The sequence below is a fragment of the Afifella marina DSM 2698 genome (assembly GCF_900102695.1).
Taxonomy (GTDB): domain Bacteria; phylum Pseudomonadota; class Alphaproteobacteria; order Rhizobiales; family Afifellaceae; genus Afifella; species Afifella marina.
Genome location: NZ_FMVW01000003.1, coordinates 112,098 through 169,768 on the forward strand (window position 1 = coordinate 112,098; position 57,671 = coordinate 169,768).

Genomic DNA, 57,671 nt, shown 5'->3' on the forward strand with positions numbered 1-57,671 from the left:
TCTCGCATCTCAAATGGGTGAAAGCCTATGGACGGCCCGACGGCGAGGCCCGTCGTCATCTCATTCCGGAAAACATCGCCGAACTGTCGCTCGCCCTTTGGGAGACGGATCTCAACGACGTCGCCAGGCTCGAACCGATCCTCACCTCGCCGACCGCCATCTCCCTCTTCGACAACACGCAGACCCGTTACATGACCCGCTCCGTGGCAGGACGTATCAGCGAGGAGCAGGGCCGCTTTTCGATGGGGCATCTGAGACATTTCGACTTCTTCTTCGTCCTCGACGACATGGCGGCGGCACACAAAAAGCTCACCGAAAAAATCCCCGGGCTCGGTTCAATTCCGCGCACAAATGAGGCGATGCTGTCGGAAACAATCGATTTGCAGGACGGCAAACTCCGGGATTTTTATGAGACCTTCGTACGTTTCGACCGGCAGCTTTACGACAATGCCCGGCGCCGCTCACGGCGTCGCTTTCTCGATCTAGCTGAGGACGAAACGCAGAACGCGTGAGGGCCGGGACTTGAACGACGTACGCGCAAAAACGCATTCTAGGCGGGAGACGTCGGCAACACGTGCTTCAAAAGGTTCTGATCGGCTTGCGGCTTTCTTCAAACACGGAGGCGCGCCGAGAGGCTCCGGCGCATCGATCCCGGCAAGACCAGGAGCCACGATTGCAATCGCTTGAAGACTATCTCCGGCAACCGGAGCTCGCGCGCTTTCCCTTCCTTTTCATCGTCACCTATGGCCGCTCCGGCTCGACCTTGCTGCAGGGCTTGCTGAACGCGCTGCCGGGCTATCACATCCGTGGCGAGAACAACGCCGCCCTCGTCCCACTCTTCCGCACACAAAGACGATTGCGGCACACGCGCTCTGAATGGGGAAACGAGGCGACCACGCCCGGGAGCCCGTGGTATGGTGCCGAGCTCATCGAGCCGGACATGTTCGTGGCCGGTTGCGCGGATGCTTTCTTTCGCTCCGTTCTGAGACCTTCGATCGGCGCAAGATGCTGCGGTTTCAAGGAAATTCGCTACGATAGAAGGACGCTGAGCGACGGGGACTTCGTGCCCTATCTCCGGTTTCTCCGGCGGGCTTTCCCCGGTGCCGCCTTCGTTTTCAATTTCCGCAATGTCGAGGATACGCTGAAAAGCGGCTGGTGGCCGGATTACGAGCCAGGCGATGCGGAGCGGGCGATCTCGATCATGCGAACGCGCATGGGAGATTATGCCCGGGACCACGCCGAACATTCCTTCTCCTTCGACTATGACGCCGTCTGCCGCGATCATTCCTACTTCGCCGAATTGTGCGCCTTCCTCGGCGAGGAGTACGACCCAGAGATGGTCGAGCGGGTCATGAGCACCAGCCACAGCATCGGCGGGTCACAGTGACAGGCTCGTTCGTGAGGAACTCCTCACGATTGCGCCCAAAAGCGCGTCTTGCCACTGCATCAGTCACGAAGCGGTCGCATTTGCGACCTTTCTTCGGGCCGTCTCATCAGGAAAGGAACGCTCATGCGCGCGTGGCATGGCCATCTCTCCGTCGCCTCATCAGGTCGTGCGGTGCCAGATCTGACCGCAGCGAGGCGGCTCCGGGCCCCGGCGCTCGCACTCCTCCTTCTTGCACCGCTCACGGCATCGGCAACCGCCTTCGAACTCGAACTGCCGCTCGCCTGCACGCCTGGGACGGATTGTGTCATCCAGCATTACGTCGACCGCGACGGCACCTCAGGCGCGCATGATTATCATTGCGGCAGCCTCACTTATGATGGCCATAAGGGAACGGATTTCCGCATCCCGACGCTTGAGGCGATGCGCGAGGGGGTCGACGTTCTGGCCGTTGCACCGGGCAAGGTGCTGCGCGTGCGCGACAAGATGGACGATGTTTCCGTGCGTCGTATCGGCGTGGAGAACGTCAAAGGCTCCGAATGCGGCAACGGCCTCGTCATCGATCACGGCGAAGGTTGGCAGACGCAGTATTGCCATATGCGTCTTGGCAGCATCGTGGTGCGGCCGGGCGAGCGCGTGCAGGCGGGCGCCGTCCTCGGTCAGGTGGGCCTGTCGGGGCAGACGGAATTTCCGCATGTGCATCTTCAGCTGACCAAAGACGGGACGATCGTCGACCCGTTCAGCTACAAGCCGGATGTTGCCGCCATGGAAGGTGAGGCGACCTGCAAGAACGAAATCGCCGGCACCTCGCTTTGGGCCAAGGACCTCCAGGCTGACCTCGCCTACACGGCCGGCAGCATCCTCAATGTCGGCTTCAGCGATCGCGCAGACCTCAAGATGGTCGATATCGAAGGCGGCATGCTGCACGATCCCGATACGAGCGCGCCTGTGCTTATCGCCTATGGCCGCGCCATCGGCCTTCTGAAAGACGACATCCAACACATGCGCATTACCGCGCCCGGAGGCCAGGTTCTGGTCGATCAGGCCGTCGACCCGCTCGAAGCCAACAAGGCCCAGGTCTTCGTCTTCGCCGGCCGCAAACGGCCGTCCCAGGGGTGGCCGGCCGGGCGCTACGAAGCCGTCTATAGTGTCGAGCGGGACGGGGAAACGATCCTCGAGAAACCCTTCTCGGCAACGCTCGAATAAGGTTCTCAAAAAGAGGTCCCAGATGACAGTGCATCTGGGACCTACGGAGTCGGTCTCTATCTGGAGATGCCCCAGTATGACCGGATGCAGCCGGTTATGCCAGAGACAGTCTGCGTCTTTTGCAGACGAGCGCCTGCAAAAAGCCAGTCAAATACGACACGCTGACATGGGTTGCACAGAAAAGTGCACCCGGAAAAGACGTTGGGGGCGGCTTCGGCGACTGGTTGCCGCGGCGGGCGACTGCGGATAAGCCGACCACCGACGCTTATTCTGCAGCGTGAGGACAAGGAGCGAGAGATGCAGCCGGCCACGAGCCCGGAAATCGTCGAATGCCGGGGTGTCCGCCTCGACCTGTCGCATCCCCTTTTCACCGAAAAGCTGCGGCGGGCCGTCGAGCGCGGCTGGTATGAAGGCGCGGAGGCGCGGGCGAGCGAAATCATGGTGAGGCCGGGCGATCGCGTGGTCGAATTCGGCGGCGGCTGCGGCTTCATCTCGAGCTTCATGGCCCTTACCCATGCCGACATCACGATCGAGTGTGTGGAGGCCAATCCGGAGCTTCTCGCCCTCATCGAACACCATCACCGCCTGAACGGCGTGACCTGCGCGACCCTCCACCACGAGCTCGCCGCACGCGAGGACGGCACGGCGGACTTTTACGTGACCACGGATTTCTGGGCCTCGTCGACACGGCCGGGAGCGGAGGCGCGTCGGGTGGAGGTCCCAGCACGTGCCATCTCCAAGCGTCTCGATGAGTGGGACCCGCAGGTCGTCGTCATGGATGTGGAAGGCGCCGAGCTGGAGCTTCTCGCAGACCCTTTGCCGTCCAAGCTGCGTGCGCTCGTCCTTGAGCTTCACCCGGACATTTATGGTCTGCCGGGCGTCAAAGCCGTCATGGACGGGCTGTCGAAACAAGGCTTCGCTTACGTACCGGAAGGCAGCGAGCATGCCGTCACCGCCTGGGCACGGGTCGACGCTCTTGCCTAGCTTGAGACAAGCGGCTTTCCGGCGCTGTTCCATCCTGCGTGTTGACAGCGCAGCCGCGCCCCCGCATTGCCTTCAAGCAGGGTTCGAAAACCCCGTTGCCGGCACGACGCCTGGCTTGCCAAGCACCTTTTCGGATTTTCCCGCCTCATGAAAATACTCTTCCTGCACAACAATTTTCCTGGCCAGTATCGACGTCTCATCAACTTCTTGAAGGATGACCCGCTGGTCGAGGACATGATCGCGGTTACGCTGGAGACGAACCAGCAGAAGTTTCCTCTGAAAAAGGTTCTGTACAAACCGCATCGCCCGGTGACAAAGGGCATTCACCCCGCGGTCGTTTCTTTCGAATCTGCCGTCATCAATGCGCAGAACGTGTTTCAGAAACTGGTCAGCGTAAAGCAATCGGGTTGGAAGCCGGACATCATCTGCGGCCATTCGGGCTGGGGTCCGACGATGTTCCTGCGCGAGTTGTGGCCCGACACCCGGATGCTCACGTATTACGAGTGGTGGTACAACTCGACGGGCGCCGATACCGACTTCTTGCGCCGCGAACCCGCCCCCTATGACGAACGCGTGCGCATGCAGATGAAGAATGCGCCTTTCCTTGCCGATCTCTCGATCATGGATTGGGGTATTTGTCCGACGCGGTTTCAGCACAGCCAGTTTCCGGCCATGTTCCGCGACAAGATTGAGCTTCTGCACGACGGCGTCGATACGGATTTCATGTGTCCGGACCGCTCCGACGCGCTCACGATCGGCGACAAGACGTTTCGGGCGGGCGACGAGATCGTCACCTATGCCACGCGAGGCATGGAGCCCTACCGCGGCTTTCCGCAGTTCATGGAGGCGGTCGCCAAGCTGCAAAAGCGGCGCCCCAACATGCAGACGATCGTCGTCGGCAGAGACCGCGTCGCCTATGGCTCAAAACGCTCCGACGGCAAGACCTATAAGGAACACGCGCTGGAGACGCTCGATCTCGATTTGAGCCGCATCCACTTTCTCGATTTGGTCCCCCTGGAGAAGCTGCGCACGGTCTTCCGCATCTCCTCCGTGCACGTCTATCTCACCGTGCCTTTCGTGCTGTCATGGTCAATGATCGAAGCGATGAGCACCGGCGTGCTGCTGCTTGGGTCGGACACCGCGCCGATCCGGGAAATGATCGAGGACGGCAAGAACGGGCTCCTCGTCGACTTCTTCGATTCCGACAAGATCGCCGCGCGGATGGAAGAGGCGCTCGCCGGCCAGCAGAAGCTCGTGCCGTTGCGCGCAGCCGCACGTCGCACGGTCCTGGAGCGCTATGCCATGAAGCATCTTCTGCCCTGTCACCGGCAGCTCATGGTCGATGTCGCCTCTGGCGCCAAGACCTGTCGCTGAGCCGGCCATCCTTTCGATTTGGCGCGACCTGTGCCATCCATCCAAGCCACGCAGCCGCGTCATGCCGGCTTGGCGCTTAGTATTGCCCTGGGAGCGCGTTCGTGAACGCCACACTCAAGCGGACTTTGAAACGCTATCTGTTGCCCTTCACGGGATCGATGCGGCTCCTCAGGGCGCATCCGATCCTGATGAACGGGCAATGGTACCTTGAGAACAATCCGGATGTGGCGCGCGCCGAGATCGATCCGATCGAGCATTTTCATCGCGTCGGCTGGAAGGAAGGGCGCAACCCGTCGGAGCATTTCGACGTCACCTTTTATCTGACCGCCTATCCCGACATTCGGGCCGCGGAGATCAATCCTCTCATCCACTATCTCCAGGTCGGCTGCACCGAGGGCCGCAACCCCTCGCCCAGCTTCGACGCCGCCGCCTATCTGCGTGACCACCCCGACCTCTCGCAAAAGAAGCTCACGGCCTACGAGCAGTTTCTCCTCGCCACCGGACGTGCAGACATCGAACACGAGCCGATGACGATCCCGCGCGGCGCTTATGACGAGATTTCGGCGAGCGGGCTTCTGCACGAGACCTGGTATCGCGGGAAATATCCCGACGTCGTCGCTGTGCCCGATCCGCTTCGACATTACGTCGACTGGGGCATCCGCGAAGGCCGCAGCCCCAATCCTTACTTCGACCCGAGCTGGTACACGAAGGAGCACCGCTACGCGCTGCGCGGCCTGCCTCCGATCCTGCACTATCTGCGCCACGGCTGGCAGAATGGCTGCGACCCGTCGGCGGCCTTCAGTCTCACGCATTATGGCGACCTTACCGGCTGGACGCCGCGCGACGGGGAGCCGATCGCCCGGTTCATGAAGGAGGGGCTGCCGCAGGCGCCCGCGCTCAGGCCGGTCGATCCCGCAAAGCCCGGGCATCGCATCAATCTCGGGCGACGGGACGCGCATTGCTGCAAGGGAAGCTTTCTGCGTTACCCGCTGGATCACCGGCCCGCCGAGACCGCCGATGCGCATGGCAGTTTCATACCGAACCGCCTCGTCCTGCATTGGGTGATCCCGGATTTCGGGACCGGCGGCGGCGGCCATATGACCATCTTCCGGATGGTGCGCGTCCTCGGTCTGCGCGGTCACCGCCAGACGGTCTGGATCCATAACCGCGATCCGAAAGAGCCGCTCGACGGGGCCTACGACGACGTCGTGCGCCATTATCAGACGATCGATGCCGACATCCGCCTCATCGACGAGGAGGGTTTCGTCGATGCTCAAGGCGATGTCGTCATCGCGACCGACTGGGCGTCGGTGTGGCCGGCCCGTTCGATGCAGCACGTGAAGCGCTGCTTCTACTTCGTGCAGGATTACGAGCCGTTCTTCTTTGCCCGCGGCGCCGAAGCGCTGCTGGCGGAAACCACCTATCGAAGTGACGTCGATTGCCTGTGCGCGAGCCCCTGGCTGTCGCAAACGCTTGAGGAGAATTTCGGCCGCTGGACGCGCCATTTCCACCTCGCCGCCGATCGCGACGTCTATTATCCGGCAACCCCGCGCTCGGGCACCACGGCCCATGCAGACGCGCTTCCCCGGATCGCGCTTTATGCCCGCCGCTTCACCGCCAGACGCGCCGTCGATCTCGGCCTTCTGGCTCTTGAGGTGGTGGCGCAGCGCGGACACGAATTCATCGTCGATTTCTTCGGCTCCGAAGAGCCGATCGAGACAGCCCCCTTCCCCTTCGTACAGCACGGGACGCTGCCACCGCAGGAACTCAGCCAGCTTTACCGCTCCGCCACGATCGGCGTCGTCTTCTCGGCCACGAACTACTCTCTCGTCCCGCAGGAAATGATGGCCTGTGGCCTGCCGGTGGTCGAGCTCGATGTGGAAAGCACCAAGGCGATCTATCCGGAAGGCGTGGTATCGCGCGCCGGCGCCAATCCCGACGCTCTCGCCGATGCCATCGAAGCCCTGCTCTTCGATGCCGCGCGCCGTGCCACACAATCGCGCAAGGCCCTCAACTGGGTCTCGCAGTTCAGTTGGGAAGGCGCTGCCGACGTCATCGAAAAAGGCATCGTGGAGCGACTTCAGGATCTCGGGCATGCCCGGCTTGCGCCTGCGGTCCCGCGAGCCACACCGAAAGCCTCCGTCGTCATCCCGACCCTCAACGGCGGGCCGCTCCTCCTCGACGTCATCGAGCGGGTCAAGGCGCAGAAGCTGCACGAGCCGTTCGAGATCCTCGTCATCGACAGCGGCTCGAGTGACGGCACCATGGAGCGCATCGAGGCGGACGAGGCGGTCATGCTGCATCGCATCGACAAATCGGAGTTCGGCCATGGCCGCACGCGCAATCTCGGCGTCGAGCTGACGAGTGGCGATTACATTGCCTTCCTCACGCAGGACGCGCTGCCGACGAATGAGGGGTGGCTCGCCAATCTCGTGATGATGCTCGACCATTATCCGGATGCCGCCGGCGCCTTCGGTCACCATCTCGCCTGGGAAGCCGCGAGCGCCTTTACCAAGCGCGACATCGACCTGCACTTCCGGCAATTCCTCGAGATGCCTCTCGCCGTCTCCAGGGATCTCGATCCCGCGCGCTACGAGGCGGGCGACATCCAATGGCGGCAGCAGCTGCATTATTACAGTGACAACAATTCCTGCCTGCGGCGTTCCGTGTGGGAGAAGATCCCCTATCGCGACGTTCCTTTCGGAGAAGACCAGCTTTACGCCGAGGACATCATCGCCGCCGGTTACCAGAAAGTCTTCGCACCGAATGCCGTCGTCTATCATTCGCATGATTACGACGAAGCGGAGACCGAAGAGCGTTCGATGATCGAGGCGCGGTTCTTCTACGAACATTTCGGCTATGTGCTCATGGAAGATGCCGCCACGCTCGAGAAGACGCTCGCCGCTCTCAATGCCGCCGACAGCGCCTGGGGACGCACCCACGGGATCGACGACGAGGAGATCGCCTATCGGCACAAGCTCAACAAAGCCCGCCTGAAAGGCTATCTCGCCGGTGGCCCGCAGGCCCAGGGCCATCTTGAACGTTGGCGCAGAAAGAAGGTCGCCTGACGTGCCGGATCCGACCGCCTTTTCCAGCGGGATTTTCGTCGATCCCGAGAGCGCCCAACAGATCTTCGGGGCGTCGAGCCAGGTGTTCGTCTCCGAGGGCCTTGCCGAACGTCTCGGAGACCTGTCGCATCTTCCGACGTCCGTCACGCTGTTTGATCAGGACGGTCGGCTCAGATCGTCGGGATCGCACTCGGGCGCGGCCGCCCATGTCCTCATCGACGCGATCCCGCACGGCGTCTTCCTGATTGCCTGCGGTGACGGGGAGCAGGAAATCGCGGCAAAACTCGTCGGTTTTTTCAAGCGGCACGACGCGCGGCCTGTCCCCTCTCTTGCCGTCATCGACGTGACCGAGACCGATGCGGCGCTCTTACGCTTCACTCATGCGTTCTTGCCGGCGATGAGCCATCGCCTCGCCATCCAGGAAGAAGTCCTCGGCCGGCGCGAGAGCGAGCTCGCCGAGATGCGCCAGCACGCCGAGTGGCAGCAGCTGCAGCTTCGCCTCGGCCGCGAGATGGTGGAGGCGCTCGGCTATTCCACACGCATGCTCGCTTATGAGGTGCCTCCCGGCCATCGCACGGTCGGCCCGGGCGGAGACGTGGAGGCGACCTCGCTCGTCCAGCGTCTGCCGGTCGATCTCGCCGGGATCAACGCCGTCAGTCTTTATGTCGTGACGCCCAAGAAGACGTCCGGCCAGATCATCGTCACGCTGGGGCCCCCCGATCTGCGGCAGAGCCTCGCCCGTGCGGAGATCGCCTCTACGGATTTGCAGGCAGGCTGGAACGATATCGTCCTCGAAAAGGCCGTTGGTCCAATCCACGGCGATGGCGTCCTCACCGTCTCCTTCCTCCGAGACGCAAAGGTCGCCGCACCGCTCCTGTCGCTCACCGACGAGACGACGGACCGCTTCGGCCTGATCGATCCCGACGGCGCGGGTTCGCTCGCGCTCAAGGTCTGGAAGGGTCTTTCGCCCGAGGCGTTTCCGGCAGCGAACCGCGCGGCTTTGCGGATCTCCCGGTCTCCGCTCGATACATCGGCGTTCTCTGAGCGGCTGCATTATATCTTCGGCGCAGCCGAAGAGGCGGTCCTTCGTCAAGCGAGCAAGGGCGGGCCGCTTTCGGCAACCGAAAGCAATGGGCAGATCGGGCTGCGCACCCTTCCCGGAAAGGTCGGCGGCTTCCGGCTCGCGGATGCGATTAAGCCCGGCACGCTCACCATCTCCGTCGATCTCACACGCGCCGCCGACGATGTGGACGAAGAGATCGAAACCGCCATCTTTGCCATACCGAGCCACGACCTCGTTCTCCGCGATGCGGACGAGCTGCGTCAGCTCGTGGACGCGCTCTTCGCACAGGATGCTGACGCAAGAGCGAACCTGCCGGCCTCGCTTACCCGCCGCCTGCCGAAGGCGACACGCACGACTTTGCAGCTGACATTTGCAGGCCCGACCGAGGAGACGATGGACGTCGTCGTCGCGCTTCGAAATTCCTCGGGCGTCGAGGTCGCGTTAAGCGCGTCCCACATGGCGGTCGACAAGATCGAGGAACTGCGAAGCGAATTCGAGCCGCCCTTTGCCCGGCGCATCCCCTTCGCGGAACTGAAAAGCCGGATGAGCTACATGTTCGGCGACAGCGAAGGTCGCCGCGCATCCGAAGGCCTCGGGTTTTCGGTTTTCGAGATCTCCGACGTCGAGAACTTCATGCAGACGCATCCTTTGCCGGACGGCCTTTCGGGCGCGCGCGGTGTCGGCATCCTTCCCGAGGGGCTCGTTCGTGTCGGCGCGCGGGTGATGACGAGCCACCGTCTGGGACCGGACGCGGAATACGGGCTGTTCCTTATCAGACGTGGCGCCGGCGAGGATGACCCCGCCGCGTTCGCGAGGGCGATGGAGCGCTTCGTCGAAGAGGGCGGCACCGTCCGACCCGATTTCGTCATCGCATCCGCCAAGGTCGACACGAAGCCCAACGAGCGGCATGATTTTGCCATCGAGCTTGAGACGCCTCTCGCACAGCCCGCAGACCTTTTGTGCACCATCCGCAGTCTTTCCGGACATATCAGCTTTGCCTGGTGCCGCTGGTATGGGCTCGATCTCACGGTCGCCGGCAAGGGCGCGCATCGCCTCGAGCTGACCGGCGGCAAGGCAAAGCCCCGTTCGGACAGGTGATGCAGAGCCCTCTCCTGACCGACAAGGACACGCCGCCCGGCTTTCGGCGGATCGGCGTCGTGGTGCCGGTCTACGGCCATTCGCGCTTTGCCGTCGAAGCGGTGAAAAGCGCCTGCGAGCAGATGCTGGCGACACCCCATGTGGTGGCCGTCGTCGACGATGGCTGTCCGAACCCGGAAACCCAGCACGCCCTGACGGCCTGCCGCGCGCGCTATCCGGGGCGCGTGATCAGCCTGCGTCAGAGAAATAGCGGCCTGTCGGCGGCGCGCAACACCGGCGTGCGCACGCTTCTGGGGCTCTTTCCAGACATCGACGCGATCTTCTTTCTGGACGCCGATAACAGGCTGGAGAATTACGCGCTTGCGGCCTACGCCGCCGCTCTCGGCACGGAGGACAGCGCCGGCTGGGCCTTTCCGGACGTGCACGCTTTCGGCCTGACGCCGATGGTCGACGGCGTCGATGTCCGCGAAACCACGCTCGCCGATTCCGCGCTCCGGCATCGCCGCGGCAATATCAGCGAGGCGGGCAGTCTCGTGCGATCTGACGTTTTTCGCGCCGGTGTCTTCTACGACGAGACAATGAAATTCGGCCTTGAAGACTGGGATTTCTGGCTGTCGGCCCGCGAAGCCGGCTTTCACGGCGTGCGTGTCACCGATCCGGGCTTTCTCTATCGCGTGCGTCCGGAAAGCATGGTCGCCCAGTCGCGTCGCCAGACCGACGAGATCATGGCCGGGATGCAGCGCAAGCATTCCGGTCTCTTTGCCCGCTCCGCGCTCCTTGCCGACGAGCATGAGGAAGCGCCGCGTTTTCTGATGGCCGATCTGGAGACCGGCGAGATCCGGGCGACGTCGGACCCGCTTTTACCCGGCCGCACATTGACGTTGCGGGAAGCAGCCAGCCTCTTCGAAAAACATCTCTCCGGCATTCACGAGCACGACGTTCCGCCCGTTCTCGTTGCCCATCACGGGCGCGCCGCCGCCGACATGGAATGGCCGCAGCATTTGCGCAGCCTCTTCTTCGAAGCGCTGGCGGAGCCCCTTTCCGGTCCGCACATTCTTTCCATTCGCGCGGCCGACCATGCGAGCCGCTTTGTCGGCGACACGCGGCGCGCGCGCAAGGACATCGAAGCCGCCGAGGCTCTCATCGCGCTCATTCCGCTCAACGAATTGTCGCGGCTCGCCTTCGAGAGACCGAAGCGGCCGGGTCTTGCCCTCGTGCGCGACGTGACCCGCGTCGAACATTGGAGCCTGCCGACGCTCGAGCAGGTGCCGCCGTTTGAGGGCCATGTCGGGCGCAAGCGGCGAATTGCGCGGCTTTCGGCCCTTCTGCGGCCGTTTACGCGCGTGTCGCAGGCGCGTCCGCTCCATCATGCAAGCCGGTTCTATCGCGGCCCGATCGTGAAGGATGTGCGCGAGCTGATGGCCGACGATCTCTGCGGCTACGCGCCCTTCAAGCCGTTCCCCTTCATCGCGAGGGGCCGGGGGCGCTGCCTCGTCGCCGTCGCGCCGGCAAGCCTTGCCGACGAAGCGTTGCAAGACGCATTCGGCCGCTTCTGCGAGCGCCTGTCACGGGCCGGCCTGCGGCTGTCGCTCGCGCTTGACGGCCAAACGGCAAATCCGGTCTTCGCGCGCGCCGCGCGGGCGGCGGATTTCGAAAACATCCTGCTCGATCCGGTACCGGCTCCGCCGCCGTCCGATTTCGGCTTCATGGGAAGCGACATCCCGGTCCAGGATCCCTCCAAGCATGCGCGCCTGATGGCGCTGGCGCGCGGCCATGACGCCCTCATCACCTTCGGCATCACGGATTTCCTGCCCTTTGCCGGCGAGGCCAAGGGCGACAAGATCTTCACCATCCTCGCCCTCGATGACATCCTCGTCGAACGCGATGCCGTCCGGCGCCGGGATCCCGTCACCGTCGTGGCCGCCTATGAACACGCCCATCATGTGATCGCCGCCGGTGCGAAGGCGCGCAAAGCGCTTGCCAATTGCGGCGTGCCGTCGAGCCGCCTCGTGCCCACGGAAGCGCTCGCCTTCACCATCAAGAGCCGGCTCGCCCATTGATGCGCCGCCCGCCCCATTCGCTGAACCCGCGGAGACCCCTATGACCGCCAGGCCCGACTTCGAGAAATTCATCGTCATCGTCACCTATGGCCGCTCGGGCTCCACGCTTTTGCAGACGGCGCTTCAGACGATCCCGGGGGCGATGATCCGGGGGGAAAACAACAACCTTCTCTATCCGCTCTTCCGGGCGTGGAAGCGGGCTCACAACACACGCTATAATCAGGGACAGACGCCGATCCCCGCGCACGGGCCATGGTACGGCGCCGACGAGATCGTGCCGCGCCGCTTCGGCGAAGAGCTCGCAGACCTCTTCTTGCGCGAGATCCTGAAGCCCACGCCGCAGACGCGTGTCCTCGGCTTCAAGGAAATCCGCTTCCACGATGCGGAGCCCGGCGAGATGCCGGAATTTCTCGATTTCATCCGCGAGTTCTTCCCGCCCTGCCGGCTCGTCTTCAACACCAGGCGCGCAGCCGACGTCGCGCGCTCCTCCTGGTGGAAAGATGTGGAAACCGAAAAGGTGATGGAGATGGTGGAGGATCTCGACCGCCAATACGCAGATTACGTCGCCGCGCATTCCGATACGAGCTTCCTCGTGCGCTACGACGATTACGTCAAAGACCGGTCGAGCCTGCGCGCCCTTTTCGACTTCCTCGGCGAAGCCTATGACGAGGCGGCGGTCGAGGCGGCCTTCGGCCACCGTCTGCCGCATTGAGGCACGAGCCGAAAAACCGCTCCTGATGCGCGAACTTCTTCTGCATATCGGCCATCCGAAGACCGGGTCATCGACGCTCCAGGCCTTTCTCGCCAGGAATGCGGAAGAGCTTGCGCGCCGGGGTCTCTTTATCGCCGGCGGGGATCTCGGCTTCGATCCAAACAATGAAGTCTCCGGCAATCCGCTGCATTATTTCCGCGCCAATGCCGGGATCGCGCCCGAGGCTTTTGCGGACCATCTGCGCGCCAGGATGGCGGCGATTGAGGCGCCCGACGCCCGCTTCGTCCTCTCCACCGAGATCCTCTTCAATCCCGGCCATGCGGCACTCTTCGTCCCGCTTCTCGGCGAGATCTCGGTGCGCGTCGCCTATTACATCCGCCGGCAGGACCGCGTGCTTCTCGCCGCCTGGCGGCAATGGGGGCTGAAGCGCGGGCTGTCTCTGCCGGAATTCATCGCCTATCGGATGAACTCCGGGCTTCCCGATTATGAGACGACGATCGCCGAATGGGGCGAGCTCGCGGGAGAAGGCGCACTCCACCTGCGCTTTCTCGACCCCCGCTTTCTGACGCGCGGCGATCTCTTCGCCGATTTCGCGGAGTTCCTCAAAACGCCGGCCGAGGGCCTCGCCGCTGTCGCCAATGAGAATGTCAGTCCGGACGCACGGCTTCTGCGCTTTCTCTCCCGCCATTCCGGCCTCTTCGAGAGCCTCGACGACGACCGGCCGATCGACGTTTTGGCGATGGGCCGCTCGGGCGACGGCGCGGAGAAGCTGAAGCTGCCAAAAAACCTCTTCGATCTCGTGCGCCGCCGCTACGAAGCCCGCAACCAGGAGATCCTCGCCCGCTTCATGCCGGACAAGGCCGGGCTCGCCGTCATCGACGAGGCGGATGCGCCGATCGAGGAGACGCAAGCGTGCGCCGGGGCCGAGGCGCGCGACGTCGAACATGTGACGGCCCGGCTCGTCGACCTCGTGTCGCGCCAGGAGCGGACACTGCAGGCTTTGCTCGCACGCATCGAAAAGCTGGAGGCCTTGCGGGCGAAAGGTTCGGACGGCAGCGGGCGTGGCTGAGGATCACGCGGCAGTTTTGCGCGACCTTGGCGGTCGCGAGATCGCGCCGGTGCGGGCGCCCGATCTTTGGGCCCGGCCCGGCGTCTGGCATCGGCTCTCGCCGCGGCTGCGGGCCAAGGCCGTTGCGGGCGCTGCGCCGCTCGGCGATGAGGGGCCGCGGCTTCCCCTCGGCGCGCCGCCCGATTCGGAGATCGAGCGAAAACCGCTTCAGGCGCGGCCACGCTATGTCGTTGCGGGAAAGAACGTCTTCCTGGCCGGCCAGCGAGCGCTGATCGATCCCGGCGAGCCCGACGCCCGAGAAAAGCTTCCCGCAGACGTCCCCGAAAGCGCTTCGGCGGGGCCCGGCCTCGTCAACGACGTTCTCCTCCTCCCCGCCCCCTTCTTCGATCAGTCCCGCCCGCTCTCGGCCTTTCCGCACGAATTCCGCATGACGCATGGCGTGAACCGCGCCGGCGAGAGGCTCCGGATCGAGGCGGACGCACAGCTTGAGGCGCCGATCGATACGCCCATCGTCGCGCTCGGCTCGACCGAATCGCGCAATTACGGCTCCTGGCTCTTCCGCATTCTGCCGAAACTCCTCCTCCTCGATGAGATCCCCGAAGCGGCGGGGGGCGCGCTCCTCCTGCCGATGGAGGCGGAATGGATGCGCGAGATCGTGGCGGCCGCGGCCCCCGGGCGCCAGGTGATCGCCCAGGAGGTGACGACGATCACGCCCCTTGCCGACGTCCTCGCCCCCTCGCTCGCAGCCCCCGGCAACGTGTTTCCATCCGAGCTGCGCCAGGCGCTGGCGGCCTTCGCCGCTCGGCTGATTGGAACTGTGCCCTCGCAGGGCAGCGCCGGGCGCCGGCTCTATGTCTCGCGCCGAGGCTGGTCGAAGACGGCGCCGCGGCGCATTCTCGTGAACGAGGACGAGATCGTCGCGCGCCTCGGCGCCCTCGGCTTTGAGGAGGTCCGGCCCGAGAGCCTGTTGCTTCGCCCCCGCATCGCGGCCTTCCGGGACGCCGAGATCGTCATCGGCCCGTCGGGCTCCGGCCTCTTCAACTGCGTCTTCTGCCGCCCGGGCACGACGATCCTCGAGCTCGAGCCGCATGGCGGCTTCCGCCCCATGCATCAGAGCCTCTATCGCAGCCTCGGCCTCGCCCATGCCTTCCTGCGCGGTGAGATCGTGTCGCCGGGCCCGGCGCCGGCCCATCCGAACTGGCGGATCGAGGCGGATGCGGTCTTAAGAATCGCAGAGGCGTGCGCGGCGCGCTGAAAACACCGCCGACAAGGCACCCGAAACGGCGGAAAAGCTGCCTGCGCCTGCCGCTTGACATGATGCAGACGGGCAACACTTCCGCGCCAACGCACCGGCGAGATGTTGAGCCGCAGGCCGGCCTCAGGGATGGCGCACCCGAAGGCCGCACGGGCCGCCGCCCTTCGGGAGAGCGGGGGCGCCGCGGTCCCGCCGGGCCATCGCTCCACAGGCTCTCAAGAGCCAGATCGCCGGATCGGCAGGTCCTGCGACGCCCCGCCGCCTTGCATCAGCGACAGACCGGCGAAAGACGTGTCGCATCTGCCACGCGCCGAGAACGGCGCTCCACACGTTTGTTTTCCAAGGACTTAGGGGAGCTCAGAGATGTCATTCGCGCGTCGAGCGACACCGAGGGCGGCGAATGGGCGAAGGAAACCGCGGCGTACCACAACAGCTCTGCAAAGGCTGGCACAAAACCTGCCGCGCCGCACGAGAGGCGCCCGCCGACAGGCAAAGGCGCCGCCATTCTTTTCAGGTACTCTTAAGTTTCTTTAAAAGAAGCTTTCCCCAGCTGGCGTTTTCACTTAAGCCCTTTCTACGACGCGACAATTGCATTTTAGCAACCCCCGCGGAAATTTATCCGCCGTGGCTTTCGCAGGTTGACACCGATAGGGGCCTCCGCAATAAGCTGCGGTCCGCGTTACCCTCCGCCGCGGCGCAAACATGGCGTGGGGATGGGGATACAACACACGCGCGTGTTTTGAAGCTCTACTGGAGAGACACACATGGCTACAATTACGGGCACGTCTGGCAACGACGTGATCAACGGCACGGCCGAAGACGATCTCATCTCCGCTCTGGCCGGTGATGACACCGTCACCGATGGCGCTGGCTCAGATCTGATCTACGGCGGCGAAGGCGCCGACTCGATCGTCGGAAGCAACGACGGCGAAGGCGACACGGTTCTCGGCGGCGCCGGTGACGATTTCATCGATTTCACGGCTGATGCCGGTGGCTTCGGCGTGACGGCTCCCACTCAGGAGCTGTTTGGCGGCGAAGGCGCCGACACGATCACGGTTGCAGCGAGCACGCTCGACTTCGTGCTGGGCGGCGGCGACGGCGCTGACAGCCTCGTCGGCGGTGCGGGCGATGACACCTTCTACGGTGGTGCAGAGACCGACGCCATCACTTCCGGCGCTGGTGCGGATCTTATCTACGCCGGCGAAGGCGATGAGACGATCGCTCTGACCGCCGATACGGATGCCGACACGGTCTTCGGCGGAGCTGGCGACGACAGCGTCACCGGCACGACCGGCGACATGGTCTTCGGTGGCGAAGGCGATGACGATCTGACGGCTGCGTTCGCATACGGCGGTGCCGGCGCCGACACTCTCGCCGCAGCGACCACGGACAGCGAGCTCGGCGGCGGCGACGGCGACGACGTCTTCTCCGACGGTGCGGGCGACGACACGATCTACGGTGGTTCGGGTGCGGATTCTGTCGATGCCTCGACCGGTGGCGACGATGAGATCTACGGCGGCGCCGGCGTCGACTCGATCGCAGCGAGCGGTGGCGACACCGTTTTCGGTGGCGACGACGCTGACTCCATCACGGCGGGCGGTAGCGATAACATCGTTTACGGCGGCGCTGGCGGTGACTCGATCGGTGCTTCCGGCGGTTCGAACGAGCTCGGCGGCGGCGACGGTGACGACACGATCATTGGCGCAGCTGCGGACACGATCTATGCCGGTTCTGGCGACGACGCCATCACTCTTGGTGCTGACTCAATCGTTGCTTACGGCAGCGATGGAGCCGACACGATCACGGGTGACACGAACTTCGACGCCGCAACCATCGAAGGCGGCGCAGGCGACGACGTCTTCAACTTTACCGACCTCGGTGGCGGATCCGACTCGATCACCATCACCGACTTCAATGATGTCGGTAACGACATGTTCGTTCTCGATACCGGTGACACCGTGGTCACGAGCGCCAGCGGCGATGATTTCATCCTGACCATCGACGATGGCACCGACACGCTCACGGTCGTCCTTGAGAACACGACGAACTTCTCGATCTCTGACGACATCACTTTCGTCTAAAGATCCGCAGGATTTCGGAGAGAAAGGGGCGCTTCGGCGCCCCTTTTTTTATGCAGAACGCAGAGGAGACGAGCTCATGCGGCTTTCGATTCCGCTCGAGCAGATCAATGGTTTTTTCTTCGGTTTCAAAAGGGGGCGGTATTTTCCGACACGGCGGTTTCCGCCGCTGACATCGGAGGAGCAGGCGATCACCGACCGCTTTCATCGGCTCTATTACCGGCGCCTTTTCTCCAAAGCGACCGCGCCGTCCGAGGTGAGCTGGCTCGGTCACCGGGTTCTGAAATGCCCGATGGACATGATCACCTATCAGGAGATCATCACCGAGACGCAGCCTGATCTCATCATCGAGTGCGGGACGAAGTTCGGCGGCAGCGCCTTCTTCCTGGCGACCATCTGTCAGCTCGTCGGAAACGGCCGCATCGTCACCATCGACATCAACGCGCCGGACGATCCGCCCAAGCACAATCTGATCACCTATCTCACGGGATCGAGCACCGATGCCGCGATCGTGGAGCAGGTGAAGAACATGATCCGGCCCGACATGCGGGTGATGGTCATCCTCGATTCAGACCACCGGGCCGCGCATGTCCGTCGGGAATTGGAGCTTTATGCGCCCCTGGTCAGCTCAGGCTGCTACCTGATCGTCGAGGACGGCAACGTCAATGGCCATCCCGTCTTTCCCGAGCACGGCCCCGGGCCGCAGGAAGCGATCAAGGACTTCCTCGCCACGGACGACCGTTTCGAGCTCGATACGCAGCGCGAACGGCATCTTTTGACGCTCAATCCCGGCGGCTTTCTGCGCCGGAAGGGCGAAGCGGCGTCCGCCTGACGGCTCGCCGGCGCTTTTAGTCTCGCGCCGGTTCAGGCCTGACGCGCTTGCGCCGGAGCCTTCTTCGCCGCCATCGCGAGCTTCAAGCGGTTCGTCACGGCCCCGCCCAGGAAGGCGAACGTCCGGCGTACGGCGCTCGTCGCCTCCGGGTCGTGGCGGGCCGCGCAGAGCGCGGCCATCGCTTCGTTCCGCGGCTCGCCCTTGACGAGCACGCCGAGGCCAAAGCCATGCAAGAACTCGAACGCATGCGCCCCCTCGGCGATCTCCGCCCAATAGCGGTGCACGCCGAAATCGCCCCTGCGGACATTGGTGTCGTGAAAGAGGATGACGCCCCCCTCCTTCACCTTCGGCAGCCAGGTCTCATGGTCGTGCGCCACAGCTTCATAGGTATGAAGCCCGTCGATGTGCAGAAGGTCGATAGCGCCATCCTCGAAATGCGCGAGCGCCTCGTCGAAGCGAGCGCGGATCAAGGTCGCAAAACTGCCGTAGCGATCCTCGTTGTAACGCGCCAGCTCGTTGTAGATGTTGTCGCCGTAATAGCCGGCGTGCTGGTCGCCCTGCCAGGTGTCGACGGCATGGCAGGCGGTTGCCGTGCCGAGCTGCTTGATCGCCTGATTGAAGGCGCAGAACGAAATGCCGGTATGCGTGCCGAGTTCGACGAGGCGCTCCGGGCGCAGCTTGTCGATGAGCCAGAAGGCGAAGGGCGTGTGCTCCAACCAGCCTGAGGCACCGATCCGCTCAGGCACCTGAAAGACGGCCGGCGAATAAAGCCAGGAAAGATCTTCGGTCATAACGTCGTTCACCCTCTAGGCCGTCTCGGCTTGTGGTTCGCCCCAGGCCGGCTCGTCGCGCAGGCGCGCGACGCGCTCGGCCTCGAGCGCTTCGTGATTTCGCAAGAGCTCTGTGAACCATGCGGCTTCACCGCTCGCGTGGTAGGTGCGCATCCGCCGCGAGGCAACTTCTTCATAGGCCGCGCGAGCAATTTTCCCGCGCTGCTCCCGATCTTCGATCAGCGCGCGGAGATGCTCGCGAAGCTGTTTCGCCGACTTATAGAGAAGCCCGGTCTCGCCATGACGGACGACGTCGCCATAGATCACGGGGCTCGCAACGACGGCGACGGAATAGGCCCCGCATTCGATGAATTTCAGGTCGCTCTTGCAGCGGTTGAAGAGATTGTCTTCAAGCGGCAGCCAGGCGATATCAGCCTTCGACAGGAGCGCCTTGTATTCCCTGAACGGCAGCACCGGCTGGTAATGCTTGTCCTCCGCCTTCACCGCGTCGAAAAACGCACGGTCGAAGACGACGTCGACGCGAAGCTTCTCCGGCCCGTAGCGGAAGACCACCTCGTTGACGGCATCGATATAGGGCGCCCAATCCTCTTTGCGGTTGAGGGCGGCGAAGAGAAGCCTCACCGGTCCCTGCCGGGGCTCCACCGGTCGAAAGGGCGGCAGCGCTTCGATCTGGTTGGGCGAGACGAAGACGTTCGGATTCCATTCGCGAATGATCTCGGCCATCTTCTCCGTAGAGGTTCTGACGGCATGCGCCGCGCGAAAGGTGAGATGGTCGTTTTCGGCAATCGCCGGCCAGCGCATCGGATGATCGTCGAACTCGACCACCAGAAGCTTGTGGGTTTGCAGGATGCTCCTGTAGGAGGCGAGGGATCCCTGGCGTGTCAGGATCGGCCGCTGCCAGATGAAGACGCCGCGTTTCTCCTCTCCCGGCCTCAGCACGATGCGAGGCGCCGGCAGGACCTGTCCGATCTCAAAGTCGGGCAGGGTGCCAAGCGCGGCAAGCGGCGCCTGCATCCGGACGATCGCCATCGCATCGGGCTTTGACGCGAGCGGCGCGCCGGTCACGCGAATGGTTCTTTCCGGCTTTCGGCGCGGGCGCGTCTGGGTGGTGAAATGCGAGGCCGCGAGCCGCCGGAGTGCCATCTCGCCGTCGACCTGCAGCGCCGCGCAGAGCGGCCGTAAGGCCTTTGCCGTCTCCTCGCTGAGCCTCGGTCCCGCCTGGATGGCGACGATGCGTGCAAGCGGCGCGCCGGCGCGTTTCGCCATCTCCTGCAAGTCCTCGAGATCGAAACCGCCTGGCGCATCCTCTTTCTTGCCGGCGAGGAAGGCCTGCAAACGCGGCCAGAAAAACCGGTTCGGCACGAGGAGCGCGCAGACACCCTCGTTGCTCACGCGCGGCGCCAGCGCTTTCAGCGCGGCTTCCGCTTCCTCGGGCGTGTCGGCGACAAGTGCGGCTGCATCATAGGGGCCCGTGTCATAGGGGGCCGTGTTATCGCGGGGAGCATCGCTCGGCATGTCCGCAGAGGGCGCGGCGCCGTCCACCCGTTCGATCACGATCTTTGGGTTGCGCGCCCGCAAAAGCGCCTCGAGCCCCGGCACGGGACGCCCAGCGAGGAGGACACGGCGCGCCGTGATCGGCAGCTGCGCCGCAAGCCTGTCGGCCAGCATGCCCGGCGTCTCTCTCTCGCCCATTCTCTCCCCCGGCCCCGCTCCGGTTGCCCGTTATCGGGCTTCTTCTCGCGTCCGTTCCCGCGCGGCTCAGCCGACGAAGGCCTTGTCGCGCATGTCCTGATAGGGCTCGATCAGATATTCTAGGAAGGTCTTGTTTTCGAGCTCGAAATACACCTGCCCCACATTGCCGGGCATGACCTTGCCGTACTCTTTCAGGCTCTCCGGGTCGACGGAGGCGCGCACCTTGTAGAAATAGCGGCCGGTCTTTTCGTCCTGCTCGCTGTCCGGCGAAATGTAGCTCACCTCGCCGTCGAGAATCTGGATCGCCTTGGAGCGCTCGCGCGAGGGGAAGCGGATCGAGACGTGCTGACCCTGGCGCACGGAATCGATGTAATGCGGGTCGACCATCGCCTCGATGCTCATCGGCACGCCTTCCGGCAGGATCTCGAAGATCGGATCACCCGGCTTGATCACCTGATCCTGCGTGTTGACGGCGACATTCACGATCGTGCCGGAAACCGGCGCGCGCACTTCCGAACGCTTCGTCACGTCGGAAAAATAGCGGATATTCGAGGAGAGCTCGAAGATGTTAGAGCGCAGATCAGTGATCTGCTGGGCGACTTCGTTGGCCCGCTGCGACAGGGCCCGGTTCAGCTGTTCCTGCGTCTCGTTGATGGTGGAGCGCTTGTCGTCCATCTGAATGAGCGTCTGGCGGACATTGTCCTGGTCGGACGCGAGCTGGCGGTTGAGCGCAAAATTGCGATCGCGCGTCGTCAGGCCTTTGTCCAGAAGGTCGCTCGAAACGCGCACCTCTTCCTGCGTCGCCTCGACGCGCTCGCGCCGCTCCGTCAGCATCTCTTTCAGATTGTCGAGAAGCTGCTGATTGTTGTCGATGCGCTGGTTGAGGATCGTTTTCAGCGACGTCATCTCCGCCGTCTTGGCTTCGAATTCCTCGCGCTGCGAACTCGCCGTGTCGGCGAGCTCCGGCTCTTCGGCGATGCGCCGCTCAAGGTCCGGCGGCAGGACGATCTCGTCGTCGCCCCGCTGCTCGGCGAGATAGCGGGCAAGCTTCACCCGGGCGACGTCGCGCTGCATCTGCGCGGTCGCCAGCTTCGCCTCCGCGCTCGTCACGTCGATGCGGGCCAGAAGGTCGCCCGCCTTCACCTGCTCGCCCTCCTTCACCAGCACCTCGTTGACGATGCCGCCTTCCAGATGCTCCACGATGCGGTTCTTGCCCTGGGCCACCAGGCGGCCATCGGCCATGAAGGCGCCGTCGATCGGAGCGGACACGGCCCAATAGGTGCCGAGACCCACAAAACAGAACATGGCGATGATGGCGAGCCGGTAAGCGCGCGTCAGCTTCAAAGGCACCTCATGGTGCCAGGCATGGTAGAAGGGCTCGTCGTCCTTGCGGCTTTTGCGGGCCGCGGGGGCCGGCTTGCCGTACATGCCGATCGCCTGCAATTCCTTCACGATGCGGACCCTCCCGCGCCGGCCGCGACCTGGCCGTCCGTCTTCTCGTTCGCCTCCTCGCCAGCCTTGGGCTGCTGGATCTGACGCACGGGCCGCCGTTCCACGCTCGCCGGCTTCACCACCTTGGGCAGAACCTCCTGGCGCGGACCGTAATTCTCGATCGTGCCGTTTTTCATCAAGAGCACGCGGTCGACGACCTGCAGCAGCACCGGGCGCTGCGTGACGAGGATGATGGTGGCGCCACGCGCCTTGGCGCGGCTCACCGCGCCCAAGAGGATGTGGTCACCCTCCTGGTCGAGATTGGAATTGGGCTCGTCGAGAAAAATAAGCCGGGGATTGCGGTAAAGCGCGCGGGCGAGCGCGATCAGCTGCTTCTGGCCGCCCGAGGGCTGCATCCCGCCTGTGCCGATGCGCGTGTCGTAGCCGCGCGGAAAGCGCAGGATCATCTCGTGGATGCCCGCCTGCTGCGCGGCCTCGACGATATCGGCATCCGACGCGTCGGGATCGAAACGGGCAATGTTCTCGCCGATCGTGCCGGGGAAGAATTCGACCGCTTGCGGCACGTAGCCCATATATTCGCCGAGCTGGATGCGGTTCCAGTTGCGCATGTCGGCGCCGTCAAGACGCACATGGCCGGCATTCGGCATCAGCCCGCCGGCGAGCAGGCGCAGAAGCGTCGATTTGCCGGCGCCGCTCGGTCCGATGATGCCGATCGTCTCGCCGGCTTCGATGCCGAAAGAGATGCGCTTGATGATCGCCTCGTCGGAGCCGCGCACGCCAAAGACGAGCTTCTCGACCATGAAATTTCCCCTGGGCTCCGGCAGGGCCGTCTTTTCCGGCTCGACATAAAAGCCGATCAGCGCATCGCGGACACGGTTATGGGCGGACCAGGCATTGGTCAGCGCGCTCCACGAGCCGACGAGACCGTCGAGCGGCGCGAGCGCCCGTCCGCCGAGCATCATGCAGGCGAAGACGACCACGGCCGCGACATCGCCCTCGAGCGCCAGAAAGGCGCCGACACCGAGGATCGAGGCCTGCAGGCTGAAGCGCATGAAGCGGGAAAAGCCGCCAAAGAGCGCGCCGACCGTCTGCAGATTGACGAACGCGGTGAGGCCGCGCGCATTGAGACTGCCCCAACGCGCGATCGCCGTCTTCTGCAGGCCGAGGACGCGCACCGTTTCAGATTGTTCGATATGCGATTGCAGGATCCGGTTGGCCCCGCGCTGGGCATCGTTCTGCACTTCGATGCCGCGCTTCATAGCGCGCTGCTGCAGGATGGCGACGACGACCATCACAACCATGCCGCAGGTGATCAAAATCCCGAGCGCAATGTCGACCATGAAGAGGACGGCGACGAAGATCGGGATGAACGGAGCCTCGGCCACCGCCGCCAATGCGCGCGAACCGATGAACGTCTTCACCTGCCGCACATCCTGCATGAGCTCCATGCCGGAGGACGCATCGCGGCTGCCATCCAGGAAATGCGCGTAAACGACCGGTCCGGCAAGCATGGCTTCGTAACGCGCGGCCGCACGTGCGAGAACCGCCATGCGCAAGGCCTCGAAAATGCCGTAGGTCGCAAAAGCGATGAAAGCGAGGATCGACAGCGCGATCAGCGTTTCCTCGCTGCGGCTCGGCAGCACCCGCTGAAACACCTGCATCATGTAAAACGGCAGCGCCAGCATCAGAACGGAGGTGATCCCGCTCATGATGAACACGCCAATGAAGGCGCGGCGGACACTGGAGGTCGCGTGGTCAAGTTCTGTCATTGCGCTGCCGAACACCCGTTGCGGAAGCCGTCAGCGGCGTTCCGCAAGATGGAAAGGAGACTCCCGAAACCAAACCCGCGTCCCGGGTCGTTCCTGGCCGCCGGAAAGCGGCCACCGTCGCATGCCAGACCGCTTCTATTCAAACCCATGCCTACAATAGCATCTGGGATAGATTATCAGCTAGCACATGCTAACGAAGTCTCACAAGCACAGCGTTTCGGACGATATTGCGGCGAAACGATGAGAGATTCGTGCCACGTGCAGCCGACCTCAGCGAAGAGGACCGTCTCGCCTGGACAAGATCGTCCCGCAACTCGTATAGGCGCCCCCATGATCCACCTCGACAGCCACCCAACTGCCGAGCTCTCCACGCCTTATGACGTGTTCGAGGGGTGGGTTGCACATGCCTCCGAGGGACGCCTTGATCTCAGACTTGCCGGCGTGCCGCTTGCGGTCAGCAAGGTGGCGCGCCCCGATCTCGGGCAAGGCGGGATCGGCTTTCGGGCCTATGTCGATCTCACGCAGCTCGACAACGGAGCTTTGCAAGCGGCGTTGCCCCTCATCGCGGAAGTGGAGGGCGATCCGGCTGGTACTCTCGAGATCATGCTCGCGCCCGATCTTGCCGATACCGTCGCGGGGGCGCGTTCTGCCAAACTCCGCAAGCGAGACTGGCTCGTCCAGCATCTCCGGCACAGGCAGAGCGGCGAAGCCGGGGTGACGAAAGACGAAGCGCTCGTCTTTCCGCAGGCTGGCTTTTCCACGCCGCTTCCCCCCTTCGGCGCCGTCAATATGCTCGATCCCGCTTATGGCTTCTCCGGAAAGCTCTCCGACAAGGCCGACGGGGTCTCCGACCATCCCTATCCAAGCCTTCTCGAAACCCAGCTTGCCGCGGCGCGGCACGAAAATTTCATGGCGCTCGATTTCGGTGCCGGCTTCAAGCGGATCGAGCGGCCCGATGTGGTCTACATGGAGATCTTCGACTATCCGTCGACGGATCTCCTCACCGTCGGCCAGGCTCTTCCCTTCGCGGACAACACCTTCGACATGGTGCTGACACTCGCGGTGCTCGAGCATGTCGATGATCCCTTCACCTGCGCAAAGGAAATCGTGCGTGTGCTGAAGCCGGGCGGATTGGTGTTTTCCGGCATCCCCTTCATGCAGCCCGAACACGGCTATCCCGACCACTATTTCAACATGACGCGCTCAGGCCATCGCCGTCTCTACGGGGCGGAAATCGAGGTCATCGAGCACATCGTAGACGACCACCAGCACCCGTTCCGCTCGCTGCAATGGATCTTGCGCTCCTATATGCAGGGGCTGCCGGAGGACGCGCGCCCGGAATTTGCCGAGATGAGCGTGCGCGATATTCTGACGAGCCGCTATTGGAAGGCGCGCCAGCAGCCCTTCGTCAAAGATTTGAGCGAGACGGCGCAGTTCGAACTCGCCTCGGCCACGACATTGATCGGCCGCAAGCGCGGCTGACATGACCGACCGCCTGCGGACCGCCCGCGACGAGAGCCAGCCTTGGCGAGGTCCCGCCCCCGTTCCGGCGCATATCCCGGCGCTCGACGGTCTGCGGGGCGTGGCGGCGGTCATCGTCATGCTCTCGCATGTGGCGAGCGCCACGGGCGTCGCGCATGACTATTTTCAACGCGGCGGCGGTCAGATCGGCGTCATGATCTTCTTTGCGCTGTCGGGCTTTCTGATGGCGCACATCTATTTTGAGACGCCGCCACGGGCTTCTGCGCTCTACAAATATCTTGTGGCCCGCGTCGCCCGTGTCGTGCCGCTCTTCCTCGCCGTCGTTTTCCTCTCCTACGCGATCGCGAAGTGGAAAAGCGGCGAATATCCCTTCGTCTATCCCCTCGATGGCGCCGATCTCATCGACCATCTGCTTCTGCGGCGTGGCGAAAGCGTGCTTTGGACGATCCCGGTCGAGCTGCGGTTCTACGCGCTCTTCCCATTCTTCTGGATCATTTATCGCTTCTCGAGCAATCTCGCCCTACTCTCGTGTCTGGCGCTTGCTCTCGCCTACTATCTGCTGCCGCCCTTCTCCATGCCGGTCATGCATCTCGGGCATTACTTCGTCATCGGCATGGCGACGAAGCTTCTGTCTCAACGCATCCATCTCGCGCCGAGATTCAACGACGCCGGCTTCGTCGCCTCCGCCGTGATGATCGCCTTTCTCTTCCCCATGCCGTTCATCTGGCTGTTCGGGCATACGCCACGCATGTGGTGGGAGCCGCAGATCGCACTCGCCGTCTTTCTCCTCCTCTTCTTCACCTTGCGCAGCAATCTCGCCGCAAACCTGCTTGGAACGCTTTGGCTGCGCAAACTCGGCGACATCTCCTATTCGCTTTACCTCACCCACATGCTGACCATCGGCAATCTGCGCTACGTCCTCGACCCGCAGACCCATCCCGTTCTTTTCGGGATCTCGGCCATCACGCTTGCCATCCTCCAATCCTTCGTGATCTTCATCCTCTTCGAGAGACCGGCGCGCCGCCTCATCCGACGCCTTGCAGCACCGAGGCGCCGGCCTGCCATGCGCTCCGCGCCGAGCGCGCCGCGGGAGGGTTGACAGAGCGCGCGACGGCGATGATGCCTGTGGCCGCGACGGGTCAAAGCCGCCCGTCGATCTCGATGCCTCAAAATCACCCTATTGCGCCGGACATGAGCCTCGTCGATTTTCAACCCTGGGTCAGCCGGCTTGTCAGTTCTGCCAAACGCTCCGCACATCTTCGCAACGAAACGCTGCATCGGCGCCTTGAGGGACGTAGCGAAAGCCCTGTCCATGAGACATGGGCATGTCACCTTCGGGCACTGCGGTTCGACGCGATGAGCCCCACCTTGGAGCCGCACCGCACGCGAACGCGACGTGCGCCCAATTTTTACCAGAGCGGGGCGGCGTAGACGATGTCCTTGTCGCGAAATGAACCGGATGCGCCGCGGACCGCCATCCTCCTGTCGGTCTACAACGGCGAACGCTTCCTGCTGCCGCAAATCCAGTCTCTGAAGACCCAGAGCGTCGCGCCGATCGACCTTTGGATCTCGGACGATGGCTCGTCCGATGGGTCCGGCGAGATCCTGGCGGAGACCGAACGGCAATGGGACAAGGGCGCCTGCCATCTTTTGACAGGGCCACGCGATGGATTCGCGGCCAATTTCCGAGCACTTCTCGCCAATCCCGATATCGGGGCCGATTACGTCGCCTTCTGCGACCAGGACGACCTTTGGGACGAGGACAAGCTCGCGGCCGCGCTCGGCTGGCTCGCCGGCGAGGACCCGAAGACGCCGGCGCTCTATTGCACCCGCACGCGCCTTATCGCCGAGGACGGCAGCCTCCTCGGCCATTCACCCCTATTTCCGCGCACGCCGACCTTCCAGAACGCCATCCTGCAGAGCATTGCGGGCGGCAACACGATGGTCATGAACAGAGCCGCCCACGAGTTGATGCGGGAAGCCTCCCGCCGCAGCGACTTCGTCAGCCACGATTGGTGGTGCTATATGATGGTAACGGGCGCCGGCGGACGGGTGCATTACTCGCCCGAAGCGCGCATCGGCTACCGTCAGCACGGGTGCAATCTCGTCGGAGCCAACTCCTCCTGGCCCGCCCGCCTGCGCCGGATCACCTTCCTCACCAAGGGCGGCTTTCAGGGATGGAACGCGCAGAATCTCGCCGGTCTGAGAGCCTGCTGGGATCTCTTGACACCGGATGCGCGAAACGTCATCGAACGCATCGAACAAGCGCGCTCCGGTCCGTTGCCTAAACGGCTTTCCGCGCTTTGGAAATCCGGCGCTTATCGACAGACTGTCTACGGAGATATCGGCCTTTATGTCGGCTGCATCATCAATCGCCTGTGACGCGGCCATGCTGTCGCCCTGGCGCGGGCTCAAAGTCGCCGCGGCACAGGAGCTTTCGGCGGGACGGCATCGCGTGAGGCAATGGCAATGCTGAAATGGCTGTGGGCCGCATTTGCGGATCTGCGCGAGGGGATCGCCTTCCGCCGCGCCTGGATGGCGCTCGCGGGCGAGGACATCACCGACCAGCACCGGCGCACCGCGCTCGGGCCGATCTGGCTTCTCATCAACTACCTCGCCTTCGTCGGGACGTTCATCGCCATCTTCGGTTATGCGCGCGGCGCCGGCTTTTCGGCCTATGTGGCGCTCGGCTTCTTCGTCTGGATGTATCTGTCAGAGGTGATCAACCAGAGCATCTCGCTCTTCGTGCGCGAGGAGAACTTCATCAAGGGCACGCGCCTGCCTCTCTCCGTCTACGTGTTCCGGCTCACCATGCAGTCGCTCATCCGCGCCGGCTACGCCCTCATCGGCCTTCTCGGTCTGCTCTTCATTCTCGGAACGCCGATCACAATGGCCTGGATGTGGTCGCTCATCGGTATCCTGCTCATCGTCGCGATCACGCCGGCCGCGATCACGGTCCTTGCCGTCGCCGGCGCCTTCTTCCCAGACCTGCAGTTCGTCGTCGGCAACGTCATCCGGCTCGGTCTCTTTCTCACGCCGATCTTCTGGTATCCGGCCGAGGGCGCCATCCGCGGACATTTCTATTTCTGGAACCCGTTCACCTATTTCCTCGAAATCGTGCGCGTTCCGATCACGGACGGCGTCCTGCCGCTGCATGCCTTCTATGTCTGCGGTCTGATCGGCGCCATTTCGTGGCTCCTGGCTCTCTGGAGCCTCGGCCGTTTCCGTCGGCAGATCATCTTCGTTCTCTGATGCCCTCCATTCATCTCGACAATGTCAGCCTCGTCTACCGCGTCCGGCACAAGCTGAGCTTTCGCCCGGCGGACCGCAGGCTGAGCCCGCCCGGCGGCGTCATCGGCGGCCGCGGCACGAAACGCTTCGTCACCGCACTCGATGGCGTCAGCCTCGATCTCAAGGCCGGCGACAGGCTCGGCCTCGCCGGCCCGAACGGAGCCGGCAAGACGACGCTGCTCAAGGTCATTTATGGCGTCTATGAGCCGAGCGGCGGCGTCGTAAAGATCGACGGGCGCGTCGATGCCCTCTTCAACATCACGCTCGGCTTTCGCGGTGAGGCGACCGGCCGGCGCAATGTCGAGCTCCGCGGCCTCATCAACGGCTGGAGCAAGGAAGAGATCGCCGAGCGCATGCCCGAGATCATCGAGTTCAGCGAGCTCGGCGAATTCATCGATATGCCGCTCAAGGCCTACAGCCAGGGCATGGCGGCGCGCCTCGCCTTTTCGGTCGCAACGAGCTTCGAACCCGAAATCCTGGTCATGGACGAGTGGATCGGTGCCGGCGACAAGAGCTTTCAGGACAAGGCGGCGAGCCGCATGAACGCGCTTGCCGAAAAGGCCGGCATCATGATCCTTGCCAGCCACAATCCGACGCTCCTGAAGCGCACCTGCAACAAGATCCTGACGCTTGAAAAGGGCAAGATCAAATCCCTGGAGCCGACGGCGTCGACGGACTGAGAAGCGCGTCCTCCTCGTCCCTTCCGCTCGCGCCACGCACGACGATCGCTCACAACAGGCCGTACTCTCATCTGTGGCGGCGTCTCCTGGCATCCCGTGGCCGCGCGGCTGGACGACGATGCACCAGGGCAAAGGGATCGCCTCTCCCACACACGCGACCGTGACCGCTCGGCCCCCTTTCGGGACATGCGGGAAGCCATCGTGGATGCTAAGGCTCGGCGCGCCGTCCTATCGCGAACCGAGGCCCAGACCGATGAACGACGAGCCCCCGATCTCGCCACAGGTCCTGCCGCCGATCCTGGAAATCTGCGGTGTCACGCGCCGGTTCGGCGGGGTACCAGCGCTCGACAACGTCTCGCTCAAGGTCAGGGCCGGCGAGATCGTCGCGCTTCTCGGGCATTCGGGCTGCGGAAAATCGACTTTATTGCGCATCATCGCCGGCGTTGAGGACATCGACGGCGGCCAGGTCGCACTGGGAAGCCAGGTCGTGGTCGGCAGCGATGTTTTCGTCGAGCCGGAGATCCGTAACGTCGGAATGATGTTTCAGGATTATGCGCTGTTTCCGCATCTGACGGCGCGCCAGAATATCGGCTTCGGCCTGAAGAAGATGCCACGCAAGCGGGCTGCGGCCCGCGTCGCGGCGATCATCGAGCGGCTCAACCTCGAAAGCTTGAGCGAACGCTATCCGCATATGATGTCGGGCGGCGAACAGCAGCGCGTCGCGCTGGCGCGGGCGCTCGCGCCCCAGCCTCACATTCTCTTGATGGACGAGCCTTTCTCCAATCTCGACCGCGGATTGCGCGAGAGGATCCGGAGGGAAACGGTCGACGTCTTGCGCGCGCTCGGCACGACGGCGATCATCGTGACGCACGATGCCGAAGAGGCTCTGGCGCTCGGCGACCGCGTTGTTCTCATGGACAAGGGCCGGATCGTGGAAGAGGGCTCCGGAGAGGCAATCTACCGGACGCCGCGCACCGCGGATGCGGCCCTTTTCTTCTCACACGTCAACATCGTACCGGCGCAGCCCTCGGGGGAGTGGCTTGAAAGCCCGATCGGCCGGTTCCCGGATCGTCGCGCGCGGACCGCCCCGGTGCGGCTCTTCATCAGACCGCAGGCCGTTGCGCTTGCAGAGCAGGGCATCCCGGCGCGCGTCAGCGGTCGCATGCTCCTGGGCGAGATCGAGGAATTGATGCTGACGGTCGAGACGCTCAACGAACCTCTGGTCATGCGGACGACCACACGCAGCGAAGTCGAGATCGGCGATGACGTCCGGGTCAGTTTCGATACCGGCAGCATTCTCGTCTGCGAGGGCGATCATACGAAGACACGCGCCCTCACCCCGCTCGTCGATGCGGGCGGGGTTTGAGGAAACCAACCTCCGCGGGCCGCACTCGCAGACGACCAAAAACCGGGCGCCCGATGGGCGGCCCATCTGAGAGGCGGCGTGCGGCGCCTGCCGGCACGGCCCTCCACACGTAGACACGGCCCTCCACACGCAACTGTGACCGGCATATCCGGGCGATCGTCGGATCAACCCGGCCGCAAATGTTGACTCTATTTGTCACCTATGAATTAAGGCGCCCCTGGATGCGCTGTCATCCGGTCCGCAGACGGAGAGGAAACATGACGCCTGCCTTGAAGATCGCCATCGGTTTCATCGCGCTGAGCGCCGCCGTGCCGGCAGCCGCGGAGGAAGTGAACATCTACACGACACGGGAGCCGGGGCTGATCCAGCCCATTCTCGATGCCTATACCGCCGAGACCGGTACGACGGTGAATACGGTGTTCCTTCAGGATGGCCTCATCGAGCGGGTCAAGGCGGAGGGCGAAAGCTCACCCGCCGATATTCTGATGACGGTGGATTTCGGGGCTTTGATCGATCTCGTCGATGCCGGGCTCACGCAACCCGTCGAATCGGAGATTCTTCGTTCGGCCATTCCGGAGAGCTTGCGCGACCCGCAGGGCAATTGGTTCGCACTCTCGGGACGCGCGCGCATCGTCTACGCGGCGCGTGATCTCGACATCGATTCCATCACCTATGAGGAGCTCGCCGACGAGAAATGGCGCGGGCGCCTGTGCATCCGCTCCGGCCAGCACCCTTACAATACGGCCCTCTTCGCCGCCTATATCGCCCATCACGGTGAAGAGGCCGCGGAAGAATGGTTGCGCGGCGTGAAGGCGAACCAGGCCCGCCCGGCAGCCGGCGGCGACCGTGACGGCGCGCGCGATATTGCCGCCGGCATTTGCGATATCGCTATCGGCAATTCCTACTATGTCGGCCGCATGAAAAGCGGCGGCGGCGGTGCCGAACAGGTCGAATGGGGTGATGCGATCAAGGTTCTGATCCCGACCTTCGAGGATGGCGGAACGCATGTGAACATCACCGGCGCCAGCGTTGCGGCACACGCACCCAATCGCGAGGAAGCCACCGAGCTCCTGGAGTATCTCGTCTCCGACGAAGCTCAGAAGCTCTATGCCGAAGCCAATTTCGAGCATCCGATCACCGCGACGGCGGAGCCGCATCCGATCGTTGCCTCCTTCGGAGAGGTCGTCCCCGACACCATCTCTCTCGGGCAGGTCCTGCCTCACCGCACAGTGGCGAGCGAGATGGTCGACCGTTTGAATTTCGACACCTTTGAGAACTGAGCGAGGGAGCCCGCCTCCCACGCGCGTTCCCCATGAGTGACCTGGCTCTCAGGCCCCTGCGCAGACGCGCACGGCTCATCCCGAGCGGATGGGCCGTATTCGCGTTCGGGGTCGCCGTTTTCGCCGTCCTGCCGATCGTGGTCATCCTCACGACCGCCATGGAGAACACCGGCGCACTCTGGTCCCACATCGTCGCCGGGATTCTGCCGCAGGCCACCCGCACGACGCTGACGCTTCTCGTCGGGACCGCCGTCCTCGTCACCGTCATCGGGACGGGATGCGCCTGGCTCGTCACGGCGTACCGGTTCCGCGGCCGAGCCTTCCTGGAATGGGGGCTGCTCCTGCCCCTCGCTGTGCCGACTTACATCATGGCCTATGCCTATATGGATGTGCTGAGCCCGCTCGGCCTCATTCAAGGCGTGATCCGCGATCTTCTCGGCTATTCCAGTCCACGCGAATTCCGGCTGCCCGACATCCGTGCCATGTGGGGGGCGATCACCCTCTTCGGCTTCGTCCTCTACCCTTACGTCTATCTGACCACCCGCATGATGTTCCTCACGCAGGCCGCCAACCTCGTGGAGGCCTCGCGCACATTGGGGACGAGCCGGTCCGCCGTGTTCTGGCGGGTGGCATTGCCGCTCGCACGTCCGGCGATCGCCGTCGGCGTCAGCCTGGCCCTCATGGAAACGCTGAATGACATCGGCGCATCGCAGTTTCTCGGCGTGCGGACGCTGACGGCGTCGGTCTATACGACCTGGATCGTCCGCAACGACCTTGCAGGCGCAACCCAGATCGCCAGCGCCATGCTCGTCTTCGTGGTTTTGCTGATCTGGCTTGAGCGCTTTGCGCGGCGGCGCCAGCGCTATGCCAGCAATGCCCAGCGGTCGCGGGCGATGGCTGCACGTCCTCTCACCGGCGCGAAAGGCGCCGTCGCTTTCGCCGTCGGCTTTCTCCCGATCTTCATCGGCTTCATCGGACCCGCTTCCTATCTTCTGGGCGCTGCCATCCGGCGCATCGAATTCGCCGGTATCTCACCCCAGATCGTGCGGGCGACGCTGAACACGGTCACGGTCTCGGCCGTGGCCACATTGTTGGTTCTCGTTGCGGGCTTCGTCGTGGCGTATGCGAGCCGCATCCGTCCGGGGCCGTGGACCGGGAGCTTTTTGCGCCTCTCTACCCTCGGCTATGCCGTGCCGGGTACAGTTCTGGCGATCGGCATCCTCATTCCCGTCGCGGCGCTTGATCGCTTCATCGATCGCAGCGCCAGCGAGTGGTTCGGTCTGTCGACGGGCCTCTTGTTCATGGGATCCGGGTGCGCCCTGGTTTACGCTTACACGGCCCGCTTCCTCGCCATCTCCTCGGGAGGCATAGAGGCGGGCCTCAGCCGCATCGCGATCTCCTATGATCATGCAGCCCGCACGCTCGGCCACACATCGACCGGCGCGCTTTTGAAAGTGCACCTGCCCCTGTCGCGCACAGCACTGACGGCCGCAGGCCTTCTCGTCTTCGTCGATTGCATGAAGGAGCTGCCCGCGACGCTTCTCCTGCGCCCGCTCAACTTCGAAAGCCTTTCAACCCTGCTTTACGGTGAGGCCGCCCGCGGCACCTATGAGGACGCCGCGCTCGCCGCCCTGGTGATCGTGGCGATCGGGATGCTGCCGGTGACGTTGCTGGCGCGGGTCGGAACCTCATCATCAGATCCTGTCGCTTTCACCGACGGCGCGCAGGAAAGCCGCTCTGGCCGAGGGATCTTTTGGAAGACCTCCGGCCGGAGGTCGGCCTCGACATGACGAGCGTGCGGAAACGGCGGGCGATGGAAGCGAGCTGCCGAGGCGAGTGGAGGTTGAGCCAACGAGGCACGCAATAAACCGCTCCGTGCGTTGAGGCCCTGCCCGCCCGCTTCCGAAGAGAGGGCAGGCATAAGCCAGAAGCAAAGTGCGCGTCACTCCGCCGGTTTGATAACGGCGCGCCAATGGCGATGAAGCGCCGCGACGTCGCCGCTCGTCAGAATCGGCATCGCCTCCTTCAAAGCAGCGTCCTCCCAATCCCACCAGCGAAGTTCGAGGAGCTGCGCGATGGCCGTCCCGTCAAATCGCTTGCGGATGACCTTGGCCGGATTGCCGCCGACGATGGCGTAAGATTCGACGTCCTTAGTCACCAAAGCCCTGGTTCCGATGACAGCGCCATCTCCGACCGTAACGCCCGGCATGATGACCGCCTCGGACCCGATCCACACATCGTTGCCGATCACCGTGTCGCCGGCCGGCCGATATCCGTTCTCCGCTCCTGCGAAGGTCGGAACATCAGACATCCAATAGAACGGGAACGTGCTGATCCAATCGTTTCTGTGGCCCTGGTTGCCGGCCATGATGAAGGCCGCGCCCGAACCGATCGAACAGAATGAACCGATGATGAGCCGGTCCACACCTTCATCCGGCAAGAGAAAGCGGGCGCATTCGTCGAAGCCGTGCCCGTGATAATAGCCGGAATAATAGCTGTAGCGGCCGACTTGGATGTTCGGGTTGGTGACGAGACGATCAAGAGTGATGCCCCTGAAGGGGCTTTCAAAGACATTTGCCATAGCAAGTACCGTAGGCTCGCAAGCCGCATATGCGGCAGAGCTTCACCCGCAAATCTGCAGGCGAAAATGGGCAAGGGATCTCGGAGATCGCTTGCCAAGCACTTCTGACGTCACAGACGCGGAAGCGATATGCGGGTGGTACAATCTGCGGACTTCATGTCGTCATCATGCTGCGCAAATCGGCGCGCAAAAATGGCGGAGGGAGAGGGATTCGAACCCTCGAGACGGTTGCCCGCCTACACGCGTTCCAGGCGTGCGCCTTCGACCACTCGGCCATCCCTCCAGCGAGGCTCCCCTTTAGCGATGCCGCGCCGCGAGGGCAAGGCGGAGAGCACGAATTCGTCGCCGCTGCCCCCACCCTGTTTCGCCATTCTGCAACCGGCGCCCGTTTGTGCGATCGGGACCAGCCTGAGAAGCTCCGGCACGCCGTCCGGTCGGTGACCGGCGCGCAGACGAGGCCTGATGCGAAACGTCGAAGACCGAGCGTCGACGAAAAGCCGGAGCGCGATTGCACGCGAGCCGGCGCGGCCCTACCTAATGAGCCAGGACTGAAACCTCAAGTGCTGCGCAACGCCAGATGATCCGCTTTTTTCTTCGCTTAATGGCTATCTGGCTCGCTGCCGCAGGCCTCGTCATGGCCGTCATCGATGCGGCGAAATCGATCGCCGAATCACGCCTCGTTCTCACGCCCTTTGCCGAGACCTGGGCGAATTGGGCGGCCGCGAGCCTCGACGCGGCGCATCATGCCCTTGCCGACAAGGCGCCGTGGCTTTGGGTGTTTCTCGACAAGGCGGTGCTGAGCGCGCCGACCTTCGCCGTCTTGCTGGTCGTTGCTGGACTCCTCTTCTGGCTCGGCCGGCCACGGCGGCGTTTCACCTTCGCGCATGAGCGCGACCTTTAGACGACGCGACCTCCAGACAAGGATCTCCCCATGTTCCCCTTCGACCGGCTCGCCAAGAAAACTGATCTCCCGAAGCCCGAAGATGCGCTGCCCGGCCGCGCCGAGGCTCTGCCGACCGCGGAGACGCATTTCGTCAATGGTCGCGCCCTCAAGGGACCGTACCCGGAGGGTTTCAAGACAGCCATCTTCGGTCTCGGCTGTTTCTGGGGTGCAGAGCGCGTCTTCTGGCAGACGGACGGCGTCTATGTGACGGCGGTCGGCTATGCGGGCGGGGCCACGCCGAACCCGACCTACCGGGAAGTCTGCACCGGGCGCACCGGCCACAACGAAGTCGTGCTCGTCGTCTACGACCCCAATGTCGTCAGCTATTCAAAGCTCGTCGCCCGCTTCTTCGAGGCGCATGATCCGACCCAGGGCATGCGTCAGGGCAACGATGTCGGCACACAATACCGCTCGGGCATCTACGTCTTCGACGAAGAGCAGAAGCAAAAGGCGGAAACGGCCAAAGCGGCCTATACGAAGGTTCTGAAGGAGAAGGGCTTCGGGCCGATTACGACGGAAATCGTCGACGCGCCGGCCTTCTATTTCGCCGAGGATTACCATCAGCAGTACCTGGCGAAGAATCCCGGCGGCTATTGCGGCCTCGGCGGCACAGGCCTCTCCTGCCCCTCCGTGTCGGAGAATGCGGCCGCCTGATCAGACGAGATCGCGAATTCCGCCGTTCTGAGAACGGCGGAGCTCCTGCGAGCCCTCTCGTCGGAAGAGCTTCAGCGGATCACCGCCGGCCGCGCCTGCGGCAGGGTATGCGGCATCGACGGCGCGCCGGGCGCCCCGACATCGGGGCGCAGCGCCACGGCCTTGGCCGCCACGTCGGCTGGAACATCGTCGCCATAGGCGGCAAGTGCCGTGATCGCGCCAGGCTTGTCGCCTGCAGCCAGAATCTGGCGGCAGGCATTGGGCAGATCGTCGAGCGTCGTTTCGCGCTTCTTCGCCGGCTTCTTGCCGGGCTTTGCGGGACGATAGGGTTCCTTCGAATACCACCAGGCGAGCGGTGCGCCGCAGCCGTCGTCCTTGCCCGTCGCGCGCTGAGGCTCACAGCCCGGCGACCCCTTCGGGCAGACGAGGCGCACATGGATATGCTCGTTATGGCCCCAATAGGGACGCACCTTGGCAAGCCATGAGCGATCGCCGGTCGCCGTCTCGCAGAGCTTCTTCTTGATGCCGGGCGCGACGAAGATGCGCTGGACCTCGGGATAGGATGCGGCACGCTTGATGAGCCTTGCATGCGCATTCGTCCAGCGTCGCGGATCGACCTCGTGTGGTCCGACCTCCACGACGGGAATGGCCGACATCGTCTCGCGCTCCTTCGCCGGCAACCGGCGCTGCGGCATCGGCTGCAGCCAGATGTCGATGTCGAGACCGACCTGATGCGAGGCATGGCCTGACACCATCGGGCCGCCGCGCGGCTGCGACATGTCACCGAGGAGAAGCCCCGGCCAACCGTCCTTGGTGGCGGCCTCGCGCCCCAGCCATTCGATGAAATGAATGAGGTTCGGATGGCCCCAGATGCGGTTTCTCGACAGGCGCATCGCCTGCCAATAGGGACCGTCGACGGTGATCGCCTCGCCGCCCGCCAGACACCCCTTGGAATAAAAGCCGACCGCCGCGGCGCGCCCGTCGGAAGGGAGCTTGGCGGCGCCGAAATAACGCTTGGCCGGAACCTGGTCTGCCAGACCAACGGCCGGAAAGCCCCCGACGAACAAGGCGCTGAGGGTGAAGACCAAGCATTTGACGAATCGCAGCATTGGCAAATGCTATCACGCCGGCAGCGAGTTCCGAAGCCGACGCCTTACTCTCCTTTAACGCTTTAGAAGCTATCTTTGCCTTGGGTTTGCGCGGCATTAAGGGGAAGCGTCGAAATGAGCGAGTTTACCGCCTGCGAGGGCCTCGGCGTCGCCGTGCTTCTGCCGTGTCGCGATCAGGCGACCACCATCGAGAGCGTGGTCCGCGGCTTCCGTGGAGCCTTGCCCGATGCTCGCATCTACGTCTTCGACGAGAATTCCTCCGACGACACCGCCCGTCAGGCGAGAAAGGCCGGCGCACGCGTTCTGCGCGGCCCGAGCCATGCGCCAAACCATGCCCCAAACCAGGCGGTCTGGCGCATGTTCGCCGATATCGACGCCGACATCTATCTTCTCGCCGCGGGCGACGGCTCCTGCGATCCGGCCGATGCGAGCTCGCTCATCAATGCGCTTTTGACGGAACGCGTCGATATGGTGGTCGGCACCTCGGCGGCGCTCGGCGGTTGTGGCGCCGACGAGATGCGCCATGGCGGCGGCGTCTTCGACCTCTACCGACGCTTCTTCGGCACCGGCTTTTCGGCGCGCACCTCGATCTACCGCGCCCTCAGCCGCCGCTTCGTCAAGAGCTTCCCGCCGGTCTCCGAAGGCCTCTCCCCGCAAACCGAATTGTCGCTGCATGCGAGCGAACTCATGGTGCCGGTCGCCAGCCTGTCGCTCGATGGCGGCCAAAGCGCCAGCGAGCGGAAGCCGGCAGAAAACGTGCGTCACGCTATGGGCGAAGTCGCCACCTTCCTGCGTGTCATGCAGATCGCGCGCCCGCTTCCCCTCTTCGGCGTCGCGGGTCTCCTTCTCGGCCTCCTCGGCCTCCTCACAGCGCTGCCGGCGCTCGCCGACGGCGATTCCGTGCAGGCTGGCGCGGTTCTTTCCGCGAGCGCTTTCGTGCTTGCCGGAATCTCCCTTTCCTGCGGCCTTATTCTGGAGAGCCTGCGCCGATCTCGGCTCGAACAGAAGCGCATCCTGTTTCTGAGCGTGCCGGCGCTTCCCATTCAGTAGCCCGGTTCGCCCCCAAAGCCCGCTGTCGCGGCGGCTACTGGCAGATGCGGTAGCCGTTGCTCCGTTCCTTCAGATCGAAATGGAAATGCGTGGCATGGGCGGCATTGGCGCCAGGCCCGAGGACTGTGGTGAAATGCTCGCACGCCCCTTCGCGGATCCGCTTCTGAAACCGGCTCGCGGCGGCCTCGGCATCATCGCGCTCTTTCACGGTAATCGGCGAACGGCTCTTGAAGGTGATGGCGCTGACGTCGATCGCATTGGCGAGCGCGTGCTCTGAGATCTTCGCACCCGGACGATTGTAGCGCGTACGGCACACATAGCCGGAGGCCTGGGTCACGCCGCGCAATTCGGCGCCATCGAGAAGCTCGTCGGCGGCGGGCTTCACGACCTCCTTCAGCCAGATGGCGAGCGCTTCTGTCACCGCGCAATTGAGCGTGACGGGAGGAGAGATCGCAACGCCTGGGGCAAGTTCCTCGACCTCGATCGGATGGGCGATGTCGCAGGCGCCGCCATCGGCGATCGCAGGCTCCTCCCTGAACTCCACACCGAGAGCTCTGAGGCGCCAGACGCATTGGCGAAAATCCTCCGCCGCAGCCGCCTTTGCCGCCTCGTCCTCTTCCGACGCCTTTGTGGCACCTTCGGAAGCATCCTCGTCCGCTTCACCCTCCGGCGCCGCAGGGCGCTCAGCAGGCCCCTCAGACGGGTTCTTGGCCGGCACCTGCGATGGGGGCTGAGCAATCAGCGGCTCCACCGGCTCTGGCGCATCCTCCGGGCGAGCCTCGGGAATGGACGGCGCCGCTTTGGCGGCATCCTCGTCCGCGGGAGCATCACCCGTCTCGCCCGGCTTCTCGCCCGCCTTCGCGTCCTGAGGTGTCTCACCTTGGCCTTCGGTGCCCGTCTCAGCTTCAGATGCGCCCGTATCCTTCGGAGCTTGATCTGCTTGCGCGTCGCCTGGAGATGGCACAGCCGGTCCATCCTCGTTTTCGGGCTCGGGCGCGTCTTCCGTCGCCGGCGATGCAGATCCGTCGTCCGTCTCTTTCTCGTCCGCCCTATCCGCCTCACCCTGTGGCCGGATATCCGGCACAGGTGGGGCCGGGCCCGCGTCCTCGCTCGATCCTTCCGGCCGCGGCTTCGGTGTCGCGGGGGCGCCGTCCGTCTTGCCCGCGGGAGAAGGTGAAGCGGACGGCTGAGCCGCCGCGGCAGTCCCTTCCGCATCCGCAGCCTCCGCCGGGCGCGGCTGAGGCTTCAGCGGGGGTGTCTCGGCCCCCGCTGTGCCGACGCCTAGCGCCAGCATCACCACGAAACCCCAGACAGGAAGATGGCTAGTCAAGGAATTCCACCTTCGTGCCGGGCTTCACCATATGGGCGAGCTCCGTGGCATCCCAGTTCGTCAGACGCACGCAGCCATGCGAAAACGTCTTGTCGATCGCCTCCGGCGCAGGCGTGCCGTGAATGCCATAGGTCGGCTTCGACAGATCGATCCAGACCGACCCGACCGGCCCGTTGGGACCCGGCGGGATCGTCAGGACATCGCGATTTTCGCCCTGCTGGAAGTTGACGTCTGGCCGGTAGGTGTAGGTCGGATCTAAGGCGACGCCTTCCACCTCGACCGTGCCGCTCGGCGACGGCGTATCGGAACTGCCGATGGTGGCGGGATAGACGACGAGGAGCCGGCCTGCGCTGTCATAGCCGCGCAGAGCGGCGAGCCCCTTATCGGCCTCGATCCGCACCACCTCGCCTTGGACATCGCCACCCGGCGCCGCCACGGCGATCGTCGTGCCCGGCACGGAGAAATTGGCCTGAGGGTTGAGCGCCTTCAGAAAACCCTCGTCCATATGAAAGCGCTCGGCGAGCATTTCCGACGGGCTCGTAAACGAGAGGCGCTCCATCGCCGCCTTCTCGCGGTAATCGGACGGGATCGAAGGAGCAAAGGGCCCAGCCACATCCTCTTCGGTGATGCGGTATTGGGCGATGACGGGCGTCGTATCGTTTTGCGCGATCTCCGCCCACAAGGTCGCGGAAAGCTGCCCGTCCGGGACCTCTTCGCGCGACAATTGAAAATTCTGCACCGCCTTTTGGACGTTGTCGCCCCAATAGCCGTCGATCACGCCGGGCGAAATTCCGGCCCGGTCGAGAAGCACCTGCAGCTTCACGATGAACGGATCGCGGTGCTTGGCGACGAAGACGTGGTCCGCAGCGAAGGTCGCGGCGTTGATCGTCTCGGGCGTAACCAAAGGGGCCGCCATCTCCTGCTCGCCGAGAGGCACCGCTTGAAACGGCTCCGTCGCGGTGCCGGTCGGCGCATTGCCTAAAGCCGGATCATTCGCAGACGGCTGGGCCGGCGCGGGCGACTGGGTCTCAGGCAATGGGGAGGCAGGCGACGGGGAGGCAGGCGGTGGAGCAACAGGCGGCGGAGCAGGATCGACGGTGACGGGCGGCGCGGACGGCGCCGGAACGACCGGCGGAGGCGGCGCCGTGGGAGAAGGAGCTGCGGGGGGCGGCGGTGCCGGCTCTCCCGGCGCCGGGGCCGGACCGAGAAGCACGGACCCCGGTGAAACGCCGGGCGGTGCTTCAAGCACCTCCTGCGACACGGCCGGCGGGATGAGAAAGGAAACGGCGGTGACAACGAGAGCGGCCCGAAGGCCAAAGCTGCAGACAAAGCGGATGGACATCAAAGAGGATCGGAAAATTCTTGTTTCAGTTGAAGGACAAACGCCGATCCTCTCGAAACGCTCCCTTGTGGCTGCGAGCGGCCGCGCCGCCGTTTTCAGCCGGTCGCTCTGGGCAGACATCGACAGCACCTCGCCAAACGCCGCACAGACCGGTGGGAACAAGGCGTCAGCGCGGCGGTTAATTCGGTCAGGTGCAACGACACCTGAACCTACCGGAGAATTTCCACCATGCTGAAATGGGCCCTTATCTTTGCCGTGATCGCGGTTATCGCTGGCGCACTCGGCTTCAGCGGCATCGCTGCGGGCGCTGCGACGATCGCGCGCTTCCTGTTCTTCATCTTCCTGGTCATCGCCGTCATCTTCTTCGTCCTGATGCTTCTGGGCGTCGGCGCCGTGGCGGTTTAAGGACGGGTTTTGCGCAGGGCCGTGCCCGGCGCGGCCTGCGCCTCCCTCAAAACGACAAAGGGCTCTGCCGCGGCAGAGCCCTTTTTGTTGCCGGCGTCGGCGTTTGGCGCCTAACCGCCGATGATGTCGCCGCCGTTCGGGTGCAACACCTAACGCGTCAATCGCGGTCGGGCGCGTCCGAGGGGCGGGCTGCCTCATACCATTCGAGGAGACGCTTCATCGCGTCGAAAGCTTCCCTGGCAATCAGCTCATTAAAGCCATCCGATTGCCGCATTTCCGGCACCCTAAGGGAGATCTGGAGGCCGTCCTTCTTACTTCCGTAGTCTTCCGCGATTCCGTCTTGCAGCCGGATTTGGAGCAAGCGAGCTTTCTCTTTCTCCTCAATAGGCGAAAAGACAAGATCGACCCGTCCGGACGGGTCGTGCACCGACGTCCACAGGCGATGTCTCAGCCAAACCCCAGCCGGCATCATGCGGTGGCGAATTGGCTCGATCCATGAATCGCCATCGTAATACGCGCGTCGCAACCACGGAAAGGTGAGGCCCGCGCTTTGGTTGGCCCAGAATGCTTCGGCGAACTTCAAATACTGGGACCGAAGGCTGTGCATCGCGGGATCTGGGACCTGCACACCCGACGCGTTTTTCTTTGCGATCGCCCGTTGGATGATTTTTCGGCGATATGCGCGCCGCACGGGATCGGCAGCCTCAATGAGCTCAGCAACAGCTTCCAGGGGGATCGCGCAATCATAAAGATCCCGTTCGCCTCCGTAGGCCGCGGGGGCGACCAGGATGCAGTAAACCGCGTCCCAGTCTCCACCGCGCAACCGTTGAGCATACCGACGATAGCGTTCTGCCTGACGGACTCCCGGCTGAGCCGTTATCTTGTCTTCAATGAGGAGCGCGATCTGCTTGCTTTGTGCGCTCCCCTTTACCAGCAAATCCCCGAAGCCCTCACCGCCGAGGCTCGGCTCCGGAATAGCCTCTACAACATGGAAACCTGGCGCCAAGAGGCCGCATTCCGCCAAGAACCTCTCTCCGAACGTTAGATCGCAACAGAACTCTTCCGCCAGGAGATGGTCGATCTCGACCTCCTGGGCAGATTTGCGCAATATCTCCGTCATCGTCTTCCGGCTGGCTTCCAATTCCGCACTTTTGATGAAAAGCCTCGGGATTTGTTGCTCGTCGTCAAGGTCTGCTATGACGCAACTTCCGGCGGAAATGTGCGGGCTACATCCATGGCGCCTAACCGCCGACGACGGCGCCGCCGTTCGGGTGCAGCACCTGGCCGGTCATGTAGGAGGAATCGGCGCAGGCGAGGAAGAGCACCGCGGGCGCCACTTCGTTCGGTTGCCCGGCACGGCCCATCGGCTGGTTGGCCCCGAAATTCGCCACCTTGTCGGGCGGAAAGCTCGCCGGAATGAGCGGCGTCCAGATCGGGCCCGGCGCTACGCCGTTCACACGGATGCCCTTGTCGGCAAGGTTCTTCGACAACGAGCGGGTGAGCGCCAGGATGGCCCCCTTGGTCGAGGCGTAATCCATCAAAACCGGCTGGCCGCGATAGGCGGTGATCGACGTCAGATTGACGATCGCATCACCCTTCTTCAGATGCGGCAGAGCCGCCTGCGTGATGAAGAAGATGCCGAAAATGTTCGTGCGGAAGGTGCGCGTCAGCTGGGCTTCGGAGATCTCTTCGAGCTCCTCGGCCATATGCTGCTCGCCGGCATCGTTGACGAGAACATCGAGGCGGTCGAATTCTGACACCGTCTTAGCGACGACCTCGTCGCAAAAGCTCTTGTCGCCGATATCGCCGCGGAAGGCGATCGCCTTGCCGCCCTCCTCTTCGATCAACCGGCGGGTCTTTTCGGCGTCTTCGTCCTTGTCGCGATAAACGAAGGCGATTTTGGCACCCTCGCGCGCAAAGAGGATCGATGTCGCACGTCCAATGCCCGAATCGCCGCCGGTGATGAGCGCGACCTTATCCTTGAGCCGTCCAGAGCCCGGATAACGGGGCATGTAATCCGGCTCGGGCATCATCTTGTGCTCGTCGCCCGGCTGATGTTCCTGCGCCTGCGGCGGACGCTCGGTGTCGTGCCTGTCGCTCATGGCTTTTCTCCCTCATTCTTGAGGGGAAGCGAAGCGGGCGGGTGCGGTTCCGCACGTCGCGACGAAACAGCTGAGACGGCTAGTTACCGGCTCGCCGGGCACGCGAACTTCGGCTAGCCTTAGAGGCTCTGTCGCAAAGGCCCTCGACCCGATGCTCCTTGATCCTCTGACCCTCACGCTTTTTGCGGGCGTCCTCCTCGTCAATGCCGGGACGCCGGGCCCCAGCGTCACGGCCCTCGTGTCGCGCGTTCTGACCCGCGGTTGGCGCGACGTCCTGCCTTTTGCAGCCGCGATGTGGATCGGAGAGGTTCTGTGGCTCGCCGCGGCGGTTTTCGGGCTCGCAACCCTCGCGGCGAGCTTCTTCTGGGCCTTCGCGCTCGTCAAATTCGCCGGCGCCGCCTATCTCGTCTATCTCGCCGTCAAGACGTGGAATGCGCCAGCAAGATCGGAACCGGATCAGGACGCGATGTCGCCGCGCGGTTCGGCTCTCAAAATGTTTCTTGCGGGCTTCGCGGTGACGATGGGCAATCCGAAGATCATGGTCTTCTATCTCGCCCTCTTGCCCAACCTTCTCGATCTGGAAAGCCTGAGCCTCGTCGGCTGGGGGGAGCTGTCGCTCACCCTTCTTCTCGTGCTCGCGGCAATCGACCTCAGCTACATCGCCCTTGCCGGCCAGGCGCGTCGCTTCCTGCAGAAGCCCGCTGCCCGCCGTATCGTCAACCGGATCAGCGCCCTTTTCCTCGGCGGCGCCGCTGCGGCGATCGCGACCCGATAGACCCTTCAGTCAGTCTATTCGTCGCCCATCTTCAGGGCGGCGATGAAGGCCTCCTGCGGGATCTCCACCTTGCCGAACTGGCGCATCTTCTTCTTGCCCTCTTTCTGCTTGTCCAAAAGCTTGCGCTTTCTGGTCGCGTCGCCGCCATAGCATTTGGCGGTGACGTCCTTCCTGAGGGCTGCAATCGTCTCGCGTGCAATGACCTTGCCGCCGACGGCCGCCTGGACCGGGATCTTGAAGAGGTGGCGGGGGATCAGATCCTTCAGTTTTTCGCAGAGCGCACGCCCACGCCGATCGGCCTGGCTGCGATGAACGAGCATCGACAGCGCATCGACCGGCTCGGCATTGACGAGGATCTGCATCTTCACGAGATCGCCCGGCTCATAGCCGGTGATGTGATAATCAAAGCTCGCATAACCCTTGGAGATCGATTTCAGCCGGTCGTAGAAATCGAAAACGACCTCGTTCAAAGGCAGATCGTATTCCAGCATGGCCCGCTGGCCGACATAGGTGAGCCCCTGCTGGATGCCGCGGCGGTCCTGGCAGAGTTTCAGCACGCCGCCCAGATATTCGTCCGGCGTCAGGATGGTGGCACGGATCCACGGCTCCTTGATTTCCTCGATCCTGACCGGGTCGGGCATATCGGCCGGGTTGTGGAGCTCGATCTCTTCGCCGTCCGTCAGGCGGATCTGATAGACGACGGAAGGCGCCGTCGCGATCAAATCGAGATCGAATTCACGCGCCAGCCGCTCCTGGATGATTTCCAGGTGCAGAAGCCCCAGGAAGCCGCAGCGGAACCCAAAGCCGAGCGCGGCCGAGGTTTCCATCTCATAGGAGAACGACGCGTCGTTGAGGCGTAATTTGCCCATCGCCGCGCGCAGATCCTCAAAATCGTTGGCGTCGACCGGGAAGAGGCCACAGAAGACGACGGGCACGGCCGGCCGGAAGCCCGGCAGCGCCTTTTCCGTCGGACGCTTGTCCTCGGTGATGGTGTCGCCGACGCGGGTATCGGCCACGTCCTTGATGGAGGCTGTCAGAAAGCCGATCTCGCCCGGCGGCAGCTCGTCGATCTCCACCATCTTCGGCGTGAACATGCCGACCTGGTTGACCTCATAGCGCGCGCCGGTGCCCATCATGCGCACCGTCTGGCCCTTCTTCAGAGTGCCGTCGATGACGCGCACGAGCACGACGACGCCGAGATAGGGATCATACCAGGAATCGACGAGGAGCGCCTTCAATGGCGCGTCGAGCAGGCCTTTCGGCGCCGGCAGACGATGCACGATCGCCTCCAGCACGTCCTCGATGCCGAGCCCGGTCTTCGCGGAGATCATCACCGCATCCGAGGCATCGAGGCCGATCACGTCCTCGATCTGCTGCTTGATACGCTCCGGCTCGGCCGCCGGCAGGTCGATCTTGTTCAAGACCGGGACGATCTCGTGATTGACCTCGATCGCCTGATAGACATTGGCGAGCGTTTGCGCCTCCACGCCCTGCGAGGCATCGACGACGAGGAGCGAGCCCTCGCAGGCATAAAGCGAACGGTTCACCTCGTAGGCGAAGTCGACATGGCCGGGCGTGTCGATCAGGTTGAGGTGATATTCCTCGCCGTTCTTCGCCGTGTAGCGCAGATGCACGGTCTGCGCCTTGATGGTGATGCCGCGCTCGCGCTCGATATCCATGGAATCGAGGAGCTGCTCCTTCATCTCGCGCTCCGGCAGGGTGCCGGTCGTCTGAATCAGGCGGTCGGCAAGCGTCGACTTGCCGTGGTCGATATGCGCGACGATCGCAAAATTGCGGATGTGGGAAAGATCAGCCATGGAGCGCGCATGTAGCATGGCCGCAGGCCGGCGCAAGCACGGATCATGCGGCATCGCCCTCCTGCCGCAGAAATTGCGCAGCGCTGACGGCGTCTTTCGTCGCAGGAGGAGTTGAGGGGGCCCCGGTTTAACCGCAGATTTAAGCCTCGCTGCGTAGTCTTTCCAGCGATGCCGCAATTCACCATCCTCAACGACCGCCGCTTCTGGCTCTTCTTCGCCTTTATGATGTGCCAGTTCGGCTATCCGCTTGGTGCGTTCAATGAGTGGTGGACGCAAACCGGGGTCTTCGGCAACAACAACCATCCGGGTGGTGGCGACTTCATCAACTTCTGGGTCGCCTCTCGCGCAGCCTTGGAAGGGCATGCCAGCGCACTGTTCGACCCGCAAAACTACTCAGCGCTCCTGACGGAGCAGTTTGGAACGGATTACGGTTATCGCTGGCTTTATCCGCCTCATTTCCTTCTTTTAATTCTGCCGCTAGGGCTTTTCCCGTACGGCCTTGCCTTTGCACTTTTCATGGGCGCGACACTTCTCCTCTATCTCGTCATTGCACGACGGCTATGGGGAGGATGGGAGATCGTCGGCTGGCTGCTCATAGCGCCCGTCACGGCGCTTGGGCTGCTCAACGGGCAGACCTGCTTCCTCGTCGGCGCCCTCTTCATTGGCGGCGTCTATCTGTGGGACGACCGACCCGTGCTCGCCGGCATCTTCCTCGGGTTTCTCACAGTGAAGCCCCAGTTCGGAGTGCTCATTCCGTTCGTGCTCCTCATCGAGCGCCGCTGGTGGGTGATCGGGACCGCCATGGCCACCGCGGGATGCTTGATCGGCGCCTCTGTGATCGCTTTCGGCGTGGAACCCTGGAGGGAATTCTTCGTCAGCCCTCTCAGCGCAAGCAACGATGTGCTTCTCGCCGATCGCACCGACTTGATGGGCATCCACCTGGCCCCCTTCGGCGCGGCGCGCTTCCTCGGTTTCTCGCCCGCCACCGCCAGCATCGTCCAGCTGGGCTTCTCCCTGTTCGCCGTGGGAGCTCTCAGCGCTACGCACCGTCTGCAGGCGCGGCCTGACACGAAGGTGGCGATGCTCATCGCAGCGACCTACCTCTTTATTCCGTATGTGCTCTTCTATGATCTAGCCGCCCCGACCTTTTCGGCCTTATCGCTATATTTCGGGCGCCAGCAACAGAATGCGCCGGGCCTAGCCTTCTCCATCCTCTTGGTCGGGGTGGGCACCCTTTCATTCATTAACGGAGCAACCACGCTCATCGGCATTCCTCTCGGTCCCGCGGTCTTCGCAATCCTATGTGCTGCACTGATTGGGCGCGCTTACCAGGAAGGCTGCGAGGCTGCGCAACCACTGCCCAGGGCGCCAGTCCCGCGGGGACGCGCCATTGCGTGAACCTATGCCCCGATTCACAATCCTCAACGATCGCCGCTTCTGGCTATTTTTTGCTTTTGCGCTGACGCTGTTGGGTTTTCCCCGCGGCATTCTGCTCGATTGGATCTATCGCACAGGCTCGCTTACTGACCTCAATCACCCAGGCGGAGCAGACTTCGTCACCTTTTGGGTGGCCGCCAAGGGGGCCCTCTCCGGCCATGCCGGAAATCTCTACGATCCGTCGTTCTTTTCGCGAGCCATGGTCGATCAATTCGGGGAGGATTTCGACATGCGGTGGCTCTATCCGCCGCATTTCCTTCTCTTGATATTTCCGCTTGGCGCTTTGCCCTACTCGGTCGCCTACACGGCCTTTCAAGCGATCGGCCTCGTCGCTTTCGCCTCACTTGGGATATTGGCCCCACGACGGTGCGAAATGTCTTTGTGGCTGGTCTTCGCACCGACATCCATCTTGTGCCTGCTGGTCGGGCAAACGGCACTTCTGGTCGGCGCGCTCTCCATTGGCGCGATCTTCCTTTGGGATCGCAAGCCCATTCTGGCTGGGGTTTTTCTCGGTCTTTTGACGATCAAACCCCAATTTGGTGTCCTCATCCCGCTCGTGCTTCTCATAGAGCGGCGGTGGCTTGTAATTGCTAGCGCGACGTTGACGACCTGCGCATTGGTCGCTTTCGCAGGTCTGGTCTTTGGTTTTGATGCCTGGCGAGACTTCATCTTGAATATCGCGGGTCCGCAAGGCGACGTACTCCGGGCCAACGCAAAGACATTTCTCGAAATCCAGATGAGCGTTTACGGCGGAATGCGTCTTGCGGGCTTTGAGGCGGATACCGCCATGCTCACGCAGATCGGGGTTGGGTCGGCAGCAATAATTGCCCTGATCACAACTCTGCGCTCAGCGGCCAGACGGTGCACCAAGCTCGCTATGCTGGTCACGTCGACATATCTGTGCGTTCCCTACATATTGTTTTACGATCTTGCGGCACCGACCTTCATCGCGGTCTGGCTCTATCTCGGCTATGGCCTTGAGAAGGGGGCGGGTCCTGTCCTTTCCATACTGCTCGTGCTCGTGGCGACCCTGTCCTTCGTCAACGGCCTGACTGTCGCGATGGGGTTCAGCGCGGGGCCGTTGGTGTTTGTGGCGCTTGCCACGGCGCTCTTTTTCCGCGCCCGCGAGGAGAGTGCCCGCGCCCCAGAACATCAGCGCAGTCCTCAACCGGACGAGACGACGCCACGAGCCGGCGACCGGCCTGTCCTCGCCAGAGAGAGTGCGGCGTCATGGCGTTGAAACACTCGCAGGCACATGCACACACTCTGAGGCCGGAGCTGGCGAGCATGCAATTCACGATCCTCAATGACCGGCGATTCTGGCTGCTCTTTGCTTTCGCGATCACGCTGCTCGGCTTTCCCTATGGCATCCTGACGGACTGGATCACTCGCAGCGGCGACGTTTATTCGACGAACCATCCGGGCGGCGGCGATTTCGTCGTCTTCTACGTCGCCTCAGAGATGATCCTGCAGGGCCATTTCCGGGACCTCTACGACCCAGCCAAATTCTCGCAGACGATCATCGATCGTTACGGCAGCGACTACGAAATGCGCTGGCTTTACCCGCCGCATTTCCTGTTCTTCATCGCCCCGATCGCCAAGTTGCCTTATCTCGCGGCCTGGGCGGGCTTCATGGCAGCGAGCTTCGCCTTTCTGGCCGCAATCGGCCGCATCGTCTGGGGAAAGCGCGACATCGTCTTCTGGCTTCTCGTCGCCCCCTCGACATTTCTCGGCGTGCTTCTCGGCCAAATGAGTTTTCTTGTCGGCGGCCTTATGATCGGCTCCATTTTTCTCTGGGATCGGAAGCCCATCCTCGCCGGCATTCTCCTCGGGCTTCTCACCATCAAACCGCAATACGGCGTCTTGATCCCGCTTGTTCTCCTCCTGGAGCGGCGGTGGCTCGTGATCGGCGTCGCTTCGGCAACAGCCCTCGTCTTGATCGGGGCCTCCATTCTCGTCTTCGGCACCGCCCCTTGGCACGCCTTCCTGTTCGGCATGGACGGGGCCAATTCCGACATCCTGACGACAGCGAGCAAGAAGTTCCTCGGGCTGCAAATGAGCGTCTTCGGTTCTGCTCGGCTCCTCGGGGCCGATCTTGCGACGGCAGCCTTGCTCCAGGGTTTGAGCGCGCTCCTTGCCGTCGTCGCGCTCGTCGCCACGACGCTGTCGGGCGCACGACGTGACACGAAGATCGCCATGCTCGTCACGGCGACCTATCTCGTCTCGCCCTATGTGCTCTTCTATGACCTCGTCGCCCCGACCTTTGTGGCGCTGTGGCTTTATTTCGGCAAAGAGCGCGAGCAACCTCCCGGCATCCTCTTCTCTGCCCTTCTCATCTTCGTTGCCGTCCTCTCCTTCGTGAACGGCGCCACCGTGGCGTTTGGATTCGGCAGCGGACCGATCGCCTTCTTCGCCCTGGCGATCGCGCTTCTACTGCGTGGGCGGGCGGAAACCGGGCGCAACGGTCGATCGCTTCGCGGCCCTCTCATCAAGGGCAAATGCCGTGAGGCAAACGCTGCATGAGGCAGGGATGAAGGCCGCGACACCAGCTGAGCCGCGACGAGCGTGGGCATCCGGCTTCACGCTCCTCAACGATCGGCGTTTCTGGCTCGCTTTTGCGTTCCTCGTGACCCTTCTCGGTTTTCCGCGCGGCATGCTGACGGGGTGGATTACCCGTACGGGCGAGGTCTATTCCACAACACATCCAGGCGGCGGGGACTTCATCGTCTTCTGGATCGCCTCGCGCATGCTTCTCGAAGGCCATCTCTCGGGTCTTTTCGATCCAAGCCAGTTCTCGCGTTACATCATCGACCTTTATGGCTCGGATTTCGGTGTTCGCTGGCTCTATCCGCCGCATTTTCTCTTCCTTCTCGCGCCGCTCGGCCTCTTTCCCTACCTCGTCGCCTATGGCCTCTTCATGGGCGGCAGCCTCGCAGCGTTCCTCTTCGTGGCGGCCCGTGTCTGGGGCGACAGGAGCGTCGCCCTCTGGCTTTTGATCGCGCCCGTCACGGCGCTCGGAATCCTCATCGGCCAGACCTGCTTCATCGTGGGAGCGCTTTTTGTCGCCGCCATCTATCTCTGGGACGAAAGGCCAATCCTCGCCGGAATTCTCCTCGGCCTCCTGACCGTCAAACCGCAGTTCGGCGTTCTCATCCCGCTCGTGCTTCTCTTGGAGCGCCGCTTCCTCGTCATCGCGGTGGCCAGCGTTACAGCGACGGCACTCATCGGCGCCTCGATCCTCGCCTTCGGAATCGAACCGTGGAGAGCCTTCCTCTTTGGGCTGCAGGATCCGACGGGCGCGATCCTGCTGAGCGAACGCGACGCCTTCCTGAGCGTGCAGATGACCGTCTACGGTGCTGCGCGGTATTTCGGCCTCAGTTTCGCGGCGGCCGCCGGCCTGCAAGGGATGAGTGCGCTCTTTGCGGTCGGCTCCCTCGTCTACGTGACATTGTCGAGCGCCCGGCGCGACACCAAAGCAGCAATGCTGGTGACGGCCACCTATCTGACGCTGCCCTACGTGCTTTACTACGACCTCGCAGCTCCGACCTTCGTGGCGCTCTGGCTCTATTTCGGCCACGGCCGACGCGCTCGGCCAGGGATCGCCGTCTCGGCCCTCCTGGTGGGGGTCGCCTCGATCTCCTTCATCAACGGCGCGGCCACCACTTTGTGGCACGTCAACGTCGCGCCGGTCGCTTTTCTAGCACTCGCGGTTTTCCTCATTTGGAGCGTTGGACGCGAAACGTCCCCAGGCTTTGACCGATTTGAGAACGCGCGGCCCTGAAATCGAAGCGCATGGTCGCAAGAGCAAGGGTGCTTTGAGGCAAAAGAAAAGCGGCCCCGCAAGCGGGGCCGCTCAAATTGTTCAGTGCAATGGCGATCAGAACTTGTAGGTGATACCAGCGCCGATAAGCCAGGGATCGAGATCGGCGTCGCCGCTCACATAGGTGCCGTCCGCCAGGCTGCCGTCCCAATCGGCCGAGAGGAAGAGCTTCTTCACATCGAGGTTCAGGCCCCAATGTTCGTTGAACATGTAGTCGGCACCGACCTGCAGCGCGAGGCCGAAGCTGTTGTCGATATCGAAAGCGGCGAGATCCTCGTTCTCGGTGCCGTAGAAGAAGGTGTAGTTCACGCCAGCGCCGACATAAGGCTTGAAGGCGCCGAAATTGGTGAAGTGATACTGCAACGTCAGGGTCGGCGGCAGGATCCAGGTGTCGCCAGCGTCGAGACCACTGATCGGTCCGTCGCCTTCAACTTCAGCATAGGTCGTGCCGAGAATGAGTTCGGCCGCGATATTCGGCGTGAAGAAGTAGGTGATGTCGAGTTCAGGCGTGACCGAATTCGAATAGGAGAGGTCCGACCCCGGGATCTGGTCAACCGAGCCCGAATCATGGGGGACGACGGCCAATGCGCGCAAACGAATCTGCCAGGGGCTCCAGGCGACAGGCGCCGGGGCGGCCATCGGCTCGTAGGTTTGGCCCGGCAGATCAGCAGCCCCCGCCACACCCGCGATGGAAAGGAACGCGGCCGCCAGTGCCGCCCGTCCTAGAATCTTTGTCCCGCGCATTCTCGTCCCCTGCGTTCAAAATAACAGGGCCCTGATATGCGGGGTAGACAGCCTCGTCCATTTGACACAGGTCAAAAACCGAGGCTCTCGGCCGCAACAGGTTAGAATTGTTGCAATTCCAACACAGCCGCAGATGCCGGGCAGCCGACGAAATGCGCGTCTTTAGCGGCGCAGGATGATCCACACAGCGTGAATGATACCTGGCACGTAACCGAAGAGCGTCAGAATAATATTCAGCCAGAACTGCAGGCCGAGACCAACCTGAAGAAACACGCCGAGCGGCGGCAGGATGATCGCCAGAAGAATGCGGACGATGTCGCCGCTCGTTGCTGTCGAGCGATCGACGGGATGACCGTGGTGGCGGTCGGCTTCGTAAGACATGGAATTCTCCTTGTTCGCTGCCGCCTCAACTCTTGACACGGTGAAGTGTTCCGTATCCGGGCCGCAAGATCGTGCGGGGATTGCAACGAAAGCGCGCTAAGCTCGTCATCATCCTGACGAACGAAGAGCAGCCTGCGAATTCCATGACCGATGACGATCCCCGCCTCATTCCTCTGAACGGCAAGACCCCACAGGAGGGTCAGTTCGTTCTCTATTGGATGGACCGGGCGCAGCGCGTGCGCCTCAACCACGCGCTCTCTTTCGCCGCCAGGCAGGCGAACCGGCACGAATGCCCGCTCCTTGTCGTCATGCGCCTCGGGGGTGAGGAACCGTCGATCACCCGCCGCCAGGCGAAGTTCATGGCCGAAGGCATTCAGGAACTCGCGGACGAGCTTTCCCACATGGGGGCCGGGTTTGTCGTTCTGGCGGAGGCAGACGACAAGGCCTTTTGCGGGCTTCTCGGGCGTACGGTCATTGCCATCACCGATGTCGGCCATCTCCGCCATCACCGCCAGCGCCGCGCCTGGCTCGGCGACAACGCCCCTTGTCAGGCGATTGCCGTCGAAACCGATCTCGTCGTGCCGGTCGGTGCGGCGTCCGACAAGGCCGAGTATGCCGCACGCACCATCCGCCCGAAGATCAATCGGCAGCTTGAGCGTTTTCTCGTCGATCAGACAGATGAACGGCCGCAAAAAAGCTTTTCCGGCATTGCGCTTCCGGCGGGCCTTGCCCCTCACGATTGGGAAGAGCTCGCCGCAGTCTGCGATGAGCGCGGGCCTGAGCCGGTCGACTGGATCAGGGGCGGTCACAGCGAGGCAAAGCGGCGCCTTGCAAGTTTTCTCGCCAACGATCTTCCCCGCTATGATGGCGAACGCAGCGATCCCACGAAATGCCGTGTCTCGCATCTCTCTCCCTATCTGCGCTTTGGCCAGATCTCGCCCATCGAGATCGCGCTCAAGGCACGGGCCGCGAAGGCGGAGGCCGCCGGATTTCTGGAAGAGCTCATCATACGCCGGGAACTCGCGGCCAATTGGTGCCATTACCGCGACGATTACGATCGCTACGAGGCCCTCCCCGCCTGGGCGCGCGCGACACTTGAACGCCATTCCGACGACACACGCGATCCGGGCTATACGGCTGCGGAGATCGAGGCGGGCGACACCTCAGACGCGGCCTTCAATGCCGCGATGCGTGAGATGAAGGCGACGGGCTATCTCCACAACCATCTCAGAATGTACTGGGCAAAGCAGATCCTGCGCTGGGCCTCCAGCCCGCAATATGCGCTTGAAACCATCATCGCCCTGAACAACCGGTATTTTCTCGACGGTGGCGATCCGAACTCCTTCGCCAACAATCTCTGGGCATTCGGCCTCCACGACCGGCCTTTCCAGGAAAACGCCGTCTACGGAACCGTGCGCCCGATGACGCAAAGCGGGCTCCGGCGCAAATTCGATGTCGATGGGTATGTGAAGAACGCGCCCTGAGTCCCGGCTGTCTCTCCGCCCGTCGTGCGCCATGGCCGGGGCTCATGTTCATCTTTTGTTTGCAGACGCGGTGGCGCTTGCTATCTTTGCCTCATGCCGCGCATCGCCATCCGCACCGTTCTCGTCGAGACCGACAGCCAGCCCGCCCTCATCGACGGTCGTCAATCGGCCGCGGCGCTTGCCATCCGCCGCGGCACCTGCCGCAGGCTTCGCGCCGAAGGTTATGCGCTTTTGCCGGAAGTCTCGCTTTCGAGCGGACGCCGCGCCGATCTCGTGGCGCTCGGCGGCAAGGGCGAGATCGTCATCGTGGAGATCAAGTCATCGCTCGCCGACTTCATGGCCGACCACAAATGGCGTGACTACTTTGGCTATTGCGACCGGTTTTATTTCGCGACGTCCGCGGACGTGCCTCTCGACGTTTTCCCGCAGGAAGCCGGCCTCATCCTCGCCGATGCCTTCGGCGCAGAAATCCTACGCGACAGCGACGAGACGCGGCTCGCCGGCGCCCGGCGCAAGGAAATGCTGGTGAGGATTGCACGTGCAGGCGCCAACCGCCTGCACGATCTGGAGGATCCGGATTTCACGCGCGCGTGATCGCGCGTTCATCCAGGTCACATGCGTCCCACGAGGGCCGGAGTTTCGGCCGGGGACGAACGGCTCAGCGCGGGGCGCGCTTTGCCAGAATGCGCTGCAGAGTGCGGCGGTGCATGTTGAGGCGGCGTGCCGTCTCCGAGACATTGCGGTCGCAGAGCTCGTAGACGCGTTGGATATGCTCCCAGCGGACGCGATCGGCCGACATCGGGTTTTCCGGCGGATCCGCCCGATCTTCCGGATTGCGGACGAGCGAGGCAAAGATGTCGTCGGCATCGGCCGGCTTCGACAGATAGTCGATCGCCCCCATCTTCACCGCCGTCACCGCGGTCGCGATATTGCCGTAGCCGGTCAAGATCACGGCGCGGGCGTCCGGCCGCTTCTCACGCAAGAGCTCGATCACATCGAGGCCGTTGCCATCTTCCAGACGCATATCGACCACCGCGAAAGCTGGCGGCTTGCTCGCCACCTGCTGCTTGGCGTCACGCACGCAATCGGCGGTCACGATATCAAAGCCACGCTTTTCCATGGCACGCGCAAGACGCTGCAAGAAGGCGCGGTCGTCATCCACGATCAGCAAGGAGGAATCGGCAAGGCCGAGTTCCGAAACGGTTTCACTGTTCATCACAGAAACGCCTGATTTAACTCGTTGCTCCACTATCTGTGCTAATGCCTCAGCACAGGGTTTGCAAACCCGATCGTCAAATTGATGTTACACCTCATAGTGTAAATCTGACCCGTCATCGCTCGCCAATGCCGGCGACTGGCGGCGCCACCCGATGGTGACAATCGCGCCCGTCTCCGGGGCCGGCCGATTTTTAAGCGACAGTCTGGCACCGCTCCGCTCCAGGAGCGTCTTGGCAATAAAGAAGCCGAGGCCCAGTCCACCCCCGGAATTGTCACGTTCCGTGGGGCTCGTCTTGAAGCGGGTCGAGACATAGGGCTCGCCGAGCCGCTCGATCATCTCCGGCGCGAAGCCCGGACCGTCGTCGGAAATGGCGATGAGAACGAAGCGATCGTCCCAGCTCGCGGAGACGCGAACCTCGCTCTTGGCAAAATCGAGAGCGTTTTCCAGAATGTTGCCAAGGCCATAGAGAATACCAGGGTTGCGATGAAAGATGGGCTCCGGACCCTTCCCATCGCTCTCCACCATCAGCTTGATGCCAAAATCGCGATGCGGTGCCGTCGCCTCTTCGAGAAGGCGCGGCAGAGCGAGACGGCCAAGATGCTCCTCCGGCTCGGAGGAGAGCGAGGTGAGCTTGGAGAGGATCTCGCGACAGCGCGCGGTCTGAGAGGCGAGGAGCTTCAGATCTTCCGAAGAGGGATCTTCGGCATCGACCTCACTCAGCATCTCCTTGACCACGAGCGTGATCGTCCCAAGCGGTGTGCCGAGTTCGTGGGCGGCCGCGGCCGCAAGTCCATCGAGCGCCGACAGATGCTGCTCGCGCTGCATGACGAGCTCGGTGGCGGCGAGCGCATCAGCAAGCTGGCGCGCCTCCTCGGCGACGCGGAAGGCGAAGAAGCCCATAAAGACGAGCGAGCAGACGACCGCCGCCCACATGCCGCCGACGTAGAGCAGCGGCAGGTTCAGGGGCGGGCCGGACCAGGGAAGCGGCTCGTGGAAAAACACGAGATAGCTTGCGCTGATGAAAGCCAGACCCCCCAAGAACAAGGTCTTGTCCGGCGGCATCGTCGTCGCCGAGACGAGCGCCGGGAAAATGATCAAAAAGGCGAAGGGGTTTTCCATCCCTCCCGTCAAGTACAAGAGCCCGGCAAGCTGTACGATGTCATAGGTGAGAAGCACCGTCGCCCAGTTCGGATGCAGGCGCCGTGTTGCCGGAAACGTCAGTCTGAGACCGATATTGACCCAGGCCGACAACGCGATCAGCGCGAAGCAGGCTCCGAAGGGGACCGGGAATCCGAGGACGAAGCCGATCAGCACCACGGCGGCCGTTTGCCCGGCGATGGCCAGCCATCGCAGGCGCGTCAGGGTGCTCAACCTGAGGCGTCGGCTCGAAAAAGCCCGCTCCATTCCAACTTCGCGGGTCAGTTTGCTCGATGGGTCGCTGAAAGGCATGCGTCCTCTTAGCGAAACTGCACACGATTGGAATATGCAGCAGGCTAAATTTCGCCAATTTCGCGCTCTCCAGCAGCGTTGCCGCACCACAAAGCGTTACTGCCGCGCAAAGACTTCGTTGGCGCGAAAATATCTATCTCGGTTTTCTGCTTATTTGAGCGGTGCGAGCGATTTTCTCACGGACCGTTTTCTGACGCAGGCCGTTCTCTCACGCGGTCCGTCGCGACCAGGACGGCTTTGAGTTTTGGCAAAGCCGGCGAGGATGGCCTTGCGCCGCAGGCATGCTATAGGCGGCGCGACAGAACGGGAGAGGCCAGTGACACAGCTGAGAACCGTCGTGGCGGGTGCCAGCGGGCGCATGGGACGCGCTCTCATCGCCGCCGTTGCAGCGCATGACGATTTGCGCCTCGTGGGCGCGCTGGAGCGGGAAGGCTCCGAAGCGATCGGCCAGGACGCGGGGCTCGTCGCCGGCATCAAGGAAACGGGTATCGCCATTTCCGACGATCCGCTTTCCGTCCTCGCGCAGTCTGACGTGCTGATCGACTTCACCGGGCGCTCCGCCAGCCTCGCCTTGAGCGAGCTCGCAGCCCAGGCACGCATCGTCCATGTCGTCGGCTCGACGGGCTTTCAGCCGGAGGACGAACAGACATTCCGCGCCGCCTCGCGTCATTGCCGCATCGTCAAATCCGGCAATATGAGCCTCGGGGTCAATCTCGTGGCCGGTCTCGTACGCCGGGCTGCAGCGGCCCTCGGGCCGGAATTCGATATCGAGATCGTGGAAATGCACCACCGCCACAAGGTCGATGCGCCCTCCGGCACGGCGCTCCTCCTCGGCGAGGCAGCGGCGGAGGGGCGCGACGTCGATCTCGACACGGTCGCCGTGCGCGGGCGCGACGGGGAGACCGGAGAGCGACCTGAAGGCGCCATCGGCTTTGCAAGCCTCAGGGGCGGTTCAGTCGTCGGCGATCATATTGTGGTGCTCGCCGGCGAGGGCGAACGCATCGAAATCGGCCATCGCGCCGAGACCCGCCTCATCTTCACCC

Annotated in this window: 48 protein-coding genes and 1 tRNA gene (2 of these 49 cut by a window edge); 33 read left to right on the forward strand and 16 right to left on the reverse strand. The window is 63.4% G+C overall.

Annotated features, from left to right (window positions below; translation table 11 throughout):
* The 13 genes from BLP76_RS08475 to BLP76_RS08540 form a co-directional block, all read left to right on the forward strand.
* On the forward strand, positions 1–512 hold the 3' portion of the coding sequence (locus BLP76_RS08475) for a hypothetical protein (RefSeq protein ID WP_092811606.1). The gene continues 328 nt to the left of window position 1, outside the view; the window shows 512 of its 840 coding nt (coding positions 329–840); its start codon lies beyond the left edge, outside the window; the stop codon is at positions 510–512.
* Positions 513–673: 161 nt separating this feature from the next.
* On the forward strand, positions 674–1,387 hold the full coding sequence (locus BLP76_RS08480) for a sulfotransferase (RefSeq protein WP_170130415.1): 714 nt from the start codon (positions 674–676) through the stop codon (positions 1,385–1,387).
* A 123-nt stretch (positions 1,388–1,510) separates the two neighbouring features.
* The gene (locus BLP76_RS08485; protein ID WP_092811610.1) at positions 1,511–2,590 is read left to right on the forward strand and encodes a M23 family metallopeptidase; all 1,080 of its coding nucleotides are present in this window, start codon (positions 1,511–1,513) and stop codon (positions 2,588–2,590) included.
* 297 nt (positions 2,591–2,887) lie between these two features.
* Complete coding sequence (locus BLP76_RS08490; RefSeq protein ID WP_092811612.1) at positions 2,888–3,574, forward strand: FkbM family methyltransferase; 687 nt, start codon at positions 2,888–2,890, stop codon at positions 3,572–3,574.
* 147 nt (positions 3,575–3,721) lie between these two features.
* A complete protein-coding gene (locus BLP76_RS08495; protein ID WP_092811614.1) occupies positions 3,722–4,948 on the forward strand; it encodes a glycosyltransferase family 4 protein in 1,227 nt (408 codons plus the stop codon).
* Positions 4,949–5,049: 101 nt separating this feature from the next.
* Positions 5,050–8,016, forward strand: coding sequence for a rhamnosyltransferase WsaF family glycosyltransferase (locus BLP76_RS08500; RefSeq protein ID WP_139163727.1), 2,967 nt, complete (start codon positions 5,050–5,052; stop codon positions 8,014–8,016).
* Between the two features lies 1 nt (position 8,017).
* Positions 8,018–10,177, forward strand: coding sequence for a DUF6212 domain-containing protein (locus BLP76_RS08505; protein ID WP_092811618.1), 2,160 nt, complete (start codon positions 8,018–8,020; stop codon positions 10,175–10,177).
* Positions 10,177–12,237 (forward strand): glycosyltransferase family A protein, encoded by a 2,061-nt coding sequence (locus BLP76_RS08510; protein ID WP_092811620.1) that lies wholly within the window; start codon positions 10,177–10,179, stop codon positions 12,235–12,237. The genes BLP76_RS08505 and BLP76_RS08510 overlap by 1 nt, the downstream gene beginning before the upstream one ends.
* Before the next feature lie 40 nt (positions 12,238–12,277).
* Complete coding sequence (locus BLP76_RS08515; RefSeq protein ID WP_092811622.1) at positions 12,278–12,949, forward strand: sulfotransferase; 672 nt, start codon at positions 12,278–12,280, stop codon at positions 12,947–12,949.
* A gap of 25 nt (positions 12,950–12,974) precedes the next feature.
* Complete coding sequence (locus BLP76_RS08520) at positions 12,975–14,018, forward strand: hypothetical protein (RefSeq protein WP_092811624.1); 1,044 nt, start codon at positions 12,975–12,977, stop codon at positions 14,016–14,018.
* Positions 14,011–15,273 (forward strand): glycosyltransferase family 61 protein, encoded by a 1,263-nt coding sequence (locus BLP76_RS08525; protein WP_092811626.1) that lies wholly within the window; start codon positions 14,011–14,013, stop codon positions 15,271–15,273. Before BLP76_RS08520 ends, BLP76_RS08525 begins: the two co-directional genes overlap by 8 nt.
* 764 nt (positions 15,274–16,037) lie before the next feature.
* Positions 16,038–17,354: a calcium-binding protein gene (locus BLP76_RS08535; RefSeq protein WP_092811630.1), complete on the forward strand. Its 1,317-nt coding sequence runs from the start codon at positions 16,038–16,040 to the stop codon at positions 17,352–17,354.
* A 76-nt stretch (positions 17,355–17,430) separates the two neighbouring features.
* Positions 17,431–18,183 carry a CmcI family methyltransferase gene (locus BLP76_RS08540; protein WP_170130416.1) on the forward strand — a complete coding sequence of 251 codons (753 nt, stop codon included), beginning with the start codon at positions 17,431–17,433 and terminating at the stop codon, positions 18,181–18,183.
* 32 nt (positions 18,184–18,215) lie between these two features.
* Here BLP76_RS08540 and BLP76_RS08545 read toward each other — a convergent pair whose 3' ends face one another.
* The 4 genes from BLP76_RS08545 to BLP76_RS08560 all read right to left on the reverse strand — a co-directional run bounded on the left by BLP76_RS08545 (position 18,216) and on the right by BLP76_RS08560 (position 23,887).
* Positions 18,216–18,974 carry a class I SAM-dependent methyltransferase gene (locus BLP76_RS08545; protein ID WP_092811634.1) on the reverse strand — a complete coding sequence of 253 codons (759 nt, stop codon included), beginning with the start codon at positions 18,972–18,974 and terminating at the stop codon, positions 18,216–18,218.
* Between the two features lie 15 nt (positions 18,975–18,989).
* Positions 18,990–20,666 carry a glycosyltransferase family protein gene (locus tag BLP76_RS08550; protein WP_092811636.1) on the reverse strand — a complete coding sequence of 559 codons (1,677 nt, stop codon included), beginning with the start codon at positions 20,664–20,666 and terminating at the stop codon, positions 18,990–18,992.
* A 66-nt stretch (positions 20,667–20,732) separates the two neighbouring features.
* Positions 20,733–22,118 carry an HlyD family type I secretion periplasmic adaptor subunit gene (locus tag BLP76_RS08555; protein ID WP_092811638.1) on the reverse strand — a complete coding sequence of 462 codons (1,386 nt, stop codon included), beginning with the start codon at positions 22,116–22,118 and terminating at the stop codon, positions 20,733–20,735.
* Complete coding sequence (locus tag BLP76_RS08560; RefSeq protein ID WP_092811640.1) at positions 22,115–23,887, reverse strand: type I secretion system permease/ATPase; 1,773 nt, start codon at positions 23,885–23,887, stop codon at positions 22,115–22,117. The genes BLP76_RS08555 and BLP76_RS08560 overlap by 4 nt, the downstream gene beginning before the upstream one ends.
* A gap of 330 nt (positions 23,888–24,217) precedes the next feature.
* Between BLP76_RS08560 and BLP76_RS18580 the strand changes: the two genes are divergently transcribed.
* From BLP76_RS18580 to BLP76_RS08600, 8 genes are all read left to right on the forward strand, one after another.
* Positions 24,218–25,369 (forward strand): class I SAM-dependent methyltransferase, encoded by a 1,152-nt coding sequence (locus tag BLP76_RS18580; protein ID WP_170130417.1) that lies wholly within the window; start codon positions 24,218–24,220, stop codon positions 25,367–25,369.
* Position 25,370: 1 nt separating this feature from the next.
* Entirely contained in the window at positions 25,371–26,468 is a 1,098-nt protein-coding gene (locus tag BLP76_RS08570) for an acyltransferase family protein (protein ID WP_092811641.1), read from the forward strand.
* A gap of 335 nt (positions 26,469–26,803) precedes the next feature.
* On the forward strand, positions 26,804–27,751 hold the full coding sequence (locus BLP76_RS08575) for a glycosyltransferase (RefSeq protein ID WP_092811643.1): 948 nt from the start codon (positions 26,804–26,806) through the stop codon (positions 27,749–27,751).
* A gap of 87 nt (positions 27,752–27,838) precedes the next feature.
* Positions 27,839–28,621 carry an ABC transporter permease gene (locus BLP76_RS08580; protein WP_092811644.1) on the forward strand — a complete coding sequence of 261 codons (783 nt, stop codon included), beginning with the start codon at positions 27,839–27,841 and terminating at the stop codon, positions 28,619–28,621.
* The gene (locus BLP76_RS08585) at positions 28,621–29,340 is read left to right on the forward strand and encodes an ABC transporter ATP-binding protein (RefSeq protein WP_092811646.1); all 720 of its coding nucleotides are present in this window, start codon (positions 28,621–28,623) and stop codon (positions 29,338–29,340) included. The genes BLP76_RS08580 and BLP76_RS08585 overlap by 1 nt, the downstream gene beginning before the upstream one ends.
* A 253-nt stretch (positions 29,341–29,593) precedes the next feature.
* A complete protein-coding gene (locus tag BLP76_RS08590; RefSeq protein WP_092811648.1) occupies positions 29,594–30,706 on the forward strand; it encodes an ABC transporter ATP-binding protein in 1,113 nt (370 codons plus the stop codon).
* A 257-nt stretch (positions 30,707–30,963) separates the two neighbouring features.
* Positions 30,964–31,986 (forward strand): extracellular solute-binding protein, encoded by a 1,023-nt coding sequence (locus tag BLP76_RS08595; RefSeq protein WP_092811650.1) that lies wholly within the window; start codon positions 30,964–30,966, stop codon positions 31,984–31,986.
* Positions 31,987–32,018: 32 nt separating this feature from the next.
* Entirely contained in the window at positions 32,019–33,776 is a 1,758-nt protein-coding gene (locus BLP76_RS08600; protein ID WP_092811652.1) for an ABC transporter permease, read from the forward strand.
* 152 nt (positions 33,777–33,928) lie between these two features.
* Here the strand turns inward: BLP76_RS08600 and catB are convergent, their stop codons facing one another.
* Positions 33,929–34,567, reverse strand: a complete 639-nt coding sequence (catB, locus tag BLP76_RS08605; RefSeq protein ID WP_092811654.1) for a type B chloramphenicol O-acetyltransferase — start codon at positions 34,565–34,567, stop codon at positions 33,929–33,931.
* Between the two features lie 193 nt (positions 34,568–34,760).
* Positions 34,761–34,850: transfer RNA gene (locus BLP76_RS08610), tRNA-Ser, on the reverse strand.
* A gap of 294 nt (positions 34,851–35,144) precedes the next feature.
* On the opposite strand from BLP76_RS08610, the gene BLP76_RS08615 reads away from it, so the two are divergent.
* Together BLP76_RS08615 and msrA are read left to right on the forward strand one after the other, a co-directional pair.
* Positions 35,145–35,468, forward strand: coding sequence for a hypothetical protein (locus tag BLP76_RS08615; RefSeq protein ID WP_092811656.1), 324 nt, complete (start codon positions 35,145–35,147; stop codon positions 35,466–35,468).
* Positions 35,469–35,498: 30 nt separating this feature from the next.
* Positions 35,499–36,164, forward strand: a complete 666-nt coding sequence (gene msrA, locus BLP76_RS08620) for a peptide-methionine (S)-S-oxide reductase MsrA (RefSeq protein ID WP_092811658.1) — start codon at positions 35,499–35,501, stop codon at positions 36,162–36,164.
* A gap of 71 nt (positions 36,165–36,235) precedes the next feature.
* Here msrA and mepA read toward each other — a convergent pair whose 3' ends face one another.
* On the reverse strand, positions 36,236–37,273 hold the full coding sequence (gene mepA, locus BLP76_RS08625) for a penicillin-insensitive murein endopeptidase (RefSeq protein WP_092811660.1): 1,038 nt from the start codon (positions 37,271–37,273) through the stop codon (positions 36,236–36,238).
* 114 nt (positions 37,274–37,387) lie between these two features.
* Between mepA and BLP76_RS08630 the strand changes: the two genes are divergently transcribed.
* Positions 37,388–38,323 (forward strand): glycosyltransferase family protein, encoded by a 936-nt coding sequence (locus BLP76_RS08630; RefSeq protein WP_092811662.1) that lies wholly within the window; start codon positions 37,388–37,390, stop codon positions 38,321–38,323.
* Between the two features lie 34 nt (positions 38,324–38,357).
* On the opposite strand, the gene BLP76_RS08635 is transcribed toward BLP76_RS08630, so the two are convergent.
* Together BLP76_RS08635 and BLP76_RS08640 are read right to left on the reverse strand one after the other, a co-directional pair.
* On the reverse strand, positions 38,358–39,653 hold the full coding sequence (locus BLP76_RS08635) for an extensin family protein (protein WP_092811664.1): 1,296 nt from the start codon (positions 39,651–39,653) through the stop codon (positions 38,358–38,360).
* Positions 39,646–40,569, reverse strand: coding sequence for a L,D-transpeptidase family protein (locus tag BLP76_RS08640; protein ID WP_092812082.1), 924 nt, complete (start codon positions 40,567–40,569; stop codon positions 39,646–39,648). The genes BLP76_RS08635 and BLP76_RS08640 overlap by 8 nt, the downstream gene beginning before the upstream one ends.
* 654 nt (positions 40,570–41,223) lie before the next feature.
* Here BLP76_RS08640 and BLP76_RS08650 point away from each other — a divergent pair.
* Positions 41,224–41,400 (forward strand): DUF1328 domain-containing protein, encoded by a 177-nt coding sequence (locus BLP76_RS08650; protein ID WP_092811666.1) that lies wholly within the window; start codon positions 41,224–41,226, stop codon positions 41,398–41,400.
* Positions 41,401–41,557: 157 nt separating this feature from the next.
* Here BLP76_RS08650 and BLP76_RS08655 read toward each other — a convergent pair whose 3' ends face one another.
* On the reverse strand, positions 41,558–42,520 hold the full coding sequence (locus BLP76_RS08655; protein WP_092811668.1) for a hypothetical protein: 963 nt from the start codon (positions 42,518–42,520) through the stop codon (positions 41,558–41,560).
* A 121-nt stretch (positions 42,521–42,641) separates the two neighbouring features.
* The gene (locus BLP76_RS08660) at positions 42,642–43,502 is read right to left on the reverse strand and encodes an SDR family oxidoreductase (protein ID WP_092811670.1); all 861 of its coding nucleotides are present in this window, start codon (positions 43,500–43,502) and stop codon (positions 42,642–42,644) included.
* Between the two features lie 151 nt (positions 43,503–43,653).
* Here BLP76_RS08660 and BLP76_RS08665 point away from each other — a divergent pair, with 151 nt between their 5' ends.
* A complete protein-coding gene (locus tag BLP76_RS08665) occupies positions 43,654–44,277 on the forward strand; it encodes a LysE family translocator (protein WP_092811672.1) in 624 nt (207 codons plus the stop codon).
* Positions 44,278–44,291: 14 nt separating this feature from the next.
* Here BLP76_RS08665 and lepA read toward each other — a convergent pair whose 3' ends face one another.
* Positions 44,292–46,112: a translation elongation factor 4 gene (gene lepA / locus BLP76_RS08670; RefSeq protein ID WP_092812084.1), complete on the reverse strand. Its 1,821-nt coding sequence runs from the start codon at positions 46,110–46,112 to the stop codon at positions 44,292–44,294.
* Between the two features lie 150 nt (positions 46,113–46,262).
* On the opposite strand from lepA, the gene BLP76_RS08675 reads away from it, so the two are divergent.
* Genes BLP76_RS08675 through BLP76_RS08690 form a run of 4 tightly spaced genes read left to right on the forward strand, consistent with a single transcriptional unit; the run spans position 46,263 to position 51,312 of the window.
* Entirely contained in the window at positions 46,263–47,492 is a 1,230-nt protein-coding gene (locus BLP76_RS08675; protein ID WP_092811674.1) for a glycosyltransferase family 87 protein, read from the forward strand.
* Positions 47,493–47,496: 4 nt separating this feature from the next.
* Positions 47,497–48,771 carry a glycosyltransferase family 87 protein gene (locus BLP76_RS08680; protein WP_092811676.1) on the forward strand — a complete coding sequence of 425 codons (1,275 nt, stop codon included), beginning with the start codon at positions 47,497–47,499 and terminating at the stop codon, positions 48,769–48,771.
* A gap of 47 nt (positions 48,772–48,818) precedes the next feature.
* Positions 48,819–50,054: a glycosyltransferase family 87 protein gene (locus BLP76_RS08685; RefSeq protein ID WP_170130418.1), complete on the forward strand. Its 1,236-nt coding sequence runs from the start codon at positions 48,819–48,821 to the stop codon at positions 50,052–50,054.
* Between the two features lie 7 nt (positions 50,055–50,061).
* Complete coding sequence (locus BLP76_RS08690; RefSeq protein WP_092811680.1) at positions 50,062–51,312, forward strand: glycosyltransferase family 87 protein; 1,251 nt, start codon at positions 50,062–50,064, stop codon at positions 51,310–51,312.
* A gap of 96 nt (positions 51,313–51,408) precedes the next feature.
* On the opposite strand, the gene BLP76_RS08695 is transcribed toward BLP76_RS08690, so the two are convergent.
* Both BLP76_RS08695 and BLP76_RS08700 read right to left on the reverse strand, forming a co-directional pair.
* On the reverse strand, positions 51,409–52,095 hold the full coding sequence (locus BLP76_RS08695) for an OmpW/AlkL family protein (RefSeq protein ID WP_092811682.1): 687 nt from the start codon (positions 52,093–52,095) through the stop codon (positions 51,409–51,411).
* A gap of 162 nt (positions 52,096–52,257) precedes the next feature.
* A complete protein-coding gene (locus tag BLP76_RS08700) occupies positions 52,258–52,410 on the reverse strand; it encodes a YqaE/Pmp3 family membrane protein (protein WP_244514524.1) in 153 nt (50 codons plus the stop codon).
* A gap of 146 nt (positions 52,411–52,556) precedes the next feature.
* Here BLP76_RS08700 and BLP76_RS08705 point away from each other — a divergent pair, with 146 nt between their 5' ends.
* Together BLP76_RS08705 and BLP76_RS08710 are read left to right on the forward strand one after the other, a co-directional pair.
* Positions 52,557–53,960: a deoxyribodipyrimidine photo-lyase gene (locus tag BLP76_RS08705; protein ID WP_092811686.1), complete on the forward strand. Its 1,404-nt coding sequence runs from the start codon at positions 52,557–52,559 to the stop codon at positions 53,958–53,960.
* Positions 53,961–54,053: 93 nt separating this feature from the next.
* Complete coding sequence (locus tag BLP76_RS08710; RefSeq protein ID WP_092811688.1) at positions 54,054–54,554, forward strand: MmcB family DNA repair protein; 501 nt, start codon at positions 54,054–54,056, stop codon at positions 54,552–54,554.
* Between the two features lie 64 nt (positions 54,555–54,618).
* On the opposite strand, the gene BLP76_RS08715 is transcribed toward BLP76_RS08710, so the two are convergent.
* Positions 54,619–55,176: an ActR/PrrA/RegA family redox response regulator transcription factor gene (locus BLP76_RS08715; RefSeq protein WP_092811690.1), complete on the reverse strand. Its 558-nt coding sequence runs from the start codon at positions 55,174–55,176 to the stop codon at positions 54,619–54,621.
* Positions 55,177–55,263: 87 nt separating this feature from the next.
* On the reverse strand, positions 55,264–56,583 hold the full coding sequence (locus BLP76_RS08720) for an ActS/PrrB/RegB family redox-sensitive histidine kinase (protein WP_092811692.1): 1,320 nt from the start codon (positions 56,581–56,583) through the stop codon (positions 55,264–55,266).
* A 370-nt stretch (positions 56,584–56,953) separates the two neighbouring features.
* Between BLP76_RS08720 and dapB the strand changes: the two genes are divergently transcribed.
* Positions 56,954–57,671, forward strand: partial view of a 4-hydroxy-tetrahydrodipicolinate reductase gene (gene dapB / locus BLP76_RS08725; protein WP_092812086.1) — the 5' portion only. The gene runs 83 nt beyond the window's last position; 718 of the gene's 801 nt are visible here — the first part of the coding sequence; the start codon lies at positions 56,954–56,956; its stop codon lies off the right edge, out of view.

Bases quoted from the DNA above. Each gene is read 5' to 3' on its own strand.
- BLP76_RS08485 (WP_092811610.1), top strand. From the start codon at position 1,511: ATGCGCGCGTGGCATGGCCATCTCTCCGTCGCCTCATCAGGTCGTGCG.
- BLP76_RS08490 (WP_092811612.1), top strand. From the start codon at position 2,888: ATGCAGCCGGCCACGAGCCCGGAAATCGTCGAATGCCGGGGTGTCCGC.
- BLP76_RS08495 (WP_092811614.1), top strand. From the start codon at position 3,722: ATGAAAATACTCTTCCTGCACAACAATTTTCCTGGCCAGTATCGACGT.
- BLP76_RS08510 (WP_092811620.1), top strand. From the start codon at position 10,177: ATGCAGAGCCCTCTCCTGACCGACAAGGACACGCCGCCCGGCTTTCGG.
- BLP76_RS08515 (WP_092811622.1), top strand. From the start codon at position 12,278: ATGACCGCCAGGCCCGACTTCGAGAAATTCATCGTCATCGTCACCTAT.
- BLP76_RS08520 (WP_092811624.1), top strand. From the start codon at position 12,975: ATGCGCGAACTTCTTCTGCATATCGGCCATCCGAAGACCGGGTCATCG.
- BLP76_RS08535 (WP_092811630.1), top strand. From the start codon at position 16,038: ATGGCTACAATTACGGGCACGTCTGGCAACGACGTGATCAACGGCACG.
- BLP76_RS08540 (WP_170130416.1), top strand. From the start codon at position 17,431: ATGCGGCTTTCGATTCCGCTCGAGCAGATCAATGGTTTTTTCTTCGGT.
- BLP76_RS08545 (WP_092811634.1), bottom strand. From the start codon at position 18,974: ATGACCGAAGATCTTTCCTGGCTTTATTCGCCGGCCGTCTTTCAGGTG.
- BLP76_RS08550 (WP_092811636.1), bottom strand. From the start codon at position 20,666: ATGGGCGAGAGAGAGACGCCGGGCATGCTGGCCGACAGGCTTGCGGCG.
- BLP76_RS08560 (WP_092811640.1), bottom strand. From the start codon at position 23,887: ATGACAGAACTTGACCACGCGACCTCCAGTGTCCGCCGCGCCTTCATT.
- BLP76_RS18580 (WP_170130417.1), top strand. From the start codon at position 24,218: ATGATCCACCTCGACAGCCACCCAACTGCCGAGCTCTCCACGCCTTAT.
- BLP76_RS08570 (WP_092811641.1), top strand. From the start codon at position 25,371: ATGACCGACCGCCTGCGGACCGCCCGCGACGAGAGCCAGCCTTGGCGA.
- BLP76_RS08575 (WP_092811643.1), top strand. From the start codon at position 26,804: ATGTCCTTGTCGCGAAATGAACCGGATGCGCCGCGGACCGCCATCCTC.
- BLP76_RS08580 (WP_092811644.1), top strand. From the start codon at position 27,839: ATGCTGAAATGGCTGTGGGCCGCATTTGCGGATCTGCGCGAGGGGATC.
- BLP76_RS08585 (WP_092811646.1), top strand. From the start codon at position 28,621: ATGCCCTCCATTCATCTCGACAATGTCAGCCTCGTCTACCGCGTCCGG.
- BLP76_RS08590 (WP_092811648.1), top strand. From the start codon at position 29,594: ATGAACGACGAGCCCCCGATCTCGCCACAGGTCCTGCCGCCGATCCTG.
- BLP76_RS08595 (WP_092811650.1), top strand. From the start codon at position 30,964: ATGACGCCTGCCTTGAAGATCGCCATCGGTTTCATCGCGCTGAGCGCC.
- BLP76_RS08600 (WP_092811652.1), top strand. From the start codon at position 32,019: ATGAGTGACCTGGCTCTCAGGCCCCTGCGCAGACGCGCACGGCTCATC.
- catB (WP_092811654.1), bottom strand. From the start codon at position 34,567: ATGGCAAATGTCTTTGAAAGCCCCTTCAGGGGCATCACTCTTGATCGT.
- BLP76_RS08615 (WP_092811656.1), top strand. From the start codon at position 35,145: ATGATCCGCTTTTTTCTTCGCTTAATGGCTATCTGGCTCGCTGCCGCA.
- msrA (WP_092811658.1), top strand. From the start codon at position 35,499: ATGTTCCCCTTCGACCGGCTCGCCAAGAAAACTGATCTCCCGAAGCCC.
- mepA (WP_092811660.1), bottom strand. From the start codon at position 37,273: ATGCTGCGATTCGTCAAATGCTTGGTCTTCACCCTCAGCGCCTTGTTC.
- BLP76_RS08630 (WP_092811662.1), top strand. From the start codon at position 37,388: ATGAGCGAGTTTACCGCCTGCGAGGGCCTCGGCGTCGCCGTGCTTCTG.
- BLP76_RS08640 (WP_092812082.1), bottom strand. From the start codon at position 40,569: ATGGCGGCCCCTTTGGTTACGCCCGAGACGATCAACGCCGCGACCTTC.
- BLP76_RS08650 (WP_092811666.1), top strand. From the start codon at position 41,224: ATGCTGAAATGGGCCCTTATCTTTGCCGTGATCGCGGTTATCGCTGGC.
- BLP76_RS08655 (WP_092811668.1), bottom strand. From the start codon at position 42,520: ATGACGGAGATATTGCGCAAATCTGCCCAGGAGGTCGAGATCGACCAT.
- BLP76_RS08660 (WP_092811670.1), bottom strand. From the start codon at position 43,502: ATGAGCGACAGGCACGACACCGAGCGTCCGCCGCAGGCGCAGGAACAT.
- BLP76_RS08665 (WP_092811672.1), top strand. From the start codon at position 43,654: ATGCTCCTTGATCCTCTGACCCTCACGCTTTTTGCGGGCGTCCTCCTC.
- lepA (WP_092812084.1), bottom strand. From the start codon at position 46,112: ATGCTACATGCGCGCTCCATGGCTGATCTTTCCCACATCCGCAATTTT.
- BLP76_RS08675 (WP_092811674.1), top strand. From the start codon at position 46,263: ATGCCGCAATTCACCATCCTCAACGACCGCCGCTTCTGGCTCTTCTTC.
- BLP76_RS08680 (WP_092811676.1), top strand. From the start codon at position 47,497: ATGCCCCGATTCACAATCCTCAACGATCGCCGCTTCTGGCTATTTTTT.
- BLP76_RS08685 (WP_170130418.1), top strand. From the start codon at position 48,819: ATGCAATTCACGATCCTCAATGACCGGCGATTCTGGCTGCTCTTTGCT.
- BLP76_RS08690 (WP_092811680.1), top strand. From the start codon at position 50,062: ATGAAGGCCGCGACACCAGCTGAGCCGCGACGAGCGTGGGCATCCGGC.
- BLP76_RS08695 (WP_092811682.1), bottom strand. From the start codon at position 52,095: ATGCGCGGGACAAAGATTCTAGGACGGGCGGCACTGGCGGCCGCGTTC.
- BLP76_RS08710 (WP_092811688.1), top strand. From the start codon at position 54,054: ATGCCGCGCATCGCCATCCGCACCGTTCTCGTCGAGACCGACAGCCAG.
- BLP76_RS08715 (WP_092811690.1), bottom strand. From the start codon at position 55,176: ATGAACAGTGAAACCGTTTCGGAACTCGGCCTTGCCGATTCCTCCTTG.
- BLP76_RS08720 (WP_092811692.1), bottom strand. From the start codon at position 56,583: ATGGAGCGGGCTTTTTCGAGCCGACGCCTCAGGTTGAGCACCCTGACG.